The sequence below is a fragment of the Candidatus Thiodictyon syntrophicum genome, assembly GCF_002813775.1.
Classification (GTDB): domain Bacteria; phylum Pseudomonadota; class Gammaproteobacteria; order Chromatiales; family Chromatiaceae; genus Thiodictyon; species Thiodictyon syntrophicum.
Genome location: NZ_CP020370.1, coordinates 6016199 through 6072105 on the forward strand (window position 1 = coordinate 6016199; position 55907 = coordinate 6072105).

Consider the following 55907-nt stretch of genomic DNA (forward strand, 5'->3'; position numbering starts at 1 on the left):
GTGACGGCGCCCGGGGACACCGCGGCGGCGGCTGGCCCCGGGGGTAGGCCCGCGGCGGGGAGTTCCTCGGGGGCGCGCGGCCGATGGGGCGGCGGCGCGGCCCGGGGACGCCACTCGAAGCCCGCCAGGTCGGCCATGGCCGCGAGCCCGGTCTCCCCGGCGGCCCCCAGGAGGCGCAGCAGGTCGGCACGACCGACCGCGGCGCGGCTGGGCAGGGAGCGACCGACGGCCATCAGAGGTCCACGGACGCCTTCTTGAGGGCGAAGTCCGCGATGTGCCCGAAGAGCCGGACCTGCTCCGGCTCCCGCTCACCCGCCTCCGTCAGGTGCGCGGTCATGTTCGAACGTCCACCAGAGCACGCCCGGGCTCAGATACCGCAGTGGGTTGAGGGCTGGACCCACGTCCTCCACCCGCGCCGCGTCCAGTGCCTGGGCCTCGCCCAGGCGGGCCACGGCGTCGAAACGCCACTGCAGGTCCTGCGGCTCGCTGCGCGAGTGCACGACCTCGGAGACGAAGAGACGCCCGCACACCACGGCCGCCGCCCGCGCCAACTGGCTCTTGCCCACGCCCGGTTCACCGCGCACCAGGAGCGGGCGCCCGGCAGCGATAGCGGCGGCGATGGCATAGGCATCCGGTTCCGCGAAGACGTGACAGGACTCGGGCCAGGGGCCGACGGCTGGGAGGGTCAGGCGTTCACCGACGGGAATCTGGGGGATCTCGGTCATGGACTCGGGCCCTCAATGGTGTCGACACACTGAAAGATGAAGGTACGCAGTTTCTGCTCCGAAATGGCGAAGAGGTCCTCTTCCGCGGCCTCGATCGCGATGATCTTCAGGCCGATGCACCGCAGTTGCGCAACGATATCGGGGTCGTTGTAGGGATCATCGGCCCGGCCGCGGTCGAAGGTCGCGTAGTAAGGGGCGCCGATGGATTCGCGGTCAAACGCCACCGCGTCGGCCAGCGCCCTTGAACTCAGGGTGCTCGTCGCCCCCGAGCCAGCGCAGCCACAGTACCTCGCCACCGACCTCGGTACCGACCCGCACCTCGAACGCGAAGGGGTCGGCGGGCCGCTCCCGCTGCACCAGGCGGGCAAGGAGCCAACCGAGGATGCGGCGGGCGGCGGTCTGCAATGGGCCGGACCAGGTCGCGGCGGCCATCCCGAGCCGACCGGCGTGCGCGGCGGCGCGGAAGTCGACCAGGGCCTTCATCGCGTCCTTGCGGCACAGTGCCTCGCCCAGCCCGGTCTCCGTCGATGCACCCAGCCGAGCCATCAGCGCGCGGCGCAACGGGGCACTGTCCGGCGATTGGAGCGATTCCTCGATCTTGCGGGCAAACTCCGGATCGAAGCGGTCCGCCACGGTTGGCAGTGGGGGTGTGTCGGGGGGATCAGGGTCCCCCTAGACGCCGTCAGACGATCGAGGAGTGCGGCGAAATCGGTTGCGACGTGGACGTTCTGGGTCAGTGCGTTCATGTCCTTCAGGATACCCGTCAGGCCGTCGATGGAGCGGCGGATATTGCAATAGTGATCGAGCGTCGCGGCAGCGGACCCGGACGGCGGGGGCGCAGGCCCAACCGCGGGGGCGGCGGGGGGCGCGACTGCGGCCGGGGCTGGCACCGCCGGCTTGGCCGGCCGCCTGAGCACGGCGTCCGCGGCGCCGGTGCAGGGACGCACCAACTTGAATGGGATCGGCCCGGTGTCGGTCGCCTCGACCGGCAGGTCGTTGCTGTCGGCATTGATCCGCAGTTCTCAGCCCGATAACTCGCCGCGCGGCGGCCACAGGACCAGGGTGCCGGCCTGGGGCCCGCCGAGATCGATGCGACCCGCGGTATAGCCGTGCAGGCGCGTCTCTTGACCGCCAAAGTGCTCCAGGCCGAAGAGTGAGCGGCCCTGGAACAGGAACTTCTCCGGATTGGCGTTGACGGCGCTGCGCAGACGGTAGGGCTCGTGCAGGTGCCCGCAGAGGTGGACGGCGAAGCGGCCGTCGTCCGTGATCTGCCCCTCCAGGTGGCCGCGGGACACGGCGTCCAACCAGGCCGGGGGGTGATGGGTCATCAGCAGACAGGCATTGTGGCAAGCGGCCCAGTCCAGCCCGCTGCCGCCGCAGGCCGCAGGGAACTGGAGACCGTGCAGGACGAGCTTCTTTTCATAGTCGTCCTTCGTCAGTTGCAGGGCGACGGTATTCACAGACCGAGGATGCCCAGGCGACAGCCTTCACGCGCGAGCGTGGCGCTGAAATCGCCCGGCAGGGCCCCGCGGGTCAGTTCGACCGGCCCTCGGTTCCCAACTGCGGGGCCACGCGGCGATCCCACCAGGCGCGGTATTCGGCGAAGGCCGTGTCGATCGTCTGGCAGGCGACCGCATCCGGTTTGTCCCAAAAGACCTGCGGCAACCGCGGTTGTCCAAGCCAGGCCGCAAGCACGCTCAGACCCTCGTCGTCGGTTTCCGGCCGCTGCAGGTCATGGTTGCCGGGGACCGCGAGCAGGATTGGCTGCCGTCCGCCCTGAAGCGCTGCGATGCAATCGCCGAGCCGCGTCAGGCCGGCGTCAAGTTCGTCGAACTGCGCCCGGGTGCCCCGATCGGTCAGATCGCCGGTGAACAGGATCAGGTCCCAGGCGCCGCAGCGCGGCTGGAGGATCGCCAGGTCCTTGCGCAGGCGCTCGAGCACGGTGTCCCAGAGCCATCGGTCCTCGCGCATCCCGCAGTGCAGGTCCGTGAAGTGCAGCCAGTTGAAGTGCACCGGCCGTTCCCCTTGTTGTTGTGGGCCGCTGCCTATCATGCACGGGGCGGGCGGGTTGTGCCAATGGCGACCGGGGGGCAGCGGCCCGCGGGGGAGGCTTGCGGGTCCCGGGGCACTGCCGGCAGGCCGCCCGGTCGGGTTACGCTTCGCTAACCCGACCTACGCCCTGCTGGCGGTGCGGTTTGGGCCCTTGCCGGACTGGTTCCAGTCCGTGCCCAGGTCCGCTAGGATGGGCGGCGCGCTGCCGGGCCTCGGCCAGCGCCGCACCGCGCACCGCCTTTGCAACTGACCGCTGACCAGGGACCACTGCCCAAGCATGACCGAGGACACCCAAGCACCAGCGCCGACGCCGACGCCGGACCCGCCCGCCCCCGCGGCGCCGGCCGCGGCCCCGCTCGGCCGCCGCCGCCATCCCGTGATCCGGGTCCTGCGTCTGCTGGGCGCGATCCTGGTCCCGGCCCTGCTCTTGACGTTGCTGCTGCTGGGGCTGGTGCTCGGGACCCAGAGCGGGTTGCGCACCGCGCTCGCGCTGGCGGAGGACCTGGCACCGGAACTGATCCAGGTGGGCAAGGCGCAGGGGCGGGTCCTGGGGCGGCTGCACCTGGAGGACGTGGCGATCCGGCTGCCGGACCTGGACCTGCGCCTGGGCAGCTTCGATCTGGACTGGTCGCCCCTGGCCGCCGTCACCGGGACCCTGCGCATCGCCCGGGTCGTCGCCCGCGATGTCGATGTGGTCACGACGCCGTCCGAGGCCGCGCAGGCCGCGGCTATCGTCCTGCCGCAGATCGCGCTGCCCCTGCAGATCGAGATCGGTGAGGCCCTGGTAGAGAACCTGCGGGTCCTGCACCGCGGGGTGGACACGCCGCTCTTCGTGCTGGATCGCGCGGCCCTGGGGGCGCGTCTCACCGGCAGTGCCCTGGACCTCGTCGGGTTGGAACTGGCCGCGGGCCAGTATGGGCTCACGATCAGGGGCGCGGGCCAGGCCCAGTTGACGGACCGGTATCCATTGGACCTGCAACTGGACTGGGACCTGACCATGCCGCCCGCGGTGCAGATCGCGGGCCGGGGGCACCTCAGCGGGGACCTCGACCGGCTGGTCGTCACCTACGACCTGACCGGCTCGGCCCAGGTGACACTGAGCGCCCAGGTCGCCGACGTACTGGAACGCCCGCGCTGGGACGCCGTGATGCAGATCGAGGGCGTGCGGGTGCCTGACTTCCAGGCGGACGCCCCCGAGATGGCGGTCCGCGGGCGCCTCGAGACCCGCGGGGACTTGGATGCCGCCACCCTCACCGGCAACCTGGACGGCACGGCGCCGAACCGGGCGGACTTCGGCCACTTGGAGACGGCCCTGGACGCCCAGTGGAAGGACCGGCGGCTCGACCTGCGCAGGCTCGACCTCACCGAGTCGGTCTCCGGGGCGCGCTTTTCCGCCACGGGCGACCTGGATCTCAATCCCAGCCCCGGCACCTTCAAACTCAACGGCACCTGGGAGCGGCTGCGCTGGCCGCTCACCGGCGCCCTGACCGCCACCGCACCCCAGGGCCGGGTCCAGGCCTCCGGCACCTTCGACGCCTATGACTACGCGGTCTCCGGGGCGGTGCAGGGCCCCGCCTTCCCGGCCGTCGACCTCGATCTGCGGGGCCAGGGAGACGCTAAGGGGACCCGGATCAGCGCACTCAGGGTGCTTACTCTGGGCGGCAGCCTGGAGGCGGCCGGCAGCGTCGCCTGGGCACCGGAACTGGGTTGGGATCTGAAGGCCGGGGCCAAGGACCTGAATCCGAGCGGGATCGTCCCCGGGATCGAGGACCGGATCGGTTTCAGTCTGGCGACCAAGGGCGGGCTTGCCGGCTTCAGCTATGACCTGAGGGCCGCCTCCCAGGGCCCCGGGCTCCCCCCGGCGCGCCTGCTGCTGGGCGGCAAGGGCGATCTGAAGGGGACCGAGATTGCGTCGCTGCGCCTGGAGGTCCTCCAGGGCCGCATCGATGGCCGTGCCCGTGTCGCCTGGGACCCGGCGGTGACCTGGGAGGCGGACCTGGCCGCCGTGGGGCTCGACCCCGGGTCCTATGCCCCCGGGTGGCCGGGCCGCATCGACGGGCGTCTCAGCAGCCGCGGCACCCTGGAGGCCAAGGGTCCGAACCTGACGGCGACGCTCACCGGGGTCCAGGGGACCTTGCGCGGCTATCCCATCGCCGCCGCGGGTCAGGTGCAGATGGCGGCCGGGACCATTCGGATCCAGGGGCTCAGCGCCTCCTCGGGCCCCAGCAGTGCGCGGGTGGACGGCGTCATCAATGAGAAGCTCGACCTGCGCTTCGACCTCGCCTCGCCGGATCTGGCGAGTCTCATGCCGGGGGCCAAGGGGAGCATCCAGGCACGCGGCAGGGTGCAGGGGGGGATCAAGGCGCCGACGGTGGCGCTTCAGATCGATGCCAGGGACGCCGCCCTGGCCGGTCAGGGGATCACGCGCCTGACGGGCTCCGTGGATCTGGCCCTGGCGCCGGACGGTCCCCTGCGCATCCAACTGGACGGCCAGGGGCTGACGGCCGGGGGCCTGCACTGGGAGCGGCTGGAGGTGCGCGGCGACGGCAGTGTGCCGAACCATCGGCTGAGCGTCACGGCCAGCGGCCAACCCCTGTCCATCCGGCTGGAGGCGGCCGGCGGACTCACGCTGGCCGGTGCCGGCCCGGCCGCGTATCGAGGGACCCTGAGCCGCCTGGACCTGGACAGCGAACGCTACGGCAACTGGCGTCTCCCGCAGGCTATGCCCCTGCGCCTGGCCGGCCCCAGGATCGCGGCGGGCCCCCTGTGTCTGCGCAACGCCAAGGGCTCCGGGGGCTGTCTCGGGTTCGAGCAGACGGCCCCGGGCGAATGGACGGCGACCATCGATCTGGACCCGCTGGGGGCCGAGTTGGTCCAGGACCTGTTTTCCGCGAACCTGGCGGCGCAGGGCGCCGCCCGGGTCAAGGGGCGCTTTGCGGCCAAGGGTCCGGTGCTGACCGGCAGCGCCCTGGCCGAGATTCCCCAGGGGCGGCTGCGCCTGGACCTCGGCCAGGCCAGGTTCGAGGAACTCGACCTCTCCCGGACGCGCCTGACCCTGGACGCCGGGGCCCGGGGCCTGGGGGCGCGGCTGGACCTGCCGCTGAAGGGCCTGGGTCAGTTCGAGGCCGCGGTGGACCTGCCGGGCTGGCGCCTCGACGCCCCGGCGCGCCCGGATCAGCCCTTGCGCGGGGGGGTGCACGGGGGCGTGGCGGGACTCGCGCGGTTCTCCAACCTGGTCCCGAACCTGACCGGCATCACCGGCAAGCTGGCCCTGGACTTCGACCTGGGCGGCACCCTGAGCCGGCCCGGGGTCAAGGGCCAGGCGACGCTGCGCGGCTTCGGTGCCGAGGTGCCGCTGCTGGGCACCAAAATCACCAACCTCGATGTCACGCTCACGGCGCCGGCCCTGGAGCGGCTGACCATCCAGGGCCAGGGGGAGGTCGGCGGCCGGCGCCTGTGGCTCAGCGGTGACGCCGAGGGCGGCGCCGGCGGCTTGAGCGGCCAGGTGCTGATCGCCGGTGAGCGGCTCAAGGTGGCGGACACCAAGGAATATCAGGTCACCCTGTCACCCCACATCGAGATCGGCCTGACCCCCCAGGGCGCCCGGGTGCGGGGCGAGATCAAGGTCCCGCTGGCGCGCATCCGGCCGCGCAAGCTCCCGGCCGGGACCCTGCTGCCGTCCCCGGACATCGTGTTGGTGGATCAGGCCGGGGCGGCCAAGCCGCCGTTTCCGGTGGACATCGACCTGCGCCTCACCCTGGGCAACGACGTGACCATCGACGCCTTCGGGGTGCGCGGGCGCCTGATCGGCAACCTGCGCATCCTGCAGGCCCCGGGCCGGGAACTGCTGGGCGATGGACAACTGGCGATCGTGGACGGGGTCTACCGCTTCAACCCCGGGATCGGGCTGGGCACCGACCTGATTCCCATCCTGAGCAACCTGGGCACAGAGTTGGGCACCCCCCTGACCATCACCCAGGGGCGGCTGGTCTTTTCCAACAGCCCCATCGGCAATCCCGGCCTCCTGCTGATGGCCCAGCGCGAGAGCGGCAGCCTCAACGCCGGGGTGCGGGTGGTGGGCACGCTGCGCAACTCCAGGCTCGCCTTCTTCTCCGAGAGCGACCCGGGCATGAGTCAGGCGGAAATCACCAAGTATCTGTTGACCGGGATCGCGCCCCGCACCGACACGGGGCAGGGGGGCCAGTCACTGTCGGTGGGGACCTATGTAGCGCCCAACCTGTATATGGAATACGTCAGCGGTATCGGCGACAGCCAGAACGCGGTCAAGCTGCGCTATGATTGGAGCCGCAACATCGAACTCGAGGCCGAAAGCGGGGACGCCCCGGGTGCGGATATCTTCTACAAGTTCGAGCGTTGACGGGGAAAATAGAGAAGTATTGTCCGCAAATGAACGCAAATGAACGCAAATGGGGGAAGGCGGGGGTCGGCGCCGAGAGCGATGCATCCCGGCGCGGCCCTGGTCGTTACATGGACAAGGCGCCCGGCACGGCGTTTTGGGGAGTGCTCGGGGCTTGGACGCGCCACGATCATCGGAAGGCATTCCTGCCCATTTCTTATTTGCGTTCATTTGCGTTCATTTGCGGACAAATAGTCTTCTCTTTCGCCCTCGCGGCAACCGCCGCGGGCCTCGGCCCGACGACCGTCATCGCCTTCGACCTGGACCGCCTCAATGCTTCCGGCCTCCAGGGGCCGCCCGGCGGGCAGCGCGCCCTGGACTACGAATTCTGTATCCCGCGGGGCCAAGGGTCTCGGGATCAGGTGGCGGCCATCGACCCCAGCGCCCGCTTTTATCCAGGCAGTCGCGGGCGCAGCGGCTGCGGACCGGATCAGGTCCTGGTGCTCGGCAACACCCACCAGCCCGGTTATCGCGCGATCCTGCTGACCCTCGCCGCCCTGCCCTTCGTGACGCGCATCGCGGAGGCCCTGTTTGAATAGCCTTTTTTCCTGTGAGCACGCAACTCGGTGGTATCATATTCATGTGACGAGTCACGTACAAGCCAGACACAATCGTTGTCGTTGTCGTGATCGTAATCGGAGAAGCGACGTAATTTGGGTTGCGAGAAAATCCGGGGCGGTCTTGATCATCATTGCGGCCACCGGGAGCGCCGCACCCCAGTGCGGCGCGGCCTATCCGCAGAACGCAACGCTGCGGTCGCTCGCGAGGCCGGGCCGCACTGGGGTGCGGCGCTCCCAGCGTCCGAGCGGGCTCAGGCCTGTGCGCTCGCCGGTGCGGCTTGGCGGGGATTATGATCAAGGCCATCCGGGGCGTTACGATAACCTCGATTACGACAACGACAACGACAACGACAACGACACCAAGAGTATTCGCTAATGAACTTGTTTACCTTATGAGTGGACCGTTCCTCGTCTTATGCGGCGGCACACCAACCACCAGCGGTTTACCGCGATGACCGATCCTGACTCCGGGCCCCTGCCCGGCGCCCCTGCGCTGCGGCATCCGCGCTACTGGCCCAGTTGGCTTGCCGTCGGCCTGGCCTATGCCCTGGGTCGGCTCCCCTTCCCGCTCCTGTGGGCACTGGGTCAGGGCCTCGGACGGCTGGGCTATTACATGGCCACGGACCGGCGCGAGGTCGCCCGCCGCAACCTGGGCATCTGTCTCGCCAACCGCACACCGACGCAGCGCGAGCGCATCCTGCGCGCCCATTTCGGCTGGCTGGGGGTGGCGGCCGTCACCCAGGGGCTGGTGTGGGGGATTTCGCGGGCGCGGCTCAAGCGTCTGGTGCTCATCCGCAACCCTGAGGTCATCGACGCCTGTATCGCCGCCGGTCGGCCGGTGATCGTGCTGGTGCCCCATTTCGTAGGGCTGGAACTGGCGGGCGCGGCCTTCACCGGCCTGGTCCATGCCGGGGTCTACATGTATCAGAAGATCCGTGACCCGGTGGTGGACCGCCAGGTCAAGCGGGCGCGCCGCCAGTACGGCAGTGTCTCCATTGAGCGCAGCGATGACCTGCGCGGCCTGATCCGCGTGGTGCGCTCCGGTACGCCCTTCTTCTACCTGCCGGACCAGGACGGCGGGCGCCGTGGTATCTTCGTGCCCTTCTGCGGCGTGCCGGCCTCCACGGTCCCCAGTCTCGGGCGCTTCGCCGCCCTGTCCGGGGCCCTGGTGATCCCGACCTTCGCCCGTTACCTGCCCTGGGGCCGGGGGCTGGAACTCGCCTTCGACGCGCCGCTCAGTCCCTTTCCCACCGGCGACCCGGCGGCCGACGCGGCCCTGATGAACCGGGTGATCGAGGCGCGCATCCACACCATGCCGGAGCAATACTTTTGGGTGCATCGCCGCTTCAAGACCCGTCCCCCGGGCGCGCCGCCCTTCTACCCGCCGAAACGGCGCCGCTCCTGAGCAAGCCCGCACCCCTGGACGCTGCGCAGCGCCTGGGCACCCGCGGACCGCGCCTGGGCCAAGCGCGGGACTGGCTGATCGGCGCCGCCCTGCTCGTCGCCCTGGTCGCGGCGGTGCAGTACAGCGTCGGCTGGGGGACGCTGCTGGCCCCCTGGCTGGCCTTCTCCCCGCTCCTGGTCGGCTGGCTCTTTCTGCTCACGGCCCTGAGCTATGGCCTGCGCGCCGTGCGCGTCCACGACTGGTTCCGCCCGCGCTTGCAGGGGCAGTTCACCGGCGTACTGCGCCTGACGATCCTGCACAACAGCGCCAACAACCTGCTGCCGATGCGCACCGGGGAACTGGTCTTCCCCTGGCTGATGCGCCGCTATTTCGACTTTGGCCTGCTGGAGGCGACCGCGGCGCTGCTGTGGATCCGCATCCTGGACATGCACTTCCTGGGGCTCATCGCGATCCTGATCCTGGACCTGCGCGACCCCTGGTGGGTCTGGTGGGCGGTGGGGCTCGCCTGGGTCGCCGGGCTCTCAGTACTGGCCCTGATCGGGCGCGTCGGCGCCTCACCCTGGTTGGCCGGGGGCGGGCGCGCACGCGCCCTGGTGCGGCAGGTCGCGGCCGCGGCGCCGCGCGACCCCTGGCTCATCGCCCGGGTCTATCTGTGGACCGTCGGGACCTGGACGCTCAAGTTCATCGCCTTTGCGAGTGTCCTGGCACACTTCGTCCCGGCCGACTTCTGGCGCGTGCTGGCCGGGGTGATGGGAGCGGAACTCTCCAGCGTACTGCCCGTCCACGGCATCGCCGGCAGCGGCAGCTACGAGATCGCCGCCATGGCCGCCCTGGTACCCCTGGGGGTGGCGCCCAAGGTCGCCTTGGCCGGTGCGGTCAACCTGCACCTGTTCCTCCTGGGAACCACCCTGCTGCTGGGCGGCCTGGCCTTCCTGTTGCCGCGTCCGCCGCGGTCTTAGCCCGGCGACCGGTCAGTGTCTAAGGTCCGTCCGGGGCGCCTGCTCGCCCCCTGATCCGCGACCCAATGAAGCCTTGAACATAAAATCCACAGATGAACACAAATTCCCCTCGTATTGTCATGCGTTTATCGCTATGGTTACGATCAGCCGCAAGGTCGCCTCCCCGACCAAGCATAAGCCAATGAATAATCTGTGTTCATCTGTGTTCATCTGTGGATGATCGCTCTTTCTGGTTTGAACTCAGGGCATTGGACCGCATCGGCACTCTCCCCCCAACGACCAAGAGCGAGACTGATGTAATGGTGGAATTGACCGTAGCGGACCGGATGCGGGGCGCCCTGTGGGGCATGTTCGTGGGTGATGCGCTGGCGATGCCGGTGCATTGGTACTACGACGTAGCCGCCCTGCGGCGCGAATTCGGCACCATTCGCGATTACCAGTCACCGCGGGCGGAGCATCCGAACTCCATCATGCCGCTGGCCAGTACCGGCCAGGCGGGGCGCGGGGCCCAGGATGGGGACCTGGTCGGTACCCTGATCCTGAAGGGTAAGAAGCACCTGTGGGGCCGGCCGCGCATCCATTATCACCATGGGCTGCGGGCCGGGGACAATACGCTGAACCTGCTGTGCGCCCGGGTGCTGATCCGCTCCATGAACGCGGCCGGCGGCCATGACCCGGCGGCCTTCCTGCACGACTATGTGGCCTTTATGACGGCCCCGGACAGCCACCGGGACACCTATGCGGAGTCCTACCATCGGGCCTTCTTCGCCAACCTGGCCCGCGGCCTGCCGCCGGCGCGCTGTGCCGGCGCCGAGGGTCACGATACGGCCTCCATTGGCGGCCTGGTGTCGCTGCCGCCGGTCTTTCTGGCGGCGCCCGGCGCGCCTGATCAGGGGGCCGGTGCGGCCCTGGCACAATTGCGCCTGACCCACAGGTCCGCTGCGTTGGAACGCTACGCCCTGGCCCTGGGGGAATTGCTGGTCCGGCTGGTCGGGGACCCCGCGCCCCGGGTCGGGCCCCTGGCCTGCGCCCTGGCCGAACGCCTGGGGTTCCCGGCCGGCCGGGTGGTCGCGCAGGCGGCGGCCGGGCAGTTGTCGGACCTGGACGTGATCGGCGGTCGTTTGAGCCCGGCCTGCTACATCGATCAGTCCTTTCCGGCCGTCCTGTATCTGGCGGGGCGCTATGCCGATGACCTCGAGGCGGCCCTGATCGCCAACGTCGGCGTGGGCGGCGACAACGCCCATCGGGGGGCGGTGTTAGGGGCGCTGCTCGGCGCGGCACTGGGGTATCGTGCGATCCCGGAGCGCTGGATTGCCGGACTGACCGCGCGGGCGGCGTTGGAGGATGAGATCGAAACCTTTGTGGGCCAATTCGGCGGGACATCGCCCTAGGACCGTGCAGCGCAACTCTCGATCGCTAACGGTAATCCTCCGCCCGGATACGCTCGGCGGGCATGAAATGGGGCGGGAACTCGGTGACCTGGCCGTCGGTTTCGGCGCGCCCGGTGCGGTAGTCCCGCGTGCGCCGGGACTTGATGGCGCCGCGGCCGTCCGCCCGCACCACTTCATCGGCGATCAGCCCGAAGGCCTGCTCTTTCGCGTCCCAGGCGAGCACCAGGCGCACCGAGACAAACCCATCCGCGTTGCCGATCCAACTGATCGTGAGTTCACGCTCGGCAATGTCGATTTCAAAGGGGGCGGCCTGGGGGTCGCGGTTGACGGTCCCCAGGCATTGGACGCAGGGGAGCAGGCCTTCGAGGAGGGCCGCACGGCGATATTTTCCGTCCGCGCCCAGGGAGAAGATCCCGAGCCCGCGGCTGCCCACCGGGAGCACGAGATCGTCGGGGATGGCATCGCGCCGGTGCAGTACGACCACCACGTCCTCGCGCTGGTCGTCGCTCAGGAATCCGCCCACCGCGGTGACCGGCTCCCACATGCGGGTGATCCAGCGTTTCATGTTCAGCGGTTCGATGTCCGGCTTGGCGTCGGGGGGCGCGGCCGCGGACGATAGCGACACGAGGCACAGCGTCAGCAGCAGCCCCGGCAGAGCCGCCCGCCGCCTGGCCCCGGTGCGCGCACCACCGGCCGCGCCCGTGCGGGCCGTGACGCCGCTCACCAGGCCCAGCACGGCAATGGTCATTGGGTTGGCCGCAGCAGTTCGATCACCGGCGCGGTCTGCGGCATGATCCCGCGCCACAGACGGAAGGACTCCGCCGCCTGCTCTACCAGCATCCCGAGCCCATCGAGCGCCTGTGCGGCCCCGTGGGCGCGGCCCCAGCAACAGAAGGGCGTGGGCCTGTCCCCGTAGAGCAGGTCGTAGGTCCAGGCGCCCGGGGCGAGGCACCGGGGCGGCAGCGGCGGCACCGCCCCCGTCAGTCCGGCGGCGGTCGCGTTGATGATGAGGTCGAAGTCGGTGCCCCCCAGATCCGTCAGGCCGCAGCCGCTCACCGCGCCCAGGTCGGCCGCGGCGTCGGCCAGGGCGGTAGCACGGGCGGCCGTGCGGTTGGCGATCAGCAGTTCCTTGAGGCCAGTCTCCAGCAAGGGCCGCAGAACGCCCCGGGCGGCCCCGCCGGCACCGAGCAGGAGTAAGCGCCGACCGGCGAAGGCGAAACCGTGATTCTCCCGCAAGTCGCGGACCAGCCCCACGCCATCGGTATTGTCACCCCGCAACCGGCCCCCGGGAAGCGGAATCAGGGTGTTGACCGCCCCGGCGGCAGCGGCCCCGGGGCTGTGTTCATCCGCGAGCCGAAAGGCCTGCTCCTTGAACGGCACCGTCACATTGAGGCCCCGCCCCCCGTCCCCAAAGAAGCGCCGCACCGTCCCTTCAAAATCGTCCGGCTCGGCCAGCAGCCGACCATACTCCAGGTCCGCTCCCGTCTGCCGGGCAAAGGCGGCATGGATCAATGGGGACTTGCTATGGGCGATCGGGTTGCCGATGACGGCGTAACGCTGCCGCATGGGTCGGTCTCACTCGCCCAACCAGCGGGCGACGTCATGGGCGTAGTAGGTGAGGACCCCGTCCGCCCCGGCGCGCTTGAAGCCGAGCAGGGACTCCAGCACCACCGCGCGTTCGTCGAGCCAACCGTTCTGACTCGCCGCCTTGAGCATGGCGTACTCCCCGCTCACCTGGTAGACGAAGGTCGGCACGCCGAACTGGTCCTTGACCCGCCGCACGATGTCCAGATACGGCATCCCGGGCTTGATCATCACCATGTCGGCGCCCTCGGCCAGATCCAGGCCGACCTCGTGCAGGGCCTCGTTGGTGTTGGCCGGGTCCATCTGGTAGCTGTACTTGTTCCCGCCCTTGAGGTTGGTCGCCGAGCCCACCGCGTCGCGGAAGGGGCCGTAGAAGCTGGAGGCATACTTGGCGGAATAGGCCAGGATGCGGGTGTGGATGTGACCCTCGGCCTCCAGGGCGGTGCGCACCGCACCGATGCGCCCGTCCATCATGTCCGAGGGGGCCACGATGTCGGCCCCGGCCTGGGCGTGGGAGACCGCCTGACGGACCAGGACATCCACGGTGGCATCATTGAGTACATAGCCGGTCTCGTCGATCAGTCCGTCCTGGCCGTGGGTGGTGAAGGGGTCCAGGGCCACGTCGGTGATCACCCCCAGATCCGGCAGGGCATCCTTCAGGGCGCGCACGGCACGCTGCGCCAGTCCGTCCGGGTTAAAGGCTTCGGCGGCGTCCTCGGACTTGGCGGAGGGCGGCGTCACCGGGAACAGGGCCATGGCCGGGACCCCCAGCGCGGCGATTTCGCGCGCCTGCGCCACCAGCAGGTCGATGCTGAGCCGGGTGACGCCGGGCATGGAAACCACCGGCTCACGCTGACCGGACCCCTCGAGCACGAACACCGGCCAGATCAGGTCGTCCGGGGTCAGGTGGCTCTCGCGCATCAGCCGACGCGAGAAGGCGTCGCGGCGCATCCGGCGCATGCGGGTCAGGGGGTAGGCGGCTCGCGCCGTGTCGTACAGGGACATGATCGGACCTCTAAACTTTCAACAAAAATGCCCGCCGGTGGGTCCCCCGGCGCTCGGGGGGCCTACCATAGCCCAGAGCGGCCGGTGGGTCCAAGCGGGTTCGCGCGCCCGCGGCGGTGCTCGTGACCGGCAGCGGAGCGACCGCTCGTCCGAATGCCGGTTCGGCCGGCCGGACAACTGGCCCCGCCGACTCAGACGCCTGAACACGGTTCGATTAGTACCCTATTGATTTTCTGAGAACTGGTCGACATTCATCGCCAGAATCGATCCGGCGGGACCTTCGGGAACACACGCAACGGAGATAGCGCCCGGAAACGGCGCCCCATGGCCCCACCCAACCCCACTATTTTCGTCATCGCTTCCTGCTAGAATCCAGTGTCGATTGGTTGGACTTTAGCGAGCGATCATTCAACGGGCGATCATGTTACTTCGATCCAACACCAGGCCACCCATTTTCACTGTGGACTTGGCCCAGTTCCAGGCCCTGGTCGTCGAGGCCTCCAACCAGCAGGCGATACTGGTAGATTTCTGCGCCGACTGGTGCAGCGCCTGCCACACCCTATCGCCCCATCTGGAGCGGGTGATCAACGAACTGGACGGCGCCATCCGCCTCGCGCGGGTGGAGATCGACGGCGGCGAGAACATGAAGCTGGCCGCCCTTTACCGGCTGCGCGCCTTCCCCACCGTGATCCTGTTCCAGGGCGGCCAGGAGTATGGGCGTTTCAGTGGGGCACGCTCCACCCACCAGGTCCGCGACTGGGTGCTCGCGCGCCTGGGGAGCGGGGAAGAGCACCGCCGCCAGGGCGTCTGAGCGGCGATGACCGGGAACCAGTGCGCGAACAACGCCCCGCCGACGGCATCGCCAGGCCCCAACCCTGCCCAGTCAGTCCCGAACACCGCGGACGAACTGACCCTATTGCGCGACATGCCGATCTTCGGCGCCGTCCCGGATCAAGCGCTGGCCTACCTTAACGCGCGGGCCGAGCGCGTGGCGATGCCGGCCGGGCACTGGTTCTTTCGCCAGGGCGACCGGGGCGAGACGATGTATGTCCTGCGCTCCGGGCGGGTCGAGATCCACCGCGCCTTGGGCGAGCGTGCCGAGGTCATCGGGAGACTGGGACCGGGGGACTGCTTTGGTGAGATGGCCCTCATCGATCTCTACCCGCGCAGCGCCGGGGTCCGCGCCGCGGAGGACTGCGTCGCCCTGGGGCTCAGCAACGCGCTGCTCTACCAACTCTACGCGGCGGACCCCGAGCCCTTCACCCTGATCATGATGAACCTGGCGCGGGAACTGAGCCGGCGACTGCGCCGCACCGAGGCCATGCTGTTCAAGCACCATGGACCACTACCGCACCCGGAGCGCCACCCGACGGGGACGCCCAGCGAAATCCCATATGTATAGAAAGGCATCACCTCAGACTGACGAGTCAGCGGCCACAAAGTAAGCATCAACGACAGCGCCGGTTGGTTGTAAACAGAGCCCGGGATCGATCACGCGCTCGCCGCGGCGGCGGCCTGACCCGGCACCAGGTTACGGATCAACTCAGGCTCGGGCAGCCCGCGGACCACCAGGGCCGGGGCCTTGCCGCCGGTGTAGACGCTGAGGTCGCCGATATAGAGCGCGCGCTGCCACCAATTCTGGTCGATCCGCAGACCGCGCACCGCGCCCAGCTTGATCTCCATCTGCTGCTTGGCCATGAAGCCCCTGCTCAAGACCAGGGCCGCGTCCGTGACCGTGAAACGCTCGAAGCGGGTGGGGGCGTACCAGGCATAGAGCCGCATACTGGCCAGGGCGAAGATCACCACGCCGAGGAACTGAAAGAACTCCGCACTCCACCCCGGTGCCAGCCCCGCCAGGGTCGCCGGAGAAACGTAGCGGCCGGCCCCGACCAGCAGGACCCCGGCCAGCATGATCGCCAGCACGAGCAGGGTGGAGAGGGGGCGCATCCGGAATACTCGCGGGTGTGCCTCGTAACGGACCTCGGACATCTGAAACTCCCGGAACCTGTATCCACAAGGGTGGAAAAGGGTGGCGGATCGGGCGGCGAACAGTGCAAATGGGCGCGACTTTCGGAACCATGAGTCGTCGGCTGCGCCGGCCCGGCCGGATCGGCGCGGATATTATCAGTAAGGGCCGGAGGCGTGAAGTGCCCGGCCGCCGCCGCACGGGGCGACCGGCGCGACGGCTACGCGTTTGGGCCTCGATCGCCTCGACCTTCAGGGACGCCGGCGCGGCCAGTGCGGTGTGGGTGCCGCCCAGGTCCCGACCGCGGACGGCGCGCCCGACGCGCTCACCCCTCGCGGTGATAGGCGAGGATGCGCTCCACCTCGTTGCGCGAGCCCAGGATGACCGGCACCCGCTGGTGCAGTGACTCCGGCTGCAGTTCCATGATGCGCGAGGTCCCGGTAATGGAACCGCCGCCGGCCTGCTCCACGATGAAGGACATGGGGTTGGCCTCGTAGAGCAGGCGCAGCTTCCCGCCTAAGTCCTTGGCCTTCATCTTGGAGTCCATGGGGTACATGAAGACCCCGCCGCGTGTCAGGATACGGTGCACCTCCGCCACCATGGAGGCGATCCAGCGCATGTTGAAATCGTCCCCGCGCGGGCCCTCCTTGCCGTCCAGGCACTCCTGGACGTAGCGGCGCACCGGCGGCTCCCAGAAGCGCATGTTCGAGACATTGATGGCGAACTCCCGGGTGTCCGCCGGGATCTGCATCCGCGGGTGGGTGAGGATGAACTCCCCGATATTCTGGTCCAGGGTAAAGCCGTTCACCCCGTTGCCGGAGGTCAGCACCATCATGGTCGAGGGCCCGTAGAGCGCGTAGCCCGCGGCCACCTGCTGGGTCCCGGCCTGCAGGAAGTCCTGCTCGCTCGGATGCTGGCAGCTCCCGGCGCACCGCAGGATGGAGAAGATGGTCCCCACCGAGACGTTCACGTCGATGTTGGAGGAGCCGTCCAGGGGGTCGAAGGTCAGCAGGTACTTGCCGCGGGGCTTGCCGGCCGGGATCGGGTAGATCTCGTCCATCTCCTCCGAGGCCATGGCCGCCAGGTGCCCGGCCCACTCGTTGGACTTGATGAAGACCTCGTTGGAGAGGATATCGAGCTTTTTCTGGGTTTCCCCCTGGATGTTCTCGCTGCCCGCGCTGCCCAGCACCCCCACCAGGGCGCCGTGGTTGACATAGTGACTGATCACCTTGCAGGCGGTGACGATGTCGTTCAAGAGCGAGGTGAAGTCACCGGTGGCCCCGGCGATGCGCCGCTGCTCCTCGATGATGAACTGGGTGATGGTCGTGCCGTTGTGCATGGGACTCCTCGTCGGTCGATGGTGGAGCGGGCGGCCGGCCGGAAACCGGGCCGGACGGACTTGCCAGTATAGGGACCCCAGCCCCGGAAACGGAATCGGAATCGGAAACACGCGTTCACAGGATCGCGGTTCCTGTCGGCGTTGGTTCGCGGGACTTGTGGGGCAATATGACGTACGATAGTAACCTCTTCCCCCGAGCCGCGCCATGGATCCCACCACCGCACCGACCGCATCCACCCGCATCAACCTGCGCACCAGCCCGCAGGCCAAGGCCCTGATCGAGCGTGCCGCGGCGCTGATGGGGACCAGCGTCTCCGGCTTCATGCTGCACAACGCCTACGAGGCCGCCCGGTGCATCGTCGCCGACAACGACAACCTGGTGCTGTCCCAGACGGCCTTCGACGCCTTCATCGCCGCCTGCGAAGACCCCGCGGAGCCCAACGAGGCACTGCGCGCCTTGATGGCGCGGCGCTGAATGCCCAGTCGCGGCTCGCAAAGACACAGTAGGTTACACTGCGGCCCCTTCGGACCAGGATCGCCCGCCGCATGACTCACAGCATCGACATCTTCCTTGCAGCCCACCAAGCCATCGCAGCGGGGGTTCACATGATCCCGCGCAGTACCAACGACAAGGAGTATTTTCCGCAGGACAGGTCCGCCGCTTCCAGGTCTTCGAGCACGTGTGACGCCCATCAGAACAGCGAAGCCTGGACGGGCAACCCGGCTACCCGCGGCGGGACGCTGCGGGGTTCCTCATCCTGACCGGCAAAGAGTCGTTGCGAGATCGCGGCACATTGGTTCAGTGACCCCTCAAAGGCCGTCACTACGTCCGTCGACCGGCGGCCAGCGCACAGTTCCACCAATGCCTGGCTGTACACGACGATCCGGACATCATTCAGTGACAGCCGCCGCCCGGTGCCGTTGAAGCGCCGCACCTTCGCCCCCGCCGCGGCCGCCGCGGACTCCATCGCAACCTCCTCCGCGATGAGGGGCCGCCGGTCCGCCGCGGCCTTACGGCACACCATCAACACGTCGAGATCGATGGGCGACTTGGCCGCAAGCTTGGGCATGGCCACGGACATCTCCGCCTTGACGGGCTGGGTCTGGACCAGCTTGAAACCGGCCTCCAGGACCGCCGCCGCCACCGAGGTCCAGCCGTCTTCACGCGAATGGTGGTAGGAGAACACCAGCAGCCCCTCATCCTTCAACACCCGGTGGCATTCGGCGAAGACCCCCTGGAGCTTCCCCGCGAAGCGTACCGATTCAGTATCCTGTACCTCGCCAGGGTGGCGGGTCGTGTCGGGGGCGCAGTGTCCGGTCTCGCCAAACCAGAGCCGCTGCCAGACGTGAAAGAAGTCCGCCAACTCCGAATAATGGACGTTGTCGTAGAAGGGCGGATCGGTCACCACCGCATCCACCGTTCGGTCCGGGATATCGGTGGCGGCCGAGTCCCCGCAGGAGAGATAGACTGCACCCGCCGCCATCCCGGCCTCCGGCCAGGCGTCCAACACCGGCACGCCCATGGGACGGCTCTTGCCGAACAGCTTGCGGCCCGCCTTCTTTCCACCCGTGTCGTCCAGGGCGAGTTCAAAGGGTGCCGCCTTGTAGTCCACTGCACGTAAGAGCCGTGACTGGAACAGGTTCAGGAAGGAGCCCGAGGACTTGCTGGTGCCCCAGAGGTTGGCCTCGATCGGGGTCCGCTCCGGCTTCAGGACATGATGGGAGAACATGTGCCGTACCGCCCCGGTGCCCTCGCCCTTGTAGCTGGCGAACAGGTTGTTGAACTCCAGCACGCCCGACAACAGCACGAAGAGCGCGTCACGCTCCGCGCCCGCCGGCAGGTCGCCGATCGCCCGCGACAGCAGCCCGATCCCGAGTAGTTGGCGGTCGTTGAAGAACTGGTCCCAGCGCGTATAGCCATAATTCAGGACCTGGCGGGTGTTGTAGCCGGTCTGGATCGCCACCCGCGGGCTCGGCAGGGCCAGTTCGCGCAACCGGGCACCCGCCGCCGCATAGGCGTCCTCGTCCTCCGGCGTCGCCTGGAGATATTCCTTGGTGCCATCAGCGCGCAGGACCAGCTTGGCATAGAGCCGATGACGGGGCGGCTCCCCGCGGGCGCGGGCAGTCTTCGCGATGGCGAAGCGGGCCCCGCAGCCGCCGCAGTCGGCCTGGGCGCCGGCGGCCGGACCGACATGGGGATCGAACCCCTTCCGACAGGCCGGGCAGGTGGCCCGGGTCTGGGTGAAGTCCGCGGCGAAGATGTCACCGCAGCGGGGACAGACCAGTTGAACGGTCGGAAACTTCTTCACATAGGCGTGCTTGGCGAAGACCCGAGAGGAGAAGAGGTCCACCGCCGCACCGCAGTCCGGGCAATCGAGTTGCTTGACCCAGAACAAATAGAGGACCTCGCAGGGCGCCCCGGCGCTGTCGCGGCTGGTATGGAGCGCCCGGATCTCCGGACCGATAGTCGCCTCCAACTCGGCGAACAAGGCCATGAGCCGGGTCCGGTCGATGGGCGCCAGGGCCGTGCGCACCGCGCGCCAGGCGACCGGATTGATATCCCGGCCGATGACGGTACACCCCAGCTTGTGCGCCTCCCCGACCGTGGTCCCGCTGCCCATGAAGGGATCGAAGATCACCGGCCCCGGCAACTTCACCGCGCTGGCATACAGGTCCATCACCGCCGTACCCCTGGGCGTGGCACAACCGAGAATGACCGCCCGGAACACGCTGCCCAGCCGCTGCGCCCACCACTTGTGGGTGTGGTAGACCGGCCGCCAGACCTCCTTGCGCCAACTCTCGACCTCCGCAATGTCGCTCAGGTACTCAAAGGGAAAGCCGTCCTCAATGGCCCGCTGCGTCGGGCCGCCCAGCACGGGGCCGCCGTAGGACTCGCCGGGCTCCGCGACCATCATGCCCGCCAGGTCCGAGAGGGCTGCCGCAACCTGATGCGGGTCCTTCTCCACCAGGCGCCGCAGGGACGGCGGGACCCGGCCGGCAACCAAGAGCAATTCATCGAGCGGCACCGCCAGTGCGTCCGCCAGCCGTTCGATCAGTGCATCCGAGGGCGGGGTGCTGCCGGACTCTACCCGCGACAGGTGGGCGGGATCGACGCCGCAGCGCCCGGCGGTCGCGCGCAACGACAGGCCGAGTTGCTCGCGGCGGGACTTGAGGACGTCATGGATGTTCATGCCGATAGGCTAGGTCGCGTTGACTGTTCCGTCAACGCCAACCTGACGACCGGGCAGCCCCTAAGCCAGCCTGCGCCTTGGGGGAAGCGGCGCAGCCAGTCCGGCGGTAGAATCCAAAGGTCCACCGTCCTGCATTGGCCCGCAGACCCCCATGATCGCGGCAACGCGTCAAGTTTTGCGCGACGCGATGAAGCCCACCCCATTTGATCAACAGCCCGCCGCAGAGAGATCCCTTGCTCGCCAACCCCACCCACCATCGGCATCCCTACCCCTTCTTCACCGTCGAGCCGGCCTTTTCACCCGCGCTCTGTGCCCATCTGGAGGGGCTCTTCGACCAGGACCTGCCCTGGCGCGCGCACGGCGGTTCGTTCTACGAGGTCCGCAATTGCGACGTGACCGACCGATTGGAACCGGACTTTCTCGCCGCACTGGCCGCGCGCACCCGGACCCTGACCGGGCTGCCGCTCACCCAACGGGTCGCGGTCACCGCGCAGACCATGGAGCCCGGCCAGCGGATCGGGGTCCATACCGACCGACCCTTGGCGGGATGGGAGATCGCCCGCCTCGTGGTGCAATTCACCCGCGATTGGCAGGAGGGGGATGGCGGGGTCCTTCAGGCGCATGACGACGAGGCCGGCACCCGCGTTTGTGCGAGTCAGGCCCCGCGGTTCAACAGCGTCTTCGGCTTCGTCATGCATCGGGACTCTTACCATTCAGTGACGGAAACCAAGAAGCACCGGCGCGTCCTGGTCTGTAACTTTTGGCATGTCGGCAATAGCCTGGCCCTGGGCGACGCGGTGCAGGCCCTGTTCGCCCGGATGCAGTTCGGCGACCTTCCGGGGCTCCTGGATGCGGACCGCCGCGAGGCCGAGCAATCCCTCCCTGAGGATCTGACCTATCGGGCGCTGGTCGTCGCTACCGCCCTGCAACGCTGGGGCCTTCCGGAAGGGATCATCCGCGACGGCTACCAGGCGGCCATCGCTCCCCCTGCAGCGCCCGATACAGACCGCGCCGCCGGGGTTGCCATTGCCTTGGCCCAGTGGGCGGCACAACTCTATGTGGAGGACTTCGAGCTGGCGCAGTGGCAACGATTGAGCCTCGCCTTGGGGCCGTTACGCCCAACCGATAACTCGCCGCTTGCGGCCTTTGGCCGGGTCGCATTCCCTGATCTGTGGCCGCATCATGGCACAGATCAATAGACTTTGGCCGGCACCGGTGCCTTGCGCGGGCGGACCGCGGCCGCGACGCCGGTCGCGAGGCCCGGATGGATCGTCTTGGGAATGCGGGCAACGAGATTACCGGGCGCCGCCGTTGCCACCGGTTATTTCCTGAAGGACACCAGCATGGCCACGCCAAAGCACAGCCCATAGCCCCAGGGCAGCGCGATCAGGCCGATCGCGACCTCGCGTGCACCGTACTCGTTCGCCACCCAGGCGCCTAATCCTGAGACCAGAAAGATGGCCGGGATGAGCACGGCGGCCACCGTCAGTTTCCCGGCCCAGGGGACCTTCATATTGGCGATGCTGACGACGCTGCCGGCCGCGACGAAGGCGCCCAGGATGGCGCCTATGACACTTACGATACTATTGATGATGATGGCGAGATGCATCCGCGAACCTCTGTGGTGACGCGCGATTCGACGCGCAACTGGCGATTCTCAGCCACTCAGCGGTGGCCCCACCGGAATCAGGGGGCTGGTCATCTTCCTCCTCCTCGTCAGCGAGCAGGCGCCGGGCCTGCTTGAGGATGCCGGCCGCGTTGCGGTTGCCGCCAGTGATCTCGATCACGGGCACCAAAGAGTGCTTGCAGCCGCCGACCCGGGGCATCATCCTTGACGATTTCGTGGTGTTACGTCATGCCCAAGAACCGATTCTATCTCGCCTTCGCCCTGGCCGGGTCCCTGTGCCTGGCGTCGATGCCGGGCTTCGCCGCGCCCGCGCCGGCGCCAGCCATCGCCGCACCGACAACGGTGGCACCCGTGACCATCGAGAACCGCGTCGCGGCGCAGTTCCAGCACGAGATTGCGTTCGTGCAGCCCTTGCTCGACCGCTATGGTTACGGGGCGGTCGCGGTGGTCGTGGGCGCGCTTCTTCGACGGACCGCGCCAATTGAACGGCATCGTCGCCGGCATCCTGAAGATGCCCTGGTGGCGATTCACCCGCTTCAATCTGCTGGGCGCCGCCCTGTGGGCCGGCCTCTGGGGATTCGTTCGGGACATATTTCCTGGACGAACACCTGCAGGGCATCCTGATCCTGATCCACCGCTGGAACCCCTGGGGGGCGGGTGCGACCCTCCTTGGTCTGATCCTCCTGTCTTCATACCTCTGGCTGCAGTTCAAGCGGATGGCGCTCGCGGACCTGCCATCGAAAACGTAGGAGCGGTTCACTAACAAGTTTAACAAGTCCATTAGCGGTTGCTTTTGGCGTCGTTGTCGTTGTCGTTGTCGTTTTCGCAATCGAGGTTATCCCCGGATGGCATCGCTTCTCCGATTACGATTACGGCAACGGCAACGACAACGACAACGATTGTACTCGTTGTCTCACTTATTTCCGACTCGTTACTCTTCAGGGCTCGCGGACATAGACCCCGGGCGCCGGCGCCAGCGCGGGGAACGCCGGGGTGGACACCGGCCGGGCCGCCACCAGGGCGCCGGCCCGCGGCTTGAGCCAGGCCATCCAGTCCTCCCACCAACTGCCGACACACTCCGGGGTCTGCCCCTTCCAGACCTGCGGGCGATCCGTACACTGGGCCGCGTCCGCCCAATAGCGTCGCTTGGACGGAGCGACCGGGGGATTGAGGATGCCCAGGATATGCCCGGCGCTGGAGAGCACGAAGCGCTTGTCACCCGGGACCAGATTGACCGTGCGGAAGGCCTGCTCCCAGGGTGCGATATGGTCGTCCTCGGCGGCGACCGCGTACAGTGGTTGCGTGATGGCGCCGAGGTCCAGTGACTCGCCCGCCACGGTCAGGGCGCCGGGTTGGATCAGCCGGTTGTGGAGATACAGTTGCGTCAGATACCAGGCGTGCATGACGTGCGGCATGCGCGTCGTGTCCATGTTCCAATACAGCACGTCGAATGGCGGCGGCTTTTCACCGTAGAGCCAGCCGTGGACGACATAGTGCCAGATCAGGCCGTTGGAGCGCAGCAGGCGGAAGGCGGCGGCCATTTCCCGGCCGTCGAGATAGCCGGTGCGCTGCATCTGGGCGCAGAGGTAGGCGACGCTCGCCTCATCGATGAAGACCTCAATGTCACCCGGCTGGGCAAAATCGACCAGGGTGGTGAAGAGGGTCCAGTCGGCGACCGGCACCGCCGCGGGCGCAAAGCGCCGGTTCGCCCAGGCCAGATACATGGCGAGCGCCGTACCGCCGATACAGTAGCCGACGGCGTGGACCTGATTCGCGCCGGTCATCCGGCGCGCGACGTCGATGGCGACCTGGATCCCTTCGAGCAGGTAATCGTCGATACGCAGATCGCGCAGGTCGGCCCCCGGGTTCTTCCAACTGGTAATGAAGACGTCCAGGCCCTGTCCGAGCAGGAAGCCGATCAGGCTCTTCTTCGGTGTCAGATCGAGCACATAGAACTTGTTGATCCAGGGCGTGATGATCACCACCGGCTCGGCGTGGACCCGGGGCCGGGTCGGCGCATAGTGGATGACCTCCACCAGGCGATTGCGCAACACCACGGCACCGGGGGTGGCGGCGAGGTTTTCGCCGACGGTGAAATCCGCCGGATCGCTCATGCGCAGGCCGCCGGCCTCAAGGTCGGCGAGAAAGTTCCGGTAGCCCGCGGCGAGGCTGCCGCCGCCGGTCTCCATGGCCCGGCGTAGCGCCACCGGATTGGTCCACAGGTAATTGGTGGGTGCGACCGCGTCCAACCACTGCCGACACCAAAAGGCCGCCCGGCGGCGGTCCCGCTCCGACAGGCCCGGGGTGTCGCGGATCATGTCCTTGGCGTTGCGGCTGAAGGTCAGGTACCACTCCTTGATCAGGTCCCAACCCGGCGTGTCGGACCAGGCGGGATCGGCGAAGCGCTCATCCGCGGGGTTGGGCCTGACTGGGTCATCGTTCGGCAGGCCAATCATGCGCTGCCAGCCATACCATTGCAGGCGCCACAGATCAGCGTACCAGCGGGCGATGCGCTCGCCCAGCTCCTGCGGATGCGTCAGCCAGGCGACCTGCGCCATGGCCAGCGGGGCCTGGACGTAGGGGGTTTGCAGCAGGGGGGCCGCCGGCTCGAGCGGGGCCGGGGCCCCGGCGAGCGCGGCCTGGGGGTCGGGAAACTCGCTATCGATCCGCTGCGCTTCGCGCGGTTCATCAGTCCCCCGCCGGGCGGACTTGCGGGGCGTGTCGCTGGTGTCGGTGGGTATGGCCATGATCGTCAGTCGCCTCCGTCAAGTTGCATTGTTAGGGTATGGACACCCCGCGGCAATGTCCAGCGGGTGCGATCAGAACTGATGTGTTGACGCCGATCCCGTAGGGTACGCATCGCGTACCCACCGAGCCGCGGCAACCTCTGGGGCCGGGTACGAGATGCGTACCCTACAGCGACTGGACCTTCTAACGCACCGGGCGGCGTGGTCGTTGTCGTTGTCGTTGTCGTTGTCGTAATCGAACAATCCGATCACGACAACGACAACGACAACGACCAGGACAGCGTAACCGGGATCTCGGTCACCACATCAGTTCTGATCGCACCCGCGAGCCGTCCGGGAGTTGACTGCCGCGCCCCCAGGTGCTATCGAGGAGGAAATCCCAGCCGGAGGCACCGCGGATGAGCAATCGACAACCGAACCCTGAACATGGCCCCTTCCGGGCCGATCAACTGCGCGACGGTGACCGTTACGAACTCACCAACGGCCACCCCATCTACTGCGCCCCGTCCGGGCGCGACCACGCGGGCCCGAACGCGACCGGTGCCGCCGTGCTCGACAGCGACCCGGACGTGCAGTGGACCGGGGTCGATGCCGGCTATTCGCCGGACCCGGGGACCCTGCGCGCACCCGATGTCTCGGTGGCTGGTCTCACGGGGGTGCCGGGCGGGGACGGCGGCTGGATCCCCGAGGCCCCACCGCTCGCCCTGGAATACGCCGCCCGCGGACAGGACGAGGCGGACCTGCGGACCAAGATCGCCGACCTGCTCGCCCACGGCACCCGCCTGGTGTGGGTGGTGCGCCTGATCGGTCCGCGCCGGGTCGAGGTCCATGCCCCGGGGCAGCCGATGCAGACCCGCGGGGTGGGGGAACTGCTCCAGGCCCCGGGCATCCTGCGCAATCCGGTCCCGGTCGCCGCCCTGTTCGACCGCACCGCCGCCCAGGATCTCATCCTGCGTAACCTCTTGCAGCGCCGCGGCTACGCGGACCTGGATGCCATCCGCGAGGAAGGCCGCGAGGAAGGACGTGACGAGGGACGTAACGAAGGACGCGACGAAGGCCTGACCGACGCGATCCTGACCCTGCTCGCCGCCCGCGGCCTGGCGGTCGACGACGCCACCCGCGAGCGCCTGCGCAGCACCCGCGACCCCGAGCGCCTGCGCGCCTGGCTGCTTGCCGCGGCCCAGGCCGACACCCTGGCCGGGCTGTTCGACGCCTGAGGTGCAAGCGGCCTTTCAGCCGCCCCCGCTGCGCTTGAGGACGCGCGCCAGCGCGGCGCGGGCGCGGTTGCTCGGGACCGCGAAGCCGATGCCGACGTTGCCGCCGCTGGGGCCGATCAGGGCGGTGTTGATGCCGACCACCTCACCGGCCAGGTTGATGAGGGGGCCCCCCGAATTGCCGGGGTTGATGGAGGCGTCGGTCTGTACCAACTCGCCTAAGTCGGCGTCGCCCACCCCGCTGCGGCTGACGGCGCTGACGATGCCCGAGGTCACCGTCTGGCCCAGGCCGAAGGGGTTGCCGATGGCGATCACGAAGTCCCCGACCTCCAGGGCCCGGGAGTCGCCAAAGGGCAGCGGGGTGATGGCGACGCCGGGGATCTGGAGCACGGCCAGATCGGTGTCGTCGTCCACGCCGAGCAGGCGGGCGCGGTAGTTGCGCCGGTCCTTGAGGGTGACCTCGATCGCCGTAGCCCCCTCCAACAGGTGCTGGTTGGTCAGCACATAGCCGCGCCCGGCGTCCACGATCACCCCGGAGCCCACGCTCTGGCGCCGCTCGGTGTCGCCCTCCTGGGGTACCTCCTGACCGAAGTGCCGCATGAAGCGGCGAAAGTCCGGGTCTTTCAGGAGCGGGTTCTTCTCGACCCGCACCACCGCATCGACGGCCACGTTGACCACCGCGGGGGTGACGCGGCGCATCAGGGGGGCGAGCGTCGGGTAGCGGGTACCAGGTTTCAGGAATGACAGTCCATCCGGGGGCGCGGCGGCACGGCTCGTGCGCAGCGGCACCTGCCAGGCGCAGGCCGTGAGGGCCAGGCACAGGGCCACCAACACGGCGGGCTTGAGCGCACGCGATGGGTTTCGCTGCGCTCTACCCATCCTACGGGGATACTTGCGCAGTCTGCGGGACGCGGACACGGGGAGTTCAGGCACGGGCACGGGGACCGCGACGCGGTGCGTCAGCGGACCAGCTCGGCGGCGACCCGGCGCCGCAGACCGGCGTCCACGGGCTGATTGATCAGCAGGGCGAAGGGCTCCCAGGCGCCGCCGCGGCGCACATAGCCCGCATAGGCGCTCACCCCGGTGAGGGTGCCGGTCTTGGCGCGAATGTTGGCGTTGCCCTCCTGGGTGGGCATCAGGTCGCGGTTGGGGGCGAAGGCCTGCATCACCTCGACCAGTTGGCGGGCGGAAAGGCGGTTGCCGCGCGAGAGGCCCGCGCCGTCCTCGATCTTGAAGCCGGTCCAGTGAAACTTGCCGCGGGCGAACTCGGTCATGGCCCGCTGCGCGCCGGCGACACTCACCCGGCCCTTACCCTGGGGGTCAGCCATCCGCAGGAACAGTGAGTTGGCGACGAAGTTGTTGGAATATTTCAGGGTCGGTACCAGCATGTCCGCGAGCGTGCGGCTGTTTTTGTGGCGATAGACGAGCCGCGCCCCGCTGGGGATCGCACCGAGCCGCTGGCCGCCGCTCACCGCGATGCCGTTGGCCGCGAGCTTGGCGGCGAGGAGTTCGCCGAAGTAACCGACCGCGGTGGGGCGCTGTTTCAGATTCACCCGCTGGGTGCCGGCCCCGCCCAGTTGGCCGAAGCGCCGCGCCGTGTCGGTCAGGGGGGTCTGGGGCTCGGCGCTCGCCACGCTCGCACCGCTTTTGACCAGGTTCACGGTATTGAAGTTGGCCGCGAGCGCCGTGACCGGGGCGTCATAGGGATTGTTCGTGGCGGAGCGCCCGGCGATCTCCACGTCCTGGTCGAAATAGGTGTCGTCGAGCCCGATGCCGGCGACGCGCGTTACCCCCGCCGCCTTGAGGCCCGCGGCGACGCGGTCAAGCTCCTCGGAGACCAGGTACGGATCGGCGCGGCCCTTCACCCAGAGGGTGCCCTGGCCATCCTGGTAGAACTCCGTTTCAAAGTGGTAATCGCGCCCCCAGGTGGAAATCGCCGCTAGCGCGGTCAACACCTTCATGGTGGAGGCGGGCGCAAGCGCCATATCCGGGTTGTGCGAGACCACCGCCCGCCCGCCCTCCTGCACCAGGAGCCCGGCCTTCGCGAACCCCTGGACCTGGCTCACCGCATCGGCCAGGGCGGGCCCGCCCAGGGGTAGCAGGAGCAGGGCGAGGAGGCCGCCCACCCAACGGCCGCGCCGCGGGGGATTGAGGGACTGGTGGGCGCTGGGGGTTGTGCTCATGGGGAAGGCTCGTCTTCAAGGGTCTGAATGGACCGCCCGGGGGCGGCGCGGGTTAGGATATCCCAGAATCGGCCGGACCGGGACCGCCCGGGTTCGCCTCGGGTACGATCCGAACTGATGTGGTGACCGAGATCCCGGGTACGCTGTCGTTGTCGTTGTCGTTGTCGTAATCGAATAATCCGACCACGATTACGACAACGACGCCCGGTCCGTGGGAACGTCCGGTCGCTGTCGCTGTAGGGTACGCATCGCGTACCCGGCTCCGGCGGTCATGGCAGCTTGGCGGGTATGCGATGCGTACCCTACGATGTGTACGCTAACACATCAGTTCTGATCGCACCCGGACGCCACCGCCGGCCCCGACCGGGCAATCCGCGATCCAAGGTGACCACTGGTTCAGGCAGAGGTGGGGCCATCATGCGTGCGAGACGTTCAATTCACTGGGTCCTGGCGGTCGGCGCGGGGGTCGTGGTGGTCGCCGTCGCGCTGGCGCGGCTGGCCTGGCTGACGCCCCCGCCCCCCGAGCCGCTGGTGATTGCAATCGCCGACAGCCTCCTGGGCGTCCCCTTGCGGGTGGCCGAGCAGGAGGGGTTTTTCACCGCGCAAGGGTTGGCCGTGACCCTGCGGCTCTACCCGACCGGCAAGCTCGCCCTGGACGCCCTGCTGCGGGGCCAGGCGGAGGTCGCCACGGTGGCCGAGACGCCGGTCGTGTTCGCCGCCCTGGCGGGCGAGCCGCTGCGCGTCATCGCCAATTATGCCTCCAGCGGTGAGACGAGCCTGGTGGCCCGGGCCGATCGGGGCATCGCGGAGCTGGCCGATCTGAAGGGCCGGCGGGTCGGCACCAGCCCGGGCACCACGGCCCACTATTTCCTGCACGTCCTGCTGACCGACCAGGGACTCACCGAGGCCGATGTCGCGGTCGTCCCCGTGCCCGCGCCGGAGCAGGCGGCGGCCCTGGCGGCGGGCCGTGTCGATGCCGTGTCGACCTTTGCGCCCTATTCAACCCAATGCCGGCTGGCCCTGGGGGAAAATGCGCGGACCTTCCCGGCGGGGCTGCGCTACAACGGCTTCGCGAGCCTGGTCGCGGTCCCGGACTTCAGCCACCGCCGGCCCGAGGTGGCCCTGCGGCTGCTGCGGGCGCTCGACCGGGCGATCCTGTGGATGCGTGGCCACGACCCCCAGGCCCGTGCGCTCACGGCGCGGACCCTGGGCCTGCCGGAGGCCGTCATCGCCGAGACCTGGGGCCGGCTGCGCCCCAACCTGGCGCTGGATCAGGGGTACGTGATCCTGCTCCAGGCGCAGGCGCGCTGGGCCATCGCCACCGGGCTGGCGCCGGCCGCCGCCCTGCCCGACTTTCCCGCGTTGATCGACCCCAGCGCCCTGCGGCGCCTGCACCCCGAGTCGGTGACGGTGATCGGCACACCATGAATCTGCGCCGTCGCTCCCGGCTCGTCGCGCTGGTGTCGGTCCTGATCTTCCTGGTCCCGCTCGGGCTCTTTCTGTTCGCCTACCGGGGCAAGCTGCAGACCCAGCGGGACCTGGCCGTGGCCGAATCGCTGAGCGCTCAGACCACGCAACTGCGTACCGCGCTCTTCGGCTACCTGCTGCACCCGCAGGCCGAACTGCGCGGCCAGGTGGAGGCGCAGTTCGCGGTCCTGACCGGGCTGCTGGGTCGGCTGGGCCCGGCCATCGACGCCTCGATCCGAGACGATGCGCAGACCCGCTATGCCTGGGAGACGGTGCGCCGACTGGTGGGCGACGCACAGACACTGTTCGCGCAGTTGGGCGACGCCGGCACCGACCAAGGGCGCACGGAACGCGACGCCCGCACCTCTGACCTGATCCTGGTGGACAGCCACTCGCTGATCCTGTTCGTGAACCAGATCCGCTATCGCGCCAACGCGCGGTTTCTGCGCGCGACCACCTGGGAGAATCTGACCCTGGGCGGACTCCTGACAGGCATCGCCGGTCTGGGGCTCGTGCTCTTTCTGGTGTTCGTGCGCGTCATCCTGAAACCCGTGCAGCAACTGCACGAGGCCGCCGTGCGGGTTGCCGGTGGCGACCTCGGGTTGCGCCTGGCAAGCCCGCGCCGGGATGAGTTCGGCGCCTTGGCCCGCGCCTTCGATGGGATGCTGGACCGACTCCAGGAAACCATGGTGTCGCGCGCCCGCCTGGAGGCCGAGATCGCCGAGCGCGTGCGGACCGGGGCCGCCCTCACGGCCAGCGAGGCGGCGCTGCGCAACGCCCAACGCCTGGCCGGCCTGGGCAGCTGGAGCTGGGACCTCAAGAGCGGCGCGCAAACCTGGTCGGAGGAGATCTTTCACCTCTACGGCCGCGACCCGCGCCTGGGACCCGCGGCTTACCCCCAGATCCGGCAGTATTTCACGCCCGCGAGTTGGGAGCGCCTGGCCGCCGCCGTGGAGCGGGCGCGCACCGACGGCCTCCCCTATGAATGCGAGGCCGAACTGGTCCGCCCCGACGGCCGCCCCGGCTGGGTCGTGGCGCGTGGTGAGGCCACCCGCGACGCCGCCGGAACCATTGTGAGGTTGAGCGGGACGGTGCAGGAGATCACCGCGTCCAAGCTGGCCGAAGGGCAGATTCAGGCCCTCAACGCCGGGCTCGAGCGGCGGGTCGAACAGCGCACCGCGGAGTTGCAGGCCGCCAACCGGGAGTTGGAGTCCTTCGCCTATGCGGTCTCCCATGACCTGCGTGCCCCGCTGCGCGCACTCAGCGGCTTCAGCCAGGCCCTGGTCGAGGACTACGGTGGGCGTCTGGACGGGGAGGCGCGCTCCTTCCTCGACCAGATCCAGGGCGCCAGCCGCCGCATGGGGGAGTTGATCGACGGTATCCTTACCCTGTCGCGCAGTACCCGCGGCGAACTGCGCCGGGACCCGGTGGATTTGAGCGCACTAGCCCAAGGGTTGCTGGCGCAGCACGCGCTGGCAGAGCCGGGGCGCCAGGTCGCCTGGGAGGTCGCCCCTGGGCTCGACGCCCTGGGGGACGCGCCCATGCTGGAGGTCGTCATGGTCAACCTGCTTGACAACGCCTGGAAATACACTGCCAAGACACCCGCCGCGACCATTCGGGTCTATGCTGAGGAGCGGGCAGGCGAGCTCTGGTATGGTGTCGCCGACAACGGGGCCGGGTTCGACATGGCCTACCGCGCACGCCTGTTCCAGCCATTCCAACGGCTGCACCGCCAGGACGAGTTCCCCGGCATCGGCATCGGGCTCGCCACCGTGCAGCGGATCATCCACCGTCACGGCGGTACCATCGAGGCCGAGGGGGTGCCAGGGGGTGGCGCGACCTTCCGTTTCACTGTGTCCGCGACCGGCCATCGCCCGGAGTCCCTATGCAAAGCCACGCCATCCTGATCGTCGAAGATAACCCCCAGGACGAGTTGCTGATGCTGCGCGCCCTGCGCAAGTCGAACCTGGCCAACCGAATCGACGTGGTGCGCGACGGCCAGCAGGCCCTGGACTATCTGTTCGCCGAGGGCGAGTTCGCCGGGCGCACCGGGGGACTGCCCGCCGTGGTCCTGCTCGACATCGGCCTGCCGCGGCTGTCCGGCCTGGAGGTGCTCGCGCGCCTGCGCGCCGACCCGCGCACCCGCCTGCAGCCGGTCGTGATCCTGACCTCGTCCGACGAGGAACGCGACCGGCTGCGGAGTTACGAAAACGGCGCCAACAGCTTCGTACGCAAGCCCTTGGATTTCTCCGAACTGGCCGAGACCATCGTGCGCCTCGGTATCTACTGGCTGCTCGTCAACGAGCCGCCCCTGCGCTAACCGGTGCCCCATGCGGAGACCCACTGTCATGAATGCGTCGTTGAAGCTGTTGGTGATCGAGGACGATCAGGCGGATTACCTGCTCATCACCCGGCACCTGCGCCGCGCCGGGCTCACGGTCGCCTGCACCAGGGCGGCGAGCACCCTGGAGCTGGCGGCGGCCCTGGAGACCGGCCCCTGGGACGCCGTGCTGGCGGACTACTACCTGCCGGGCATGGAGTTCGGGCCGACGCTGGACCTGATCCATCGGCAGTGGCCGGATCTGCCGGTCATCCTGGTCTCGGGCGCGGTGGGCGAGGAGCGGGCGGTGGAACTCCTGCGGCTTGGGGTCGGGGACTTCGTCCTCAAGGACCACCTGGCGCGCCTGGCCCCCGCCATCGAGCGCTGCCTGCGCGAGGCGGCCGACCAGTGTGCCCGCAGGGCGGCGGAGACGGCGCTGCGCGAGAGCGAGGAGCGCCTGCGCCTGGCCCTGGAGGGCGGAGACCTGGGGATGTGGGATTGGCAGGTGCCGGACGACACCCTGGTGGTCAACGCCCGCTGGGCCGCTATGCTGGGGTCGCGGCTCGCCGAGATCCCGCCCACCCGCGGCGCCTGGGAGGCGCGCGTCCACCCCGAGGACCTGTCCGCCCTGCGCGAGGCCTTTGCCGCCCTGCTCGAGGGGCGGCTACCCGTCTTCCAGATCGACCACCGCCTGCGGCACCAGGACGGTCACTGGGTCTGGATCGCCGCGCGCGGCAAGGTGATCGGCCGTGATCCCGAGGGCCGGCCGCTGCGGGTGTGCGGCACCCACCAGGACGTGAGTGAGCGCCGCCGCCTGGAGCACGAACTGCGCCAACTCGCCATCACGGACCCGCTGACCGGCGCCTACAACCGCCGCCACTTCATCCAGGCCCTGGAGACCGAGACGCGGCGCGTCCAGCGCTATCAGCGTCCGCTGACCCTGATCATGTTCGATCTGGACGACTTCAAGGCGATCAACGACACCCAGGGTCACGACCGCGGCGATGCGATCCTGGCGGCGGTGGTGGCGCAGATCGGCGCGCGCCTGCGCGGCAGCGACACCTTCGCGCGCTGGGGTGGCGAGGAGTTCATGGTGCTGCTCCCGGAGACCACCCTGACCCAGGCCGCGACCCTGACGGAGACCTTTCGGGAGGGGCTGCACGCCTTGCCCAACCCCGGCCCCCGCACGCTGACCGCCAGCTTCGGCGTCGCCGAATACCGCCCCGAGGAGACCCTGGACCAGTGGCTCAAACGGGTCGATGACCTGGTGTTCCAGGCCAAGCGCGAGGGGCGCGACCGGATCGTGGGGGCGGCGCCGTGAGCGCGGGCCCGACGCCCGCCCGGCACGAAGCCGCTGATTCTCTTGCCCCCTACTGCCTTGTGGGGTAAGGTTAAGGGAAAGGGCCGAACGATTGGGGCCCGGCGTTTGTGACAGTAGGAAGGAATCCATGACTCTTCGCACCCGTTCGCGTCTCGTCGCCCTGTCGTCCGCCTTGCTCTTCCTGGTACTGCTTGGCGTCTTTCTGGTCACGGACCAGGATCGAACCCGCCTCAAGGAAAAGCTCGAGTTTAGCCAGTCATTGACCGTGCAGACGGTCAAACTGAACCGGGTCCTCGCGCTGTACCTGCTGCAGCCGCGGGCGCACCCGCGGGCCGAGGTGGAGGCCGAGTTCGCGGCCCTTGACGGCGTGCTGCAAAGCGACGGCGAGGCCATCGCCGAGTCGATCCAGGACGACCCCGCGACCCGCGTCGCCTGGGAGGGGCTGCGGCGACTACTCGATGACTTGCGCGCGCGCATCGCCGGCCTGGACGGCAACGTGGCCGGTCCCCAAGGCGCGCAGCCCGAGGGCGACGCGCCGGACCTGATCCTGACGGACAGTGGTACGCTGGCCCTGGTCACCTGCCAGCTCACCCAGGGTGCCGCTGAGCGCCTGGTGACGCTGACGGCGCAGGAGAAGCTCACCCTGGGCATCTTACTGGCCGGCATGGCGGGCCTGGGGCTGGGGTCCTTTCTGGTGTTTCAGCGGACCATCCTGGACCCCGTGCAGCAACTCCAAACCGCCGCGGTCCGGATCAGCGGAGGCGAGACCCACCTGCGCCTCAAGAGCCGCCGCCGGGACGAACTGCGTCAGTTGGCGGACGCCTTCGACCGGATGCTGGACCAGCTCGAAGAGAGCACGGTCTCGCGGGCCCGGCTGGAGGCCGAGATCGCCGCGCGCGCCCGGGTGTTGCGGGCCCTGCGGGCGAGCCAGCGCGGCTTCCGGGACCTGGTCCGCAACCTCCCGGCCGGCGTGGTGGTGCACGGCGCCGACGGCCGCATCCTGTTTTCCAATCCGATGGCCGCCCAACTGCTAGGGCTCACGGCGGACCAACTGCGCGGAACGACCGCCAGCGACCCGGCATGGGCCTTTGTCCGGCCAAGCGGCGCTCGCTTGCCGGTAGACGAGTTTCCGGTCCAGCGCGTCCTGACGACCGGGACCCAGGTGCAGAATCTCAACCTGGGCATCTTGAGTGCGGACCGGACCAGTACAATCTGGGTGCAGTGCGAAGCCCATCCGGTGGCGGATGAACAGGGCCAAATCAGCCAGATCGTGGTGACCTTCTTCGACATTTCCGAGCGTCGGCGGGCGGAGGATGAGGCCCGGCTCGCCCAGGCGCGATTCCAGCGCCTGATGGACGCCAATGCGATCGGCGTCGTGGTGACCGACAGCTCAGGGACCATCCTGGAGGCCAACGACTACTATCTGAACCTCTTGGACTGCACGCGCGCCCAGTTGGCCGCGGGCGCGGCGAACTGGCGTGAGCGGACCCCACCGGAATGGCTGTCGGCGGATGAGCGGGCCATCGCCGAATTGAACGCAACCGGGCGGTGCCCTCCGTATGAAAAGGAGTATCTACGCCGCGACGGTTCCCGCATCCCGCTCTTGCTCGCCGGTACCCTGCTGCCCGGTGCAGAGGCACAGATTCTCGGCCTCGCCCTGGACATGACCGAGCGCAAGCGCCTGGAGCGAGAATTGCGGCAACTCGCCGTTACTGACCCGCTCACCGGCGCCTATAACCGGCGGCACCTGCTGGAAACCCTGGCAGCCGAGACGCAACGGGCGCAGCGCTATGGGAAGCCGCTCGCGTTGATCATGTTCGATATCGATCACTTCAAGACCATCAACGACACCCAGGGTCACGGTCAGGGCGATGCGGTACTCGTGGCGATCGTGGCGCAGGTCGGGCTGCGGCTGCGCCGGACCGACATCCTCGCGCGCTGGGGCGGCGAGGAGTTCCTGATCCTGCTCCCGGAGACCTGCCTGGTCCGGGCCCTGGCCCTGGCGGAAAGACTCCGCACCGGCCTGCACACCCTCTCCTGTCCCGGGGCCGGGACAATGACCGCCAGCTTCGGCGTCGCCGAGTACTGCCCCGGGGAAACCCTGGACCAGTGGCTCAAACGGACCGACGATCTGATGTTCCAGGCCAAGCGAGAGGGCCGGAACCGGGTTGCGGGGGGAGCCTGAGCACCGTGAGCCCCGCCGCCCGGCGCCTCGCGTGATGACCCCTGTGCGCGCGTGCTCACTACGACCATCGACAAAGGACTCCGAGTCGAGCCCCGACCCGCATGGCGGTGCTCGAAACCCTGCGCCATCTCCAATGCCCTGTACAACATAGAGAACCATAGACCACTATGCCTGAACCGCAGCCACTATCCGTTATCGAACACGAACTGTCCCTCCTGGCCTCTCAAGGCGGAGCCCATAAATACTTCGTAGGCATCGCCGATAACATCGCCGTCGCTCTGCTCGACAAGCAGGTGCGAAAGTTGACGCATCGTCCAGGCCAACGCCTCCGGACCTAACAGCAGTTCGTCCTCGCTATCGAAGAATTCGGGGTACTCGACTCTCACCCGGTTGAATACAGCCCGATAATGCCGAGCAATCTCCACGGCCGACGCTAGGCGCATGTTGCCTGGAAATTCCGAGCTGGCGGTGTTCGCCGCGAAAAGGCACTTGATGACCTCGGCAAGGATGGCAAGATGTTCGCTCGTGCGGCCGGGCGATCTAGGCCCTGGTCAGCCGCGTTAAGCCCCAGCGGCGCAACGCCCGGGGTCTTTGTCAGATATGCGGGCTGGCCGGAGTCCGGACCCGTGGCCGAAGTCATCAGGTCAGGCTATGAGTGATTGCCCTTTGGCGAGGGCCAGGAGGCTGCCCGCGTCCTTGGTGTAGAAGGTTTCAAAGTGCCTCTCGACATCCCCCTGGGAGTATTGGAACAGGCGATCGATGAGCAATTCGACGTTCCCGCTATGCGACTCTTGGGCGTCGCTATCCCCCGTCATTTGTTGGTGAAGTACATCCCGACCCAGTCGGTGGGCGACACCCGTCAGCGCCCACATCACATCGGGCTTGATCTCCTCGACACCGCGGAGCAACTCAAATACCAGTGGCAGCACGACGCGATGGTCGCCGACACGGGACACGAATCCGTACTTTTCGTAATACTCCCGTTGATCGTCGAGCAATTCGACCAGGGCGTCGGCCGCCCGATTGTCGCCCAGATCGATCAAGCCCCAGAGTGGACCGACGAACAGGTCTTTCGCTGCCGATCGCGTTGTCTGGTAGCAGGCCCACAGCCGATCGGCAGACTGATGCGCACCCAAGAGCCCCAGGACCATAGCGGCCAGGCTGCGCCCATAATCGTCGAGCGACTCCCAGCAACTCAACAAGGCCGCGACGCCCCGGTCATCACACCAGCGCAGTGCGCCGATCAATCGCTCCTGGATTCCACTTCGATCCTTGGGATAGGCGCTCAGCCAGTCACCCTTGATGCGCGCAGCAATCGTATCGGCCGCGTCGGGGCCAAATTGCCTCATCCGCTTGGCCCAGGCGAGATCGGCAAGACCCATGGCGCCCGGGGTCAGATCGAGGGTCGCTTCGATGTCGGGGGCCTGCTCTATCCTCAGAACCGCCTGGCAGTCTCTCTGCCAGATAGCGGGTTGGAAGACCCTCAATGCTTCACCCAGTGTTTCTTCCACCCGACAGTCGAGATGCATCATTCGCCAGAGGGTTTGCGCGCTGGGTAGAAGGCGATGATGGTGCAGTGGCGGCTGGCCCGGTGGCGGCAGTTGCCTCCGGCTCGGCTTCCTATTGATCTTGCGCTGACGTCTTACCTTTGAATTCTTTGACATATCTGGAATCGCCGAGGACTTACTGCCACGCTGGAACCTGGGGGCGAGAAGCGTCTATTTCGTCACCGATTCCTGGCGCCGGTCGGCGAGTCCGGAGAAAACGTTTCGGACGGGGCGAATGCCCCGTCCAGCCCGAACCAGCCCGAACGATGCCCAGTCCAACCCGCGCTTTCGCGTTTGGACTCGGCATCCCACGTGCCAGCGTGGGAGTCGGAAACAAAACAGATCCATACTGTTTCCCGCGCGGGAACGCGGGAAACAGGCTAGTTCTTGGTCTTGTCGACCAGCTTCTTTTCCCTGATCCAGGGCATCATCTCGCGCAGCCGCTCGCCGACCACCTCGATCTGATGCTCTTGGCCGAGGCGCCGCAGGGCCTTCATCTTGGGCGCCCCGGCCTGATTCTCCAGGATGAACTCCTTGGCGAATTCACCGCTCTGGATCTCGCCCAGGATGCGCTTCATCTCGGCCTTGGTCTGATCGGTGATGATCCGCGGGCCGCGGCTGAAATCGCCGTATTCGGCGGTGTTGGAGATGGAGTAGCGCATGTTGGCGATGCCGCCCTCATAGATCAGGTCGACGATCAGCTTCACCTCGTGCAGACACTCGAAATAGGCCATCTCCGGGGCATAACCGGCCTCGACCAGGGTCTCGAAACCGGCCTTGATCAGGGAGGTGAGGCCGCCGCACAGGACGACCTGCTCGCCGAAAAGGTCGGTTTCGCACTCCTCGCGGAAGCTGGTCTCGATGACCCCGGCGCGCCCGCCGCCATTGGCGCTGGCGTAGGCCAGGGCGATGTCCCGGGCCTGGCCGGAGGCGTCCTGGAAGACGGCGATCAGGCTCGGTACACCGCCGCCCTGGGTGTAGGTGGAGCGCACCAGGTGCCCGGGTCCTTTGGGCGCGATCATGATGACGTCGAGATCCGCCCGCGGCTCGATCTGGCCGAAGTGGATGTTGAAGCCGTGGGCAAAGGCGAGCGCGGCGCCCTGTTTGATATTGGGGGCGATGTCTTCCCGGTAGATCCGCGCCTGATGCTCGTCCGGGGCCAGGATCATGACCACGTCGGCCGCGGCCACGGCGTCCTTGATCGACTTTACGTCCAGACCAGCGTTGGCCGCCTTGGCGGCGGAGGCGGAACCGGGGCGCAGGCCGACCGTGACGGACACGCCGGACTCCTTCAGATTGTTGGCATGGGCATGGCCTTGGGAACCATAGCCGATGATGGCCACCTGCCGACCCTGGATGAGAGAGAGGTCGGCGTCTTTGTCGTAGTAAACGTTGATGCTCATTTGCGCTGCCTGGGTAAAGATGAAGAATTTTGTCCGCAAATAAACGCAAATGAACGCAAATTGAAGAGCAAAGCGGCGACCGGGTGGCGACACGAGACAGGGCGCGGCCCGCTGACTTCGTCGTCCGGAGCGACGGACTCAGCGTCGGCGCGAGCAGTACCCGCGGCGCCGCCCGCCCCTACCAGCCCAACTCATTTGCGTTCATTTGCGTTCATTTGCGGACTGAACGAATTATAGGGACAGGCCCTTCTCGCCGCGGGCGATGCCGGTGGGACCGGAACGCACGACCTCGACGATCAACCCCTCCGGCACGGCATCAATGAAGGCATCGAGCTTCTTCGAGGCGCCGGTGAGTTCGACGACGTAGCTGGTGTCGGTCACATCAATGATCTTGGCGCGGAAGATGTCGACCAGGCGCTTGAGCTCCTGACGGTTCTCGCCCTCGGCGCGGACCTTGATCATCATCATCTCGCGTTCGATGTGTGGACCCTCGGTCAGATCCAGCAGCTTGACCGTATCGATCAACTTGTTCAACTGCTTCTTGATCTGCTCGACGATCTCCTCGTTCCCGGTGGTTACCAGGGTCATGCGCGAGAGCGTCGGGTCATCCGTCGGCGCGACGGTCAGCGACTCGATGTTGTACCCGCGGGCGGAGAACAGCCCGGCCACCCGCGAGAGTGCGCCGGCCTCATTCTCCAGCAGTACGGCAATGATGTGTCTCATCTCAGGCCAACTCCCTCTCGGACAGGCTGGGCGCGAGGTGCATCTCGTGCTGCCCCTTGCCTGCCACGATCATCGGATAGACGTTCTCGGTGGGGTCCACGACCACATCGAGGAATACGAAACGGTCCTTCATCGCAAAGGCCTCCGTCATGGCGGCCTCAAGATCCGCCGGGCGCTCCACCCGCATCCCCACATGGCCGAAGCTCTCCGCCAACTTCACGAAGTCGGGCAGCGCATCGACATAGGAATGGGAGTAACGGCTCCCGTAGAAGAACTCCTGCCACTGCCGCACCATGCCCATGTAGCCGTTGTTGAGCAGGATCACCTTGATCGGCAGGTTGTATTGCTTGCAGGTCGCCATCTCCTGGATACACATCAGGATGCTGGCTTCACCCGAGATGCAGGCCACCTGCGCCTCGGGGAAGGCGAGTTGCACCCCCATGGCCGCCGGCAGCCCGAAGCCCATGGTGCCCAAGCCGCCCGAGTTGATCCAACGCCGCGGCTTGTCGAAGGGATAGAACTGGGCGGCAAACATCTGGTGCTGACCCACGTCGGAGGTCAGATAGAGGTCGCCGCCCGTAACCTTGTAGAGTGTTTCCACCGCGAATTGCGGCTTGATCTTCTCGCTGGCGCGGTCGTAGTGCAGGCAGTCCACCCGCCGCCATTCACCGATTTTGTCCCACCACTCCGCCACCGGCCGCCCCATCGCGCTCGGGGCCTGCTCCTTCCACAGGCGCACCAGCTCGGCCAGCACGCTCGCGACCTGACCCACGACCGGCACGTCCACCCGCACGTTCTTGGAGATGGAGGAGGGATCGACGTCGATGTGGATGATCTTGGCGTGGGGGCAGAAATGCTCGATCTTGCCGGTCACCCGATCGTCGAAGCGGGCGCCGATGGCGATCAGCACATCGGTCTCGTGCATGGCCATGTTGGCCTCATAGGTCCCGTGCATCCCCAGCATCCCGATGAACTGGGGGTCGGTCATGGGATAGGCCCCGAGCCCCATGAGGGTGCTGGTGATGGGGTAACCGGACAGCCGCACCAGCTCGGTGAGCAGTGCGGACGCCTCGCCCAAGACCACCCCGCCCCCGGTGTAGAACACCGGGCGCTTGGCCTGGAGCATCAGGTCCAGGGCGCGCTTGATCTGACCCGGATGCCCCTTTTCCGTGGGGTGGTAGGAGCGCATCCGGATCTCGCGCGGATAGACATAGGGGATCTTGACGTTCGGGTCGGTCACGTCCTTGGGGATGTCCACCACGACCGGCCCCGGGCGTCCGGTGGTCGCGATATAGAACGCCTTGCGCAGGGTGAGCGCCAGATCACGCACATCCTTGACCAGGAAATTGTGCTTCACACAGGGTCGGGTGATGCCGACGGTGTCCACCTCCTGGAAGGCGTCGCTGCCGATCACCGGGGTGGGCACCTGGCCGGTGATGCACACGAGCGGGATCGAGTCCATGTAGGCCGTGGCGATGCCGGTCACGGCGTTGGTCGCGCCGGGTCCCGAGGTGACCAGACAGACGCCGCAACGGCCGGTCGCCCGCGCGAGTCCGTCGGCGGCATGGGCGGCACCCTGTTCGTGCCGGACCAGGATGTGCTTGACCCGATCCTGTTTAAACAGGGCGTCGTAGATGTGCAGGACCGACCCGCCGGGATATCCAAAGACATATTGGACCCCCTCGTCAATCAACGCCTGGACGACGATCTCGGCACCGCTGAGCTGCACCGCGTTCAGTTCCACCTTGGGCGACCTCCGAATCAGACCAGCCGGGACCCACCGCACGGCAGGGCTTGCCCGTACCCGGGGACCGGGACGAGACCACCCCCGCCCTGACCGGGGCCGCGGACTGGAGAAGCATGAAAGGGCATGTTCAAAAAGATTGAACGTTACAGGAGACTTGCGCCCAGGGTCAATACATGACCGACACCCGCGGCGCGGCCGGCACCGTTGCCGGGACCGTCGGGCACCCGCCCGGGACTGCCGTCGGCAGTTCCCAGCGGTCTTCCTGGCTGCCATACTTGGCGTCATGAACCAGCGATCCCAACCCACTGACATCACGACCGCACGCGCTGGTCGGCCCGACCCGCTGACGGCCTTGCTCTTCGGTCCAGCGGCACGGGGACAGGCGGTCGAGGCGTTAGCCGGTCGACAGCGCATCAACGCGACACTGGTCCGGCTAAAGCCTCGACCTCCGGTGTGGGGCCTCTGGGCAGCGGTCAGAGCGACCATTAAGCCGCCCCTGGCTGGCCGTCTCGTCCCGCTCCTGGCGTCCGCCCTGACCGGCCTGTGGCTCGCCTCCATCCCATCGCGAACCACGGCACAGTTGTATCGCTGGGTGGACGAGACGGGCACGACGGTCTACTCGCAACTGCCGCCCCCCGGCGCCACGCCGGCCGCCACCATCAAGCCGGACGCGGGGCCCAAGCCGGACCAAGGCGCAGCGGCCACGGAGCAACTCCGTGACCAGGTGGCAGAGGACTTCGACCGCCGCGATCAGCAGGCCCGCGAGGCGGAGGCGGCGGGCAAGCAAGCGGCCGAGCAGGCCGCCCGCCAGACCAATTGCGAGGCGGCACGCAAGAACCTGGAGACCCTCAAGAACCACGGCGGCGGACGGCTGCGGACCCCGGACGGCAAGACCGGGTTCCTCTCCAAAGACGACCTGGCGGCCCAGCAGGCGCAGGCGCGCCGGCAGATCGAGGACAATTGCCGCTAGTACCACGCACCCGTTGCGCACCGACGGATTTGTCTCCGTGCCCCGTGGGCCCTAGACTACCGGCCTTTTACCTCGGGACCCCCGGCCCCATGCGCACCTCGCTATTTCCACTCCAGACCATCAAGGAGACCCCGGCCGACGCCGAGGTCGCAAGCCACCAACTGATGCTGCGCGCGGGCCTGATCCGCAAGCTCGCGGCCGGCCTCTACACCTGGCTGCCGCTGGGCCTGCGCGTGCTGCGCAAGGTCGAGCGCATCGTCCGGGAGGAAATGGAGCGCGCCGGCGCGCTCGAGGTCCTGATGCCGGCGGTGCAGCCCGCCGAGCTGTGGCAGGAATCGGGGCGCTGGGATCAGTACGGCCCGGAGTTGCTGCGCTTCAAGGACCGCCACCAGCGCGAATTCTGCTTCGGCCCGACGCATGAGGAGATCATCACCGAGTTGGCCCGCAACGAGCTCAAGAGCTACAAGCAGTTGCCGATCAACTTCTATCAGATCCAGACCAAGTTCCGCGACGAGATCAGGCCCCGCTTCGGCGTCATGCGCGCCCGCGAGTTCCTGATGAAGGACGCCTACTCCTTCCACGCGGACGACGCCTCGCTGGCGGCGACCTACGCGGTGATGCATGCGGCCTACTCGCGCATCTTCACCCGCTGCGGACTCGATTTCCGCCCGGTCCAGGCCGACACCGGCAGCATCGGCGGCAACGCCTCCCACGAATTCCACGTCCTGGCCGCCGCCGGCGAGGACGCCATCGCCTTCTCGTCCGGCGGCGACTATGCCGCCAACGTGGAGTTGGCCGAGGCCCTGGCCGCGGTCGCGACGGCACCGGCACCGACGCAGGACGCACGGCTGGTGGACACCCCCAAGGCCCGCACCATCGCCGACCTGGTCGAGCAGTTCGGCCTGCCCATCGAGTGCACCGTCAAGACCCTGGTGGTGGCCGCCGCGGACGGCGTCCCGGGCGGCCTGGTGGCACTGCTGGTGCGCGGGGACCATGAACTCAACGCGGTAAAGGCCGCCAAGCTCCCGCAGGTCGCCGCGCCCCTGCGTATGGCAAGCGAGGCCGAGATCCGCACCGCCATCGGCGCCGGCCCCGGCTCGCTGGGCCCCAAGGAGCTGGCACTGCCCTGCATCGTCGACCGCGCCGCGGCCGTCGCCGCCGACTTCAGCGCCGGGGCCAACCAGGATGGCCGGCACTGGTTCGGCCTCAACTGGGGCCGCGACCTGCCGCTGCCGACGGTCGCCGATCTGCGCAACGTAGTGGACGGCGACCCGAGTCCCGCCGGCGACGGCACCCTGCGCATCGCGCGCGGCATCGAGGTCGGTCACATCTTCCAACTCGGGCGCAAATACAGCGACGCCATGAAGGCCACCGTCCTGGGGGAGGACGGCAAGGCACTCACCATGACCATGGGCTGCTACGGCATCGGCGTGTCGCGGGTGGTGGCTGCCGCCATCGAGCAGCACCACGACGAGCGCGGCATCTGCTGGCCCACCCCCATTGCCCCCTTCGCGGTCGCGCTTCTGCCCATGAAGCTCAGTAAGTCCTACCGGGTACGCGACACCACCGAGCAAATCTACGCCGACCTCCAGGCGGCCGGCATCGAGGTCCTGCTGGACGACCGCGACGCCCGCCCCGGATTTATGTTCGCCGACATGGAACTGATCGGCATCCCCCACCGGGTGGTGGTGGGCGACAAGGGGCTGGACGACGGGATGGTCGAATACAAGGGCCGCCGGGATGCACAGATGCAGTTGATCCCGCTCACGCAGATCGTCGCCTTCCTGGTCGAGCGGCTGCGCCCGGAGTCGGCCTGAAGCGAGATTGCCCGCGCGACACGCGCAATGCCTCAGCCTGAAACGCCGGCCGCACCGGCGACGCGACCTGAACTTTATGCAACCGGACACGACCCCCTGAGCCCCATGAAAGAAGCCTCCTTCGACCGCGATCAACTCCTGGCCTGCGGGCACGGCGCCATGTTCGGCCCGGGCAATGCCCAATTGCCGATTCCCAATATGCTGATGATGGATCGGGTGATCCGGATCGCGAATCACGGCGGCGCCAACCTGAAGGGCGAGATCCTGGCCGAACTCGATATCCACCCGGACCTGTGGTTCTTCCAGTGCCACTTCCCCGGCGACCCGGTCATGCCCGGCTGCCTGGGTCTCGACGCCCTCTGGCAATTGGTCGGCTTCTACCTCGCGTGGGTCGGCAACCCCGGCCACGGGCGGGCCCTGGGGGTCGGCGAGGTCAAATTCACCGGCCAGGTGCTGCCCACCGCGTCGAAGGTCACTTATCACATCGACATGAAGCGGGTCATCAGCCGCAAGCTGGTGCTGGGCATCGGCGACGGCATGGTCCAGGTCGACGGCCGGACCATCTATACCGCCAAGGACCTGCGGGTGGGGCTCTTTACCTCGACCGAGGGCTTCTAGTTTCATTTCTTGACATCCCTGTCAAGAAATGAAACCGGATGTTATCTCATTCTGACGCTGGAGCGTCCGGACTTGCTCCCAAACCGCCAAGAGGTCGTCATTTTATGCACGTTGCAACTGGTACTGTCGTGTCCGGCAAGGTCGTGCTCGACCAACCGGGTCTTGACGACGGCACGGGCGTCTACGTTCTTACTCGAAATGCCCCTGCAGCGCCAAAGCTATCGACTAACGAGTTGGCCGAGTTGGAGGCTGGCCTCGCGGAGGCCGATCGTGACGAGACGATCTCGGGCGCAGAGTTCTTCGCGCAATTGCGCCGTCACGGATAAGCGTGGCCCTCGAACTTCGGGTCACGCGGCGGGCGACCAACGAGATCGACCGCGTAGCCGCATGGTGGGCGCTACACCGCCGGGCAGCACCGGGGGCAGTGCGACTGGATTTACAGGCCGCACTGGCACTGCTGGTCGAGCAGCCCGGCATGGGAGAAGAAGTCAGGGAAGCAAGCTCACCTGGCGTGCGGCGGTTTCACCTCGATCGTATTCGCTATTGGGTCTACTACCGCGTGCGGGGCAATAAACTGGAGGTCGTATCAATCTGGCATTCCAGCCGCAGCGGCGGGCCGGCCGTGTAGCGACCGAGCCACCTTTGCCGCCCGTGAGGGATTTGCCCCGCAATCTTCAGACTCCAATTGGAAGATTACTCACGCTTGATGAAGCCTCAAGCGGGCTGATGACTACACGTATAAATTCTTCCAATATCGCCGAGTGATTAACCTGCACGAACAAGCGCGAATTGGGTTTGATGGTCCAATCCGGCCTTGATCATAACTCCGCCCACCCCCGTCACGCCGCCACCAGCGTCAGCGCCGGGCGCGTGACCGGTCGCGGTCGCCGCCGCCGCGCTGGCGGCGGCAGACCGACGTGCGCCAGCACGTGGTCAAACAGCGCCGGGTGAGCCCGCCCGAAGAAGCGTTCGGCGGCGGTGGTGCCATCGGGGCGGCGGACATAATAGTTGTGCATGGCCGTCAGGGCCGCCAGCTTGCGGTCACTGAGGCGGTGACTGCCGTGATGATAAAGCGACAGGTGGCCGTTGCGCCCTTCCACACAAGAGCTACTGCGCTGGAACAGATCGGCGCAACCGCCGGCGACCGCCTCGATCTGTGCGCGGCGCGTGGGCGCCAGGGCCTGCAGCGGATGCGTCGGCTGGCGCAAGGGTTCGAGCAACTGTGCGCTCAGCGCCGTGAGTCGATGGCGGGTGTCGGCGTGGCTGCTGCGCCCCGCCACCCGCGCCAGGTAGAGGGCCGGAATCAACTGGGTCAGAACCGCCTGCTCCACGTCGGGCGCCAGGTCCAGGGCGTCGACCCGGGTCTGGACGCGCGCCCAGAAGAACGCCAGGGTGGCCAACCACGGCACGGTCAGGCGCTGCGCCTTGGCGAGGTGTGCGCGGGCGCGTGCGGGCAAGTCGGCCGCGTCGGCGAGGTGTGCAAGGCGTGCCCAGACGTCGGCGAAGCGGGCGGCGACCTGCGCCACGGATTGCACCTGTCCGCTCACGAGGTCGTACGGGTGATACAGCAGGCCCAGTTCACGGATCTGCTCACGGGCTTGCGTTTGGCGTGTCAGGGCCTGGGTCTGCTCGGCTTCGGCCGCGACCAGTTCAGTTAAGGCCGCGTCGCTGCGGGCCGCGAAGGCCGGTGGTCGGCCGCGCGGATGAGGGACTTGCGCGTCATACGCCCGTTGCGCGGCCTGCGCCGCGTCCAGCGGCGCCTGGGCCGCCGCGACGGCGGCGCTGGCCTGTCTGACCTGGCGGTCCAGGTGCAGACTGGTCCCCTTGGACACCTCATACTGAGCATGGAACAGGTCCGGGGAATGCTGGGCGCCGAGGTCTTGCTCGTGGTGGTGCCGTAACGCCTTGGCTTCATCACTGGTGCCTTGGATGACGGTCACCGGCATCCCCGCCAGCGCCGTCTCCAGGGCCTGCGTCCAGGTCGCCGCCGTGCGATCGGGCGCGTACTGTTCCAGCAGAATGAAATTCGACACCGGCTCAATGGCGACCAGGCAGACGTCGGGGTGAAAGGTTTCATCCTCAGCGACCGTCAACTCCTGCGGCGGCATGCCGACAGCGAGGGCGACCCGCTGTTCCTGCGCCTGTTTGGCCACGGCCTCCTGCACCTGCACCGTCAGCGCATACTGGCTGCCATAGGAGGCCCCGACGAGCGCCGACAAGCCGCTCAGCTCCAGGAACTCACACACCATCCGCACCCCGGCGCCGGCCCGCAGGGTGATGATCAGATGCATCACCACGACCAGTTGGTGCAGCCACTGCGCCCCCGCCGGGGTCGCCAGGCACGCCGCCACCTCCACCGGCAACCCCGCCAACGGCGCCGCCGCGCGCCAGCCGCGCAACGTGCTGCGCGCCACCCCCAACTCCGCCGCCACCTGCCGCAGCGGGTGTCCCTGCGCCAACTGGCCAGCGGCGCGCCCGCATTGCTCCGCCCGCTCCAAGCGGGTGCAGTGCTTCACCGTGCACCGCCGCGCGCCGGCCAGGCACGGCCGGGTGGCGAATGCCTGGCATCTGGGCTAAAGTCAGTGGCGGCAGGACCTTCGGACATTGTTGACTACCCCGGGTTAGTTTGCACTTCCAAGGGTATGAAAATTCGGAGGTCCTGCCAACCTCCCCGACACCGATGACCGAGTTCAGTGCTTGGTCTTGGGCGGATTTATGATCAAGGCCGACTGACGCTCCCTGTTCCGCCCGTTTCCACGCGGAGACGAAGCGTTGGGCCATATCGGCCTCGTCGCTCACATGCAGATTGAGTGTGGTCATGGTTGGCTCCGCAGTCTCGCAACGTCGCTGAGAAAATCCGCCTCCTCAAAAAGCAGTTTGGCGCGCATCAGGTGAAAATGCCATAGTTCCAGTCAACATGGCAACTGGCCCCCGACCGTCGATGCAGGCACCGAACGAAAAACGCGGACCGACGACGCTTCGTGCTCCCGATCTTGTGCTGCCGAGAAAAAAAGGGGCGCCAAGCGCCCCCTTCGATTTACAGAACCTTGCCGCCCGCCGCTCAGCTCTCGAGATGATCGAGCGCCTTCTGGAAGCGGTTGGCGTGGGAGCGCTCGGCCTTGGCCAGGGTCTCGAACCAGTCGGCGATCTCGTCGAAGCCCTCGGCGCGGGCGGACTTGGCCATGCCGGGGTACATATCGGTATATTCGTGGGTTTCGCCGACGATGGCCGCCTTGAGGTTGGCGGCGGTGGGGCCGATCGGCAGGCCGGTCGCCGGATCGCCGACGATCTCCAGATACTCCAGGTGGCCGTGGGCATGGCCGGTTTCACCCTCGGCGGTGGAGCGGAACACGGCCGCCACATCGTTATAACCCTCCACGTCGGCCTTGGCGGCAAAATAGAGGTAACGGCGGTTGGCCTGGGACTCGCCCGCGAAGGCCTCTTTGAGATGGGTCTCGGTCTTGCTGCCCTTGAGTTCCATAACGGTTTCCTCGGTTGGATGGGGGTTGCTGCGCCTGCGCGGGCAGACATAGTGACGGGCGGCGGATTTCCCAACTGGTTTGTTCCGATGACCCCGATCGTCGGCCATCATGCGGCCTCGCCCACATTGAAGCACTTTGTGTATCCTGGCAACTGACCCGCGGGGCAGCGACCCACCTGCGGCAGGGTTCGGGGGGCACACGCGGAGCACAGCGGGGATCCGAACGCCGGAACTGTGATCGATTTCCGTGCAGCCGATCCGCCATCTTGCTAAAAGGCTCTGTGACAGGCGATCCGAAACGCAACTAGCCGATAAAATAATGGAAAACACAGCGCCATCGATCCCGCGGACGCACCATGCACCCCCCCGACCCAAGACTGACGGGGCCCCAGCCTCGCACCCACGAGCGCTGCGACTGATCCAGATCAGCGACTCGCACCTGTTCGCCCACCCCGAGGGCCGCCTGCTGGGGCTGAACACGCGCCGCAGCTTCCAGGCCGTCCTGGCGCTGGCCCTGGACGGTGGGACGCCCGCGGACGGCCTGGTGATGACCGGTGACCTGGTCCAGGACGAGACCGCCGAGGGGTATGCCTACCTGGCCCGGGTGCTGGAGGACACCGGTATCCCCTGCTTTTGCATCCCCGGCAACCACGACCGCCGGGACCTGATGGAGGAGTGGCTGGGGGCGGCGGCCATGGGGCCGATCGCGGACAATCGCATCGACGGCTGGAACCTGATCTTCCTGGATTCGACCCTGCCTGGTGAAGACGGGGGCCGCCTCACCCGCCGCCAGGTACACCACATGGACACTCTGCTGCAGCGCGACCCCGGCCCCTGCCTGGTTTTTCTCCACCAGCACCCGCTGCCGATCGGGAGCGCCTGGATGGACACCATGGGGGTCACCAACGGTGCCCAACTGCTGGCGGTGTGCGACCGTCACCCGCACCTCAAGGCGGTGATCTGCGGTCACATCCACCAGGAGTTCAGTGTGAGCCGCGGGCATTATCAGATCCTCGGCACCCCTTCAACCTGCTTTCAGTTCCTGCCCGCGAGCCCGGATTTCGCCCTGGACGCACGCACCCCGGGCTACCGCGAGCTGCACCTGCACCCGGACGGACGCCTCGACACCCGGGTGGTCCGCCTGGCCGCGTACCCGGAACCCCTGGCCCTCGACGCGACCGGCTATTGACCCGGGACGCGCCTCAGTCGACTGAGAACCCGGACCAGGGGCGATACTCCCGCGGTTCGCAGGTGACGGCGCTGACCCGCGCCATGGGCGGGCCCGCGCGCAGCCAGTCGCGCAGTTGCGCAACCGCGGCGGCGGACCCGCACGCCAGCACCTCGACCCGGCCGTCGGGCAGATTGCGGGCATAGCCGGTGACCCCGAACCGCAGCGCCTGCTCGCGCGCCGCGCCGCGGAAATAGACCCCCTGGACCCGTCCCTCGACCAGACATCGGCGGCAGATCGGCGGCTCGTCGCCGACCTGCGCCCCAAGATCATCGGTCATCGCATCAGCCATGGCGCCCCACCCCGCTCCAGCCGATGTGCCGGGTCTGACCGGGGCGCCTTGGTGCCGCGACGGGTCGCGCCGGGCAGGAAAGGTCTTGGATCATGGGCGAAGGCTCCGTTGAAAAAGGTTGAGTGACACCGGCAACAGACTACAACATATTGATATTTTGTTTATTTGCTGACCTGCGCGCGTCTTGGGTTACACTTGAGTCGGCACGATCAATAACCCCGCGGGGCCTTGGGCGGCTGGCCCCGCGTCAGCCGCCGGGCGCGACCGCGGACACCCTGTGAGGTTCTCGTTGAGCTACATCCTCGTCCTCTACTACAGCCGCCACGGGGCGACCGCCGAATTGGCCCGGCAGATCGCCCGCGGGATCGAGTCCGTCCAGGGAATCGAGGCCCGCCTGCGTACCGTACCGACCGTCTCCGCCGTCTGTGAGGCCGTGGCACCGGCGGTCCCACCCACCGGCGCCCCCTATGTCACCCACGAGGACCTGCGCCACTGCGCCGGGCTCGCCCTGGGGAGCCCCACCCGCTTCGGCAACATGGCCGCCGCGCTCAAATATTTCCTCGACGGCACCAGCCCCCTGTGGCTCAACGGCGCCCTGGCCGGCAAACCGGCCGGGGTCTTCACGTCTACCTCCAGCCTCCACGGGGGCCAGGAGGCGACCCTGCTGACCATGATGGTACCCCTGCTGCATCACGGCATGGTGGTCCTGGGCCTGCCCTACAGCGAGGGCGACCTGCTGCACACCCGGGGGGGCGGCACTCCCTATGGCCCCACCCACTTCGCCGGACCCGAGAATAACCTGTCCCTGACCGATGAGGAACGGCGACTCTGCCAGGCGCTCGGTCGACGGCTCGCCCGGACCGCGCTGGCACTCGCCTGCCCGCCTGACTGACCGGCAGTGGCCGCGGCCCCGTGCCCACCCCTGCCCTGCAACTGCACCTGCCGATCGAGCTGGTCCGCGAGCCGACCCTGGCCGAATACCTGCCGGGACCGAATGCGGAGGCGGTCGCGGCCGTGCGGGGCACCGCGAGCGGACAGGGTGAGCCCTTCATCTTCCTGTTCGGCCCCCCGGAGACGGGCAAGACCCATCTGTTGCAGGCCGCCTGTCTGGCCGCCGCCCGCGCGGGCCGTCAGGCCCACTATATCCCGCTTGGGCGCCCGGGGATCGCGCCGGACATACTGGAGGCCCTGGAGCGACTGGACCTGGTGGCCCTGGACGATGTACACCGCATTGCCGGACAGCCGGCCTGGGAGCGGGCCGTCTTCGACCTCTTCAACCGGCTGCGCGAGCGTGGGCGTGCCCTGGTCGCCGCCGCCGCCCAGCCCCCGGACGATCTGGCACTCGGCTTGGCGGACCTGCGCTCACGCCTGCACTGGGGACCCCGCTATCGGCTGCTCCCACTGACCGAGCCCGATAGCGAGACCCTGCTCAACGAGTCCGCCCGCCGCCGCGGGATACCCCTGCCCCCGGAGGTGACGCGCTACATCCTGACCCACCATCCGCGCAACCCCTGCGCGCTCTTGGACCTGGTCGCGCGCATCGACAGCCTGTCCCTGCGCGAACAGCGCCCGCCCACCATTCCGCTGGTGCGCCGCATCATGCGCGACGACGCGGGCTGCCGGTAGCGGGCAGCGCACTTCGCGCCAGCCCCGGACCCCTGGCTGGTTAGAGAAACGCCCTCTCTACCTCGTCGATCGCTTGCGTGGTATCGGGGTCCGCACCGGGGCGTCGCTACTCATCACGCCAACCGTGCGTGCGGGCCTTGGCCGACCAGACCAATACGTACTGCACACCGCTCACCAGGATGGTGACCAGACAGGCCCAGGTCAGGCTCGTGATCACCCAGCCCGGCAGCGGCATGGGTCCGGCGTCCGTGATGGCGGCGACCACGAGCACGAGTTGGAAGAGGGTGTTGATCTTGCTGGTCAGGGTGGGAGCGGCCTCCAGTTCCTCGACCCGGTAGTTGTAGAGCAGCGCCCCGGCGACGATCACCAGGTCCCGAAAGATGACCGCCAGCACCAGCCACACCGGGATCAGACCCATAGAGCCCAGCACCAGGAAACAGCTCACCAGCAGGGTCTTGTCGGCCACGGGGTCAAGGATGCCGCCGAGACGACTTTGCCAGCCGTAATTCTTGGCCAGGAAGCCGTCGACCCCGTCGGAGACCCCGGCGACGGCAAAGAGCACCAGCGCCCAGCCGAATTGTTGGGACAACAGCAGCCACACCACCGGGATCACGGCGACCAGGCGTAGTGCACTGATGACGTTGGGAAGGTCTCTGAGCCTCACATGGGTAGACCGATGGCGCCGCAGACCGGCCCGGCCGCAACATGCTAGCCGGATGCGGCGCCGCTGTCCAAGGGACATGGATGAACTTCGGATGAACCGGGGTGCCGGACCAAGCTTGCGGGTAGAATCAGCGCACGTACCCCACCGGAGCCCCCGCGTGTCCCAGGAAACCGAGCAGCAGTCCCGATCACTCAGCTACCGCGACGCCGGCGTCGACATCGACGCCGGCGCCGCCCTGGTGGAACGTATCAAGCCACTGGCCGCCGCCACCAACCGCCCCGGGGTGGTGACCGGCCTGGGGGGCTTCGGGGCGCTCTTCGCGCTGCCGCTGGCGCACTATCGGGAGCCGGTCCTGGTCTCGGGGACCGACGGGGTGGGCACCAAGCTGCGGCTCGCGATCGCACTCGGGCGTCACGACACCATCGGGATCGATCTGGTCGCCATGTGCGCCAACGACATCCTGGTGAGCGGTGCCGAGCCCTTGTTCTTTCTTGATTATTACGCCACTGGCCGGCTGGATCTCGAGGTCGCCACGGCCGTGATCACGGGCATCGCCCGCGGCTGCGAGCTGGCGGGCTGCGCCCTGACGGGCGGCGAGACCGCCGAGATGCCCGGGATGTACGGCGCCGGGGACTATGATCTCGCGGGCTTCTGCGTCGGCATCGCCGAGCGCGCCGACCTGATCCTCCCCGAGCGGGTCCGCCCCGGCGACCAGTTGCTCGGACTCGCCGCCTCCGGCCCCCACTCCAATGGCTATTCGCTGATCCGCAAGGTCATCGAGGTGTCCGAGGCGGACCTGGCCGCGGACCTGGACGGGGCGACGCTCGGGGAGCGCCTGCTCGCCCCGACCCGCATCTATGTGCGCTCGGTACTGCCCCTGACCCGGACGCTCCGCGTCCACGCCCTGGCCCACATTACCGGCGGCGGCATCACCGAGAACCTGCCGCGGGTCCTGCCCCAGGGCACCCAGGCGCGGGTGGATCTGGGCAGCTTCCGCCGCCCGGCAGTCTTCGACTGGCTCAAGACCCAGGGCGGCATCGCCGAGTCGGAGATGCGCCGTACCTTCAACTGCGGCCTCGGGATGGTGGTCTGTGTCGCGCGCGAAGACGTCGACACCGCGCTGACCATGCTGCGCTCGGCCGGTGAGGAGGCGTGGGTACTGGGCGCGATCGAGTCGGCCCCGGGGGCGCCGCGGGTGGTCTACGCCGACACCCCGGACCATGACTGAGGAGGTCGCGCCGGCACCAGGGATGCCGGTGGTGGTGCTGATCTCGGGGGCCGGCAGCAACTTAGGCGCACTGCTCGCGGCCCAGCCGCGGTGGCCCTATCGCGTCGTCGCCGTGATCAGCAATGAGGCGCAGGCCGGCGGCCTTGTGCGGGCGCGGGACGCGGGCATCCCGACCGCGGTGCTGGACCATCGCGCCTATCCGGACCGCCCGGCCTATGACCAGGCCCTGGCCGCGTGCATCGACGGCTACACCCCCGGCCTGGTGGTGCTGGCCGGGTTCATGCGCATCCTCACCCCCGCGTTCGTGACCCGGTTTGCCGGCCGGCTGCTCAACATCCACCCCTCCCTGCTGCCCCGGTTCCGCGGCCTGCACACCCACCGCCGCGCCCTGGAGGCGGGCGCGGCCGAGCATGGGGCCAGCGTGCATTTCGTCACCGCCGAACTGGACGGCGGTCCGGTAGTCCTGCAGGCGCGGGTGCCGGTGCAGCCCGACGATGACCCGCCGCGCCTGGGCGCACGGGTACTCGCCGCCGAGCATCGGATCTATCCCATAGCGGTGGGCTGGTTCGCGCAGGGGCGGCTACGGCTGGGGGAGGACGGCCGGGCGCGGCTCGACGGCGCGGTGCTCGACGCGGCGCTGTGCCTGGACGAACGCCAATCTGCTGCGCAGCAGCGCCCTGGATGACGGCAGGCACCGCACCGGCCTTATGCCTCAACCACCGATCGCTGCCGGTCCCCGGACCGGAGGTCGAGGCTTCAGCCGGTCGAGCGCGCAACCGCCAAGACCCGCTATTTCTTTGCCTCACCGGCCGCGGCGTCACCAGATGTTTTCGGCAGCGACGTGGTCCCGGTCATGAACTTCTGGAACATGTCCCAGGACGCCATGGTGCCCGAGACATAGGGCTGGAAGAGCTTCATCGGGTCGTAACCCTCGACCCCGGACATCATCCGCTCACGGATGTCGTTCATCAGTTGCCGCTGGAACTCCTCCACGTCCGGGAGGCCGAACAAATGCCGCATCTCCGCGGGCGTGAGATCAAAATTGACCGTGATCTTCATTGGGAACTCCGGGGGGTGAGTGATCGAAAGGAGGGAACAGGCAGTCGCCGCAAGGCCCAGACCCGGGCCGGCTACTCACCCACTGTGACCGACCCGGGCCACGGGCGCAAGCCGCGATGATCAGGTCATTGCACGACGCTTCAGTGCCGACTGGCGCGCGGGATCGGGTCCGCCCGTTCCGGTTCCTCGACCGCCAGGGTCTCGCGCACCCGCCGCCCGATCAGGACGCAGGCGCGCTCGAAGGCGCGTCGCGCCTCGCGGGCGTTCCAATCCCAATCCGACGGATGGGCGCCGGCCTCGAGCTGCCAGTGGCCGGTGGTGAGCACTGAGCCGATGCGCACCTCGAGCGTCCAGTCATGCCAGACCTGGTCGGGCTTGCCGTCCTCCACGAACTCCTGCTCCACCAGACGCACATAGTTTCCGGCGCTGTCGTCCATCGCCAGGACGTTGGACAAGGCCAGGGTCTCGTCCACACAACTCGCCCAGCCCGTATGCACGGCGCTCGCCGAACCCATCAGGGCGTGGATCAAGAGGGCCGGTGTCGTGCTCAGGGAGAGCGGGGTCTCCCAGTCCGGCTCGCCGGCATCTTCGTCGTTCGTCATATCTGCCCCTTCGGTTTTCCGCCCCGGCGCCGCACTAGCCGGCCGGTGCGCGCAGTGTAAAGGCCGGCACTGCGGCAAGACAATGCGCGCGGGTCGCGGTATGGTGCACCAAAGCCATGAGCAAGGGTGAGAACGGATGAGAGTCGTGATCTTTTCGGACGTGCAGGCCAACCTGCCGGCCATGCAGGAGGCGGTGGAGCGCATCCTCAAGTGGGGCCCGGACCTGGTGGTCATGGCCGGGGACCTGGTCAATCGCGGACCCAAGAGCCTGGAGTGTCTCGAACTGTTCGACCAGTTGCGCCGCACCCGGGGCTGGCTGCCGGTACAGGGCAACCACGAGACCTATATACTCAAGTGCGCCGCCGAGGCCCCCGCCACGCCCCTGGAGGCGGAACTGCGGCGCTTTGCCGACTGGACCTATGCCCAGTTGCGACCGCGCATCGCCGCCCTGACCGGGTGGCCGGACCACCTGTGTTTCCATGCCGCAAGCGCCGAGCCCGCGGCCGCGCAGAGCTGGGTCCATGTCACCCACGGCACCATGGCGGGCAACCGCGACGGGATCGGCCCCGCGGTCCCGGACGCAGCCCTGCGCGGCAAGCTCCCGCCGGATATCGCGCTCTTCGTCACCGCACACACCCATCGACCCCTGGAACGGGTGCTGGACGGCGTCCCCATCCTCAATGTCGGGTCGGTCGGCTCGCCCTTCGACGGAGACGTGCGCGGGAGCTTCGCCCAATTGGAATGGCGCGGCGGGCACTGGCAACGCGAGATCGTGCGTTTCACCTACGACCGCGCGCGCGCCGACCGCGACTTTCTGGCGTCCGGGTTCATCGCGGAGGGCGGCGCCCTGGCACCGATCCTCTACGAGGAATGGCGCCAGGCGCGACCCCTCATGCCGCGCTGGCGACGCGACTTCGAGGCGGCCGTGCTGGCGGGCCAACGCGCCCCAGGGCCGGCGGTCGCAGAGTTCCTCAGCCAGGTCGCCACCTGACCTGGGTAGGGTCCGCTGCGCGGACCGAACTGCACCTCACCGGACGGATGACGCCGGACAACAACAGGCCACAGACCCATCGAGCCCCCTCCCGGAGCCCCCATGCCCGACACCGACAGCATCCACCGCTTCCTCTTTGAACACTCCAGCATCCGCGGCAATCTGGTCCACCTGGACGCCACTCTGCGCGCGGTACTGGAGACCCACCCCTACCCGCCGGCCGTGCGCGTCCAGTTGGGGCAGGCCCTGGCGG

57 protein-coding genes (2 of these 57 running past the window's edge) are annotated in these 55907 nt (G+C 68.0%); 30 read left to right on the forward strand and 27 right to left on the reverse strand.

Annotated features, from left to right (window positions below; all coding sequences use genetic code 11):
• On the forward strand, positions 1 to 47 hold the final stretch of the coding sequence (locus THSYN_RS25720) for a hypothetical protein (RefSeq protein WP_157817933.1). 898 nt of this gene lie to the left of the window's left edge; the window shows 47 of its 945 coding nt (coding positions 899-945); its start codon lies beyond the left edge, outside the window; its stop codon occupies positions 45 to 47.
• A gap of 261 nt (positions 48 to 308) precedes the next feature.
• Here THSYN_RS25720 and THSYN_RS25725 read toward each other — a convergent pair whose 3' ends face one another.
• The 5 genes from THSYN_RS25725 to THSYN_RS25745 all read right to left on the reverse strand — a co-directional run bounded on the left by THSYN_RS25725 (position 309) and on the right by THSYN_RS25745 (position 2738).
• Entirely contained in the window at positions 309 to 725 is a 417-nt protein-coding gene (locus THSYN_RS25725) for an AAA family ATPase (RefSeq protein ID WP_100921636.1), read from the reverse strand.
• A complete protein-coding gene (locus THSYN_RS25730) occupies positions 722 to 949 on the reverse strand; it encodes a hypothetical protein (protein WP_100921637.1) in 228 nt (75 codons plus the stop codon). Before THSYN_RS25730 ends, THSYN_RS25725 begins: the two co-directional genes overlap by 4 nt.
• The gene (locus tag THSYN_RS25735; RefSeq protein WP_100921638.1) at positions 939 to 1358 is read right to left on the reverse strand and encodes a hypothetical protein; all 420 of its coding nucleotides are present in this window, start codon (positions 1356 to 1358) and stop codon (positions 939 to 941) included. Before THSYN_RS25735 ends, THSYN_RS25730 begins: the two co-directional genes overlap by 11 nt.
• Positions 1359 to 1747: 389 nt before the next feature.
• Complete coding sequence (locus tag THSYN_RS25740) at positions 1748 to 2185, reverse strand: hypothetical protein (protein WP_100921639.1); 438 nt, start codon at positions 2183 to 2185, stop codon at positions 1748 to 1750.
• 73 nt (positions 2186 to 2258) lie between these two features.
• Positions 2259 to 2738: a metallophosphoesterase family protein gene (locus THSYN_RS25745; RefSeq protein WP_157817934.1), complete on the reverse strand. Its 480-nt coding sequence runs from the start codon at positions 2736 to 2738 to the stop codon at positions 2259 to 2261.
• Positions 2739 to 3054: 316 nt separating this feature from the next.
• On the opposite strand from THSYN_RS25745, the gene THSYN_RS25750 reads away from it, so the two are divergent.
• The 6 genes from THSYN_RS25750 (at position 3055) to THSYN_RS25775 (ending at position 11509) form a co-directional block, all read left to right on the forward strand.
• The gene (locus THSYN_RS25750; RefSeq protein WP_100921641.1) at positions 3055 to 7155 is read left to right on the forward strand and encodes a translocation/assembly module TamB domain-containing protein; all 4101 of its coding nucleotides are present in this window, start codon (positions 3055 to 3057) and stop codon (positions 7153 to 7155) included.
• Positions 7156 to 7184: 29 nt separating this feature from the next.
• Positions 7185 to 7733 carry a hypothetical protein gene (locus tag THSYN_RS35510; RefSeq protein WP_216644631.1) on the forward strand — a complete coding sequence of 183 codons (549 nt, stop codon included), beginning with the start codon at positions 7185 to 7187 and terminating at the stop codon, positions 7731 to 7733.
• Positions 7734 to 7875: 142 nt separating this feature from the next.
• Positions 7876 to 8130 (forward strand): hypothetical protein, encoded by a 255-nt coding sequence (locus THSYN_RS25760; protein ID WP_100921642.1) that lies wholly within the window; start codon positions 7876 to 7878, stop codon positions 8128 to 8130.
• Positions 8131 to 8205: 75 nt separating this feature from the next.
• Positions 8206 to 9159 carry a lysophospholipid acyltransferase family protein gene (locus THSYN_RS25765; protein ID WP_100922607.1) on the forward strand — a complete coding sequence of 318 codons (954 nt, stop codon included), beginning with the start codon at positions 8206 to 8208 and terminating at the stop codon, positions 9157 to 9159.
• Positions 9156 to 10118, forward strand: coding sequence for a lysylphosphatidylglycerol synthase transmembrane domain-containing protein (locus THSYN_RS25770; RefSeq protein WP_418219948.1), 963 nt, complete (start codon positions 9156 to 9158; stop codon positions 10116 to 10118). Before THSYN_RS25765 ends, THSYN_RS25770 begins: the two co-directional genes overlap by 4 nt.
• A 299-nt stretch (positions 10119 to 10417) precedes the next feature.
• Complete coding sequence (locus THSYN_RS25775) at positions 10418 to 11509, forward strand: ADP-ribosylglycohydrolase family protein (protein WP_100921643.1); 1092 nt, start codon at positions 10418 to 10420, stop codon at positions 11507 to 11509.
• Between the two features lie 25 nt (positions 11510 to 11534).
• Here the strand turns inward: THSYN_RS25775 and THSYN_RS25780 are convergent, their stop codons facing one another.
• Genes THSYN_RS25780 through hemB form a run of 3 tightly spaced genes read right to left on the reverse strand, consistent with a single transcriptional unit; the run spans position 11535 to position 14098 of the window.
• Entirely contained in the window at positions 11535 to 12257 is a 723-nt protein-coding gene (locus tag THSYN_RS25780; RefSeq protein ID WP_100921644.1) for a hypothetical protein, read from the reverse strand.
• The gene (gene aroE, locus THSYN_RS25785) at positions 12254 to 13075 is read right to left on the reverse strand and encodes a shikimate dehydrogenase (RefSeq protein ID WP_100921645.1); all 822 of its coding nucleotides are present in this window, start codon (positions 13073 to 13075) and stop codon (positions 12254 to 12256) included. Before aroE ends, THSYN_RS25780 begins: the two co-directional genes overlap by 4 nt.
• Before the next feature lie 9 nt (positions 13076 to 13084).
• The gene (hemB, locus tag THSYN_RS25790; protein ID WP_100921646.1) at positions 13085 to 14098 is read right to left on the reverse strand and encodes a porphobilinogen synthase; all 1014 of its coding nucleotides are present in this window, start codon (positions 14096 to 14098) and stop codon (positions 13085 to 13087) included.
• 460 nt (positions 14099 to 14558) lie between these two features.
• Between hemB and THSYN_RS25795 the strand changes: the two genes are divergently transcribed.
• Positions 14559 to 14909, forward strand: coding sequence for a thioredoxin family protein (locus tag THSYN_RS25795; RefSeq protein WP_335582477.1), 351 nt, complete (start codon positions 14559 to 14561; stop codon positions 14907 to 14909).
• Between the two features lie 6 nt (positions 14910 to 14915).
• Positions 14916 to 15500, forward strand: a complete 585-nt coding sequence (locus THSYN_RS25800) for a Crp/Fnr family transcriptional regulator (protein WP_100921648.1) — start codon at positions 14916 to 14918, stop codon at positions 15498 to 15500.
• An 89-nt stretch (positions 15501 to 15589) separates the two neighbouring features.
• Here the strand turns inward: THSYN_RS25800 and THSYN_RS25805 are convergent, their stop codons facing one another.
• Together THSYN_RS25805 and THSYN_RS25810 are read right to left on the reverse strand one after the other, a co-directional pair.
• A complete protein-coding gene (locus THSYN_RS25805; RefSeq protein ID WP_100921649.1) occupies positions 15590 to 16087 on the reverse strand; it encodes a PH domain-containing protein in 498 nt (165 codons plus the stop codon).
• A gap of 302 nt (positions 16088 to 16389) precedes the next feature.
• Positions 16390 to 17403 (reverse strand): class 1 fructose-bisphosphatase, encoded by a 1014-nt coding sequence (locus THSYN_RS25810; RefSeq protein WP_100921650.1) that lies wholly within the window; start codon positions 17401 to 17403, stop codon positions 16390 to 16392.
• Between the two features lie 205 nt (positions 17404 to 17608).
• Between THSYN_RS25810 and THSYN_RS25815 the strand changes: the two genes are divergently transcribed.
• Positions 17609 to 17878 carry a type II toxin-antitoxin system TacA family antitoxin gene (locus THSYN_RS25815; protein WP_100921651.1) on the forward strand — a complete coding sequence of 90 codons (270 nt, stop codon included), beginning with the start codon at positions 17609 to 17611 and terminating at the stop codon, positions 17876 to 17878.
• Positions 17879 to 18095: 217 nt separating this feature from the next.
• On the opposite strand, the gene THSYN_RS25825 is transcribed toward THSYN_RS25815, so the two are convergent.
• Positions 18096 to 20594, reverse strand: coding sequence for a DNA methyltransferase (locus THSYN_RS25825; RefSeq protein WP_100921653.1), 2499 nt, complete (start codon positions 20592 to 20594; stop codon positions 18096 to 18098).
• 233 nt (positions 20595 to 20827) lie between these two features.
• Here THSYN_RS25825 and THSYN_RS25830 point away from each other — a divergent pair, with 233 nt between their 5' ends.
• Entirely contained in the window at positions 20828 to 21793 is a 966-nt protein-coding gene (locus tag THSYN_RS25830) for a 2OG-Fe(II) oxygenase (RefSeq protein ID WP_100921654.1), read from the forward strand.
• Between the two features lie 122 nt (positions 21794 to 21915).
• Here THSYN_RS25830 and THSYN_RS25835 read toward each other — a convergent pair whose 3' ends face one another.
• A complete protein-coding gene (locus THSYN_RS25835; RefSeq protein WP_100921655.1) occupies positions 21916 to 22203 on the reverse strand; it encodes a hypothetical protein in 288 nt (95 codons plus the stop codon).
• A complete protein-coding gene (locus THSYN_RS35025) occupies positions 22178 to 22423 on the reverse strand; it encodes a hypothetical protein (RefSeq protein ID WP_172965341.1) in 246 nt (81 codons plus the stop codon). Before THSYN_RS35025 ends, THSYN_RS25835 begins: the two co-directional genes overlap by 26 nt.
• Positions 22424 to 22449: 26 nt before the next feature.
• Between THSYN_RS35025 and THSYN_RS25840 the strand changes: the two genes are divergently transcribed.
• Positions 22450 to 22845 (forward strand): hypothetical protein, encoded by a 396-nt coding sequence (locus tag THSYN_RS25840; protein WP_100921656.1) that lies wholly within the window; start codon positions 22450 to 22452, stop codon positions 22843 to 22845.
• Positions 22846 to 23159: 314 nt separating this feature from the next.
• On the opposite strand, the gene THSYN_RS25845 is transcribed toward THSYN_RS25840, so the two are convergent.
• Positions 23160 to 24968, reverse strand: coding sequence for a PHA/PHB synthase family protein (locus THSYN_RS25845; protein WP_172965342.1), 1809 nt, complete (start codon positions 24966 to 24968; stop codon positions 23160 to 23162).
• Between the two features lie 398 nt (positions 24969 to 25366).
• Between THSYN_RS25845 and THSYN_RS25850 the strand changes: the two genes are divergently transcribed.
• Positions 25367 to 26185: a Uma2 family endonuclease gene (locus THSYN_RS25850; RefSeq protein WP_100921657.1), complete on the forward strand. Its 819-nt coding sequence runs from the start codon at positions 25367 to 25369 to the stop codon at positions 26183 to 26185.
• A 15-nt stretch (positions 26186 to 26200) separates the two neighbouring features.
• Here the strand turns inward: THSYN_RS25850 and THSYN_RS25855 are convergent, their stop codons facing one another.
• Entirely contained in the window at positions 26201 to 27061 is an 861-nt protein-coding gene (locus THSYN_RS25855; RefSeq protein WP_100921658.1) for a trypsin-like peptidase domain-containing protein, read from the reverse strand.
• An 80-nt stretch (positions 27062 to 27141) separates the two neighbouring features.
• Positions 27142 to 28365, reverse strand: a complete 1224-nt coding sequence (locus tag THSYN_RS25860) for a D-alanyl-D-alanine carboxypeptidase/D-alanyl-D-alanine-endopeptidase (RefSeq protein WP_100921659.1) — start codon at positions 28363 to 28365, stop codon at positions 27142 to 27144.
• Positions 28366 to 28782: 417 nt separating this feature from the next.
• Here THSYN_RS25860 and THSYN_RS25865 point away from each other — a divergent pair, with 417 nt between their 5' ends.
• From THSYN_RS25865 to THSYN_RS25885, 5 genes are all read left to right on the forward strand, one after another.
• Complete coding sequence (locus THSYN_RS25865) at positions 28783 to 29793, forward strand: ABC transporter substrate-binding protein (protein WP_100921660.1); 1011 nt, start codon at positions 28783 to 28785, stop codon at positions 29791 to 29793.
• Positions 29790 to 31739: a sensor histidine kinase gene (locus tag THSYN_RS25870; RefSeq protein ID WP_100921661.1), complete on the forward strand. Its 1950-nt coding sequence runs from the start codon at positions 29790 to 29792 to the stop codon at positions 31737 to 31739. Before THSYN_RS25865 ends, THSYN_RS25870 begins: the two co-directional genes overlap by 4 nt.
• A complete protein-coding gene (locus THSYN_RS25875; protein WP_100921662.1) occupies positions 31718 to 32152 on the forward strand; it encodes a response regulator in 435 nt (144 codons plus the stop codon). Before THSYN_RS25870 ends, THSYN_RS25875 begins: the two co-directional genes overlap by 22 nt.
• Before the next feature lie 28 nt (positions 32153 to 32180).
• Positions 32181 to 33473, forward strand: a complete 1293-nt coding sequence (locus THSYN_RS25880; RefSeq protein ID WP_172965343.1) for a GGDEF domain-containing response regulator — start codon at positions 32181 to 32183, stop codon at positions 33471 to 33473.
• A gap of 127 nt (positions 33474 to 33600) precedes the next feature.
• Positions 33601 to 35658: a diguanylate cyclase gene (locus THSYN_RS25885; RefSeq protein WP_100921664.1), complete on the forward strand. Its 2058-nt coding sequence runs from the start codon at positions 33601 to 33603 to the stop codon at positions 35656 to 35658.
• Between the two features lie 185 nt (positions 35659 to 35843).
• On the opposite strand, the gene THSYN_RS25890 is transcribed toward THSYN_RS25885, so the two are convergent.
• From THSYN_RS25890 to ilvB, 5 genes are all read right to left on the reverse strand, one after another.
• Entirely contained in the window at positions 35844 to 36101 is a 258-nt protein-coding gene (locus tag THSYN_RS25890; RefSeq protein WP_100921665.1) for a hypothetical protein, read from the reverse strand.
• A 201-nt stretch (positions 36102 to 36302) separates the two neighbouring features.
• Entirely contained in the window at positions 36303 to 37190 is an 888-nt protein-coding gene (locus THSYN_RS25895; RefSeq protein WP_157817935.1) for a hypothetical protein, read from the reverse strand.
• Positions 37191 to 37585: 395 nt separating this feature from the next.
• Positions 37586 to 38602 carry a ketol-acid reductoisomerase gene (gene ilvC / locus THSYN_RS25900; protein ID WP_172965394.1) on the reverse strand — a complete coding sequence of 339 codons (1017 nt, stop codon included), beginning with the start codon at positions 38600 to 38602 and terminating at the stop codon, positions 37586 to 37588.
• A gap of 237 nt (positions 38603 to 38839) precedes the next feature.
• Entirely contained in the window at positions 38840 to 39331 is a 492-nt protein-coding gene (gene ilvN / locus THSYN_RS25905; protein WP_100921668.1) for an acetolactate synthase small subunit, read from the reverse strand.
• A gap of 1 nt (position 39332) precedes the next feature.
• A complete protein-coding gene (gene ilvB, locus THSYN_RS25910) occupies positions 39333 to 41060 on the reverse strand; it encodes a biosynthetic-type acetolactate synthase large subunit (RefSeq protein ID WP_100922610.1) in 1728 nt (575 codons plus the stop codon).
• Positions 41061 to 41361: 301 nt separating this feature from the next.
• Here ilvB and THSYN_RS34340 point away from each other — a divergent pair, with 301 nt between their 5' ends.
• The 5 genes from THSYN_RS34340 to THSYN_RS25935 all read left to right on the forward strand — a co-directional run bounded on the left by THSYN_RS34340 (position 41362) and on the right by THSYN_RS25935 (position 45111).
• A complete protein-coding gene (locus THSYN_RS34340; RefSeq protein ID WP_157817936.1) occupies positions 41362 to 42048 on the forward strand; it encodes a DUF4124 domain-containing protein in 687 nt (228 codons plus the stop codon).
• A gap of 89 nt (positions 42049 to 42137) precedes the next feature.
• Positions 42138 to 43865 carry a proline--tRNA ligase gene (locus tag THSYN_RS25920; protein ID WP_100921669.1) on the forward strand — a complete coding sequence of 576 codons (1728 nt, stop codon included), beginning with the start codon at positions 42138 to 42140 and terminating at the stop codon, positions 43863 to 43865.
• A gap of 105 nt (positions 43866 to 43970) precedes the next feature.
• Positions 43971 to 44483, forward strand: coding sequence for a 3-hydroxyacyl-[acyl-carrier-protein] dehydratase FabA (gene fabA, locus THSYN_RS25925; RefSeq protein WP_100921670.1), 513 nt, complete (start codon positions 43971 to 43973; stop codon positions 44481 to 44483).
• A gap of 104 nt (positions 44484 to 44587) precedes the next feature.
• Positions 44588 to 44809: a hypothetical protein gene (locus THSYN_RS25930; protein WP_100921671.1), complete on the forward strand. Its 222-nt coding sequence runs from the start codon at positions 44588 to 44590 to the stop codon at positions 44807 to 44809.
• Between the two features lie 2 nt (positions 44810 to 44811).
• Positions 44812 to 45111, forward strand: coding sequence for a type II toxin-antitoxin system RelE/ParE family toxin (locus THSYN_RS25935; protein WP_100921672.1), 300 nt, complete (start codon positions 44812 to 44814; stop codon positions 45109 to 45111).
• Between the two features lie 211 nt (positions 45112 to 45322).
• Here THSYN_RS25935 and THSYN_RS25940 read toward each other — a convergent pair whose 3' ends face one another.
• Both THSYN_RS25940 and THSYN_RS25945 read right to left on the reverse strand, forming a co-directional pair.
• Positions 45323 to 46999: a DUF6399 domain-containing protein gene (locus THSYN_RS25940; RefSeq protein WP_100917541.1), complete on the reverse strand. Its 1677-nt coding sequence runs from the start codon at positions 46997 to 46999 to the stop codon at positions 45323 to 45325.
• 545 nt (positions 47000 to 47544) lie between these two features.
• The gene (locus tag THSYN_RS25945) at positions 47545 to 47964 is read right to left on the reverse strand and encodes a rubrerythrin family protein (RefSeq protein ID WP_100921673.1); all 420 of its coding nucleotides are present in this window, start codon (positions 47962 to 47964) and stop codon (positions 47545 to 47547) included.
• A gap of 319 nt (positions 47965 to 48283) precedes the next feature.
• Between THSYN_RS25945 and cpdA the strand changes: the two genes are divergently transcribed.
• On the forward strand, positions 48284 to 49153 hold the full coding sequence (gene cpdA / locus THSYN_RS25950) for a 3',5'-cyclic-AMP phosphodiesterase (RefSeq protein ID WP_100921674.1): 870 nt from the start codon (positions 48284 to 48286) through the stop codon (positions 49151 to 49153).
• 13 nt (positions 49154 to 49166) lie between these two features.
• Here cpdA and THSYN_RS25955 read toward each other — a convergent pair whose 3' ends face one another.
• Positions 49167 to 49472: an acylphosphatase gene (locus THSYN_RS25955; protein WP_100922612.1), complete on the reverse strand. Its 306-nt coding sequence runs from the start codon at positions 49470 to 49472 to the stop codon at positions 49167 to 49169.
• Positions 49473 to 49773: 301 nt separating this feature from the next.
• On the opposite strand from THSYN_RS25955, the gene wrbA reads away from it, so the two are divergent.
• Together wrbA and hda are read left to right on the forward strand one after the other, a co-directional pair.
• The gene (gene wrbA / locus THSYN_RS25960; RefSeq protein WP_100921675.1) at positions 49774 to 50376 is read left to right on the forward strand and encodes an NAD(P)H:quinone oxidoreductase; all 603 of its coding nucleotides are present in this window, start codon (positions 49774 to 49776) and stop codon (positions 50374 to 50376) included.
• 20 nt (positions 50377 to 50396) lie between these two features.
• Entirely contained in the window at positions 50397 to 51110 is a 714-nt protein-coding gene (gene hda / locus THSYN_RS25965) for a DnaA regulatory inactivator Hda (RefSeq protein ID WP_100921676.1), read from the forward strand.
• A 106-nt stretch (positions 51111 to 51216) separates the two neighbouring features.
• Here hda and THSYN_RS25970 read toward each other — a convergent pair whose 3' ends face one another.
• Complete coding sequence (locus THSYN_RS25970; protein WP_100921677.1) at positions 51217 to 51774, reverse strand: CDP-alcohol phosphatidyltransferase family protein; 558 nt, start codon at positions 51772 to 51774, stop codon at positions 51217 to 51219.
• 157 nt (positions 51775 to 51931) lie between these two features.
• Here THSYN_RS25970 and purM point away from each other — a divergent pair, with 157 nt between their 5' ends.
• Together purM and purN are read left to right on the forward strand one after the other, a co-directional pair.
• Positions 51932 to 53002: a phosphoribosylformylglycinamidine cyclo-ligase gene (purM, locus tag THSYN_RS25975; protein ID WP_100921678.1), complete on the forward strand. Its 1071-nt coding sequence runs from the start codon at positions 51932 to 51934 to the stop codon at positions 53000 to 53002.
• Positions 52995 to 53687, forward strand: coding sequence for a phosphoribosylglycinamide formyltransferase (purN, locus tag THSYN_RS25980; protein WP_100921679.1), 693 nt, complete (start codon positions 52995 to 52997; stop codon positions 53685 to 53687). Before purM ends, purN begins: the two co-directional genes overlap by 8 nt.
• A gap of 104 nt (positions 53688 to 53791) precedes the next feature.
• Here the strand turns inward: purN and THSYN_RS25985 are convergent, their stop codons facing one another.
• Complete coding sequence (locus THSYN_RS25985) at positions 53792 to 54061, reverse strand: DUF6489 family protein (RefSeq protein ID WP_100921680.1); 270 nt, start codon at positions 54059 to 54061, stop codon at positions 53792 to 53794.
• Between the two features lie 140 nt (positions 54062 to 54201).
• On the reverse strand, positions 54202 to 54663 hold the full coding sequence (locus THSYN_RS25990) for a hypothetical protein (RefSeq protein ID WP_100921681.1): 462 nt from the start codon (positions 54661 to 54663) through the stop codon (positions 54202 to 54204).
• Between the two features lie 136 nt (positions 54664 to 54799).
• Between THSYN_RS25990 and THSYN_RS25995 the strand changes: the two genes are divergently transcribed.
• Both THSYN_RS25995 and hslO read left to right on the forward strand, forming a co-directional pair.
• Positions 54800 to 55654, forward strand: a complete 855-nt coding sequence (locus THSYN_RS25995) for a metallophosphoesterase family protein (RefSeq protein WP_100921682.1) — start codon at positions 54800 to 54802, stop codon at positions 55652 to 55654.
• Positions 55655 to 55756: 102 nt separating this feature from the next.
• Positions 55757 to 55907, forward strand: the 5' portion of a protein-coding gene (gene hslO / locus THSYN_RS26000) for an Hsp33 family molecular chaperone HslO (RefSeq protein ID WP_100921683.1). 731 nt of this gene lie beyond the right edge of the window; 151 of the gene's 882 nt are visible here — the first part of the coding sequence; the start codon lies at positions 55757 to 55759; its stop codon lies off the right edge, out of view.

What these genes read in the sequence shown, in the direction of transcription:
- THSYN_RS25855 (WP_100921658.1), bottom strand. Translation starts at nt 27,061, where the DNA reads ATGGGTAGAGCGCAGCGAAACCCATCGCGTGCGCTCAAGCCCGCCGTG.
- THSYN_RS25885 (WP_100921664.1), top strand. Translation starts at nt 33,601, where the DNA reads ATGACTCTTCGCACCCGTTCGCGTCTCGTCGCCCTGTCGTCCGCCTTG.
- THSYN_RS25725 (WP_100921636.1), bottom strand. Translation starts at nt 725, where the DNA reads ATGACCGAGATCCCCCAGATTCCCGTCGGTGAACGCCTGACCCTCCCA.
- THSYN_RS25895 (WP_157817935.1), bottom strand. Translation starts at nt 37,190, where the DNA reads ATGATGCATCTCGACTGTCGGGTGGAAGAAACACTGGGTGAAGCATTG.
- ilvN (WP_100921668.1), bottom strand. Translation starts at nt 39,331, where the DNA reads ATGAGACACATCATTGCCGTACTGCTGGAGAATGAGGCCGGCGCACTC.
- THSYN_RS25860 (WP_100921659.1), bottom strand. Translation starts at nt 28,365, where the DNA reads ATGAGCACAACCCCCAGCGCCCACCAGTCCCTCAATCCCCCGCGGCGC.
- THSYN_RS25945 (WP_100921673.1), bottom strand. Translation starts at nt 47,964, where the DNA reads ATGGAACTCAAGGGCAGCAAGACCGAGACCCATCTCAAAGAGGCCTTC.
- THSYN_RS25985 (WP_100921680.1), bottom strand. Translation starts at nt 54,061, where the DNA reads ATGAAGATCACGGTCAATTTTGATCTCACGCCCGCGGAGATGCGGCAT.
- THSYN_RS35510 (WP_216644631.1), top strand. Translation starts at nt 7,185, where the DNA reads ATGAACGCAAATGAACGCAAATGGGGGAAGGCGGGGGTCGGCGCCGAG.
- THSYN_RS25850 (WP_100921657.1), top strand. Translation starts at nt 25,367, where the DNA reads ATGAGCAATCGACAACCGAACCCTGAACATGGCCCCTTCCGGGCCGAT.
- hemB (WP_100921646.1), bottom strand. Translation starts at nt 14,098, where the DNA reads ATGTCCCTGTACGACACGGCGCGAGCCGCCTACCCCCTGACCCGCATG.
- THSYN_RS25825 (WP_100921653.1), bottom strand. Translation starts at nt 20,594, where the DNA reads ATGAACATCCATGACGTCCTCAAGTCCCGCCGCGAGCAACTCGGCCTG.
- THSYN_RS25815 (WP_100921651.1), top strand. Translation starts at nt 17,609, where the DNA reads ATGGATCCCACCACCGCACCGACCGCATCCACCCGCATCAACCTGCGC.
- THSYN_RS25780 (WP_100921644.1), bottom strand. Translation starts at nt 12,257, where the DNA reads ATGACCATTGCCGTGCTGGGCCTGGTGAGCGGCGTCACGGCCCGCACG.
- THSYN_RS25870 (WP_100921661.1), top strand. Translation starts at nt 29,790, where the DNA reads ATGAATCTGCGCCGTCGCTCCCGGCTCGTCGCGCTGGTGTCGGTCCTG.
- THSYN_RS25920 (WP_100921669.1), top strand. Translation starts at nt 42,138, where the DNA reads ATGCGCACCTCGCTATTTCCACTCCAGACCATCAAGGAGACCCCGGCC.
- THSYN_RS25840 (WP_100921656.1), top strand. Translation starts at nt 22,450, where the DNA reads ATGCCCAAGAACCGATTCTATCTCGCCTTCGCCCTGGCCGGGTCCCTG.
- THSYN_RS25845 (WP_172965342.1), bottom strand. Translation starts at nt 24,968, where the DNA reads ATGGCCATACCCACCGACACCAGCGACACGCCCCGCAAGTCCGCCCGG.
- THSYN_RS34340 (WP_157817936.1), top strand. Translation starts at nt 41,362, where the DNA reads ATGAACCAGCGATCCCAACCCACTGACATCACGACCGCACGCGCTGGT.
- aroE (WP_100921645.1), bottom strand. Translation starts at nt 13,075, where the DNA reads ATGCGGCAGCGTTACGCCGTCATCGGCAACCCGATCGCCCATAGCAAG.
- THSYN_RS25875 (WP_100921662.1), top strand. Translation starts at nt 31,718, where the DNA reads ATGCAAAGCCACGCCATCCTGATCGTCGAAGATAACCCCCAGGACGAG.
- cpdA (WP_100921674.1), top strand. Translation starts at nt 48,284, where the DNA reads ATGGAAAACACAGCGCCATCGATCCCGCGGACGCACCATGCACCCCCC.
- THSYN_RS25955 (WP_100922612.1), bottom strand. Translation starts at nt 49,472, where the DNA reads ATGACCGATGATCTTGGGGCGCAGGTCGGCGACGAGCCGCCGATCTGC.
- THSYN_RS25805 (WP_100921649.1), bottom strand. Translation starts at nt 16,087, where the DNA reads ATGTCCGAGGTCCGTTACGAGGCACACCCGCGAGTATTCCGGATGCGC.
- THSYN_RS25880 (WP_172965343.1), top strand. Translation starts at nt 32,181, where the DNA reads ATGAATGCGTCGTTGAAGCTGTTGGTGATCGAGGACGATCAGGCGGAT.
- purN (WP_100921679.1), top strand. Translation starts at nt 52,995, where the DNA reads ATGACTGAGGAGGTCGCGCCGGCACCAGGGATGCCGGTGGTGGTGCTG.
- THSYN_RS25890 (WP_100921665.1), bottom strand. Translation starts at nt 36,101, where the DNA reads ATGCGCCTAGCGTCGGCCGTGGAGATTGCTCGGCATTATCGGGCTGTA.
- THSYN_RS25930 (WP_100921671.1), top strand. Translation starts at nt 44,588, where the DNA reads ATGCACGTTGCAACTGGTACTGTCGTGTCCGGCAAGGTCGTGCTCGAC.
- fabA (WP_100921670.1), top strand. Translation starts at nt 43,971, where the DNA reads ATGAAAGAAGCCTCCTTCGACCGCGATCAACTCCTGGCCTGCGGGCAC.
- THSYN_RS25775 (WP_100921643.1), top strand. Translation starts at nt 10,418, where the DNA reads ATGGTGGAATTGACCGTAGCGGACCGGATGCGGGGCGCCCTGTGGGGC.
- THSYN_RS25765 (WP_100922607.1), top strand. Translation starts at nt 8,206, where the DNA reads ATGACCGATCCTGACTCCGGGCCCCTGCCCGGCGCCCCTGCGCTGCGG.
- THSYN_RS25995 (WP_100921682.1), top strand. Translation starts at nt 54,800, where the DNA reads ATGAGAGTCGTGATCTTTTCGGACGTGCAGGCCAACCTGCCGGCCATG.
- THSYN_RS35025 (WP_172965341.1), bottom strand. Translation starts at nt 22,423, where the DNA reads ATGATGCCCCGGGTCGGCGGCTGCAAGCACTCTTTGGTGCCCGTGATC.
- THSYN_RS25865 (WP_100921660.1), top strand. Translation starts at nt 28,783, where the DNA reads ATGCGTGCGAGACGTTCAATTCACTGGGTCCTGGCGGTCGGCGCGGGG.
- THSYN_RS25990 (WP_100921681.1), bottom strand. Translation starts at nt 54,663, where the DNA reads ATGACGAACGACGAAGATGCCGGCGAGCCGGACTGGGAGACCCCGCTC.
- THSYN_RS25750 (WP_100921641.1), top strand. Translation starts at nt 3,055, where the DNA reads ATGACCGAGGACACCCAAGCACCAGCGCCGACGCCGACGCCGGACCCG.
- THSYN_RS25800 (WP_100921648.1), top strand. Translation starts at nt 14,916, where the DNA reads ATGACCGGGAACCAGTGCGCGAACAACGCCCCGCCGACGGCATCGCCA.
- THSYN_RS25810 (WP_100921650.1), bottom strand. Translation starts at nt 17,403, where the DNA reads ATGCACAACGGCACGACCATCACCCAGTTCATCATCGAGGAGCAGCGG.
- THSYN_RS25835 (WP_100921655.1), bottom strand. Translation starts at nt 22,203, where the DNA reads ATGCATCTCGCCATCATCATCAATAGTATCGTAAGTGTCATAGGCGCC.